General features: G+C 69.9%; 69 protein-coding genes and 1 pseudogene (2 of these 70 only partly in view). 42 read left to right on the forward strand and 28 right to left on the reverse strand.

The window, feature by feature from the left end:
- On the forward strand, positions 1-17 hold the end of the coding sequence (locus BN977_RS21240; protein WP_036401295.1) for a lysophospholipid acyltransferase family protein. It extends 1,048 nt beyond the left edge of the window; only the last 17 of its 1,065 coding nucleotides appear in the window; the start codon falls outside the window, past its left edge; it ends in the stop codon at positions 15-17.
- Positions 18-39: 22 nt separating this feature from the next.
- On the opposite strand, the gene BN977_RS21245 is transcribed toward BN977_RS21240, so the two are convergent.
- Both BN977_RS21245 and BN977_RS21250 read right to left on the reverse strand, forming a co-directional pair.
- Positions 40-537: an FAS1-like dehydratase domain-containing protein gene (locus BN977_RS21245; protein ID WP_024453216.1), complete on the reverse strand. Its 498-nt coding sequence runs from the start codon at positions 535-537 to the stop codon at positions 40-42.
- Between the two features lie 14 nt (positions 538-551).
- On the reverse strand, positions 552-1,418 hold the full coding sequence (locus BN977_RS21250; RefSeq protein ID WP_036404097.1) for an HAD family hydrolase: 867 nt from the start codon (positions 1,416-1,418) through the stop codon (positions 552-554).
- A 23-nt stretch (positions 1,419-1,441) separates the two neighbouring features.
- Between BN977_RS21250 and BN977_RS21255 the strand changes: the two genes are divergently transcribed.
- From BN977_RS21255 to BN977_RS21290, 8 genes are all read left to right on the forward strand, one after another.
- Entirely contained in the window at positions 1,442-1,699 is a 258-nt protein-coding gene (locus BN977_RS21255) for a glutaredoxin family protein (RefSeq protein ID WP_024453214.1), read from the forward strand.
- A gap of 152 nt (positions 1,700-1,851) precedes the next feature.
- On the forward strand, positions 1,852-3,204 hold the full coding sequence (locus tag BN977_RS21260) for a glutamyl-tRNA reductase (RefSeq protein ID WP_036401297.1): 1,353 nt from the start codon (positions 1,852-1,854) through the stop codon (positions 3,202-3,204).
- A complete protein-coding gene (gene hemC, locus BN977_RS21265) occupies positions 3,201-4,136 on the forward strand; it encodes a hydroxymethylbilane synthase (RefSeq protein ID WP_036401299.1) in 936 nt (311 codons plus the stop codon). The genes BN977_RS21260 and hemC overlap by 4 nt, the downstream gene beginning before the upstream one ends.
- Positions 4,133-5,800, forward strand: a complete 1,668-nt coding sequence (locus BN977_RS21270) for a bifunctional uroporphyrinogen-III C-methyltransferase/uroporphyrinogen-III synthase (protein ID WP_024455941.1) — start codon at positions 4,133-4,135, stop codon at positions 5,798-5,800. Before hemC ends, BN977_RS21270 begins: the two co-directional genes overlap by 4 nt.
- Positions 5,801-6,781 (forward strand): porphobilinogen synthase, encoded by a 981-nt coding sequence (gene hemB, locus BN977_RS21275; RefSeq protein ID WP_036401303.1) that lies wholly within the window; start codon positions 5,801-5,803, stop codon positions 6,779-6,781.
- Positions 6,778-7,197 (forward strand): hypothetical protein, encoded by a 420-nt coding sequence (locus BN977_RS21280; RefSeq protein ID WP_024455939.1) that lies wholly within the window; start codon positions 6,778-6,780, stop codon positions 7,195-7,197. The genes hemB and BN977_RS21280 overlap by 4 nt, the downstream gene beginning before the upstream one ends.
- Before the next feature lie 12 nt (positions 7,198-7,209).
- Positions 7,210-7,644: a hypothetical protein gene (locus tag BN977_RS21285; protein WP_024455938.1), complete on the forward strand. Its 435-nt coding sequence runs from the start codon at positions 7,210-7,212 to the stop codon at positions 7,642-7,644.
- Entirely contained in the window at positions 7,641-8,108 is a 468-nt protein-coding gene (locus BN977_RS21290; protein WP_024455937.1) for a transport-regulating membrane protein Mce1N, read from the forward strand. Before BN977_RS21285 ends, BN977_RS21290 begins: the two co-directional genes overlap by 4 nt.
- A 220-nt stretch (positions 8,109-8,328) precedes the next feature.
- Here BN977_RS21290 and BN977_RS33675 read toward each other — a convergent pair.
- Positions 8,329-8,502 (reverse strand): annotated as a pseudogene (locus BN977_RS33675) (HNH endonuclease signature motif containing protein); the annotation flags it as partial.
- An 82-nt stretch (positions 8,503-8,584) separates the two neighbouring features.
- Here BN977_RS33675 and BN977_RS21300 point away from each other — a divergent pair.
- From BN977_RS21300 to BN977_RS21320, 5 genes are read left to right on the forward strand one after another with little or no spacing between them, the layout of a single operon-like run.
- Positions 8,585-9,451, forward strand: a complete 867-nt coding sequence (locus BN977_RS21300) for an oxygenase MpaB family protein (protein WP_036401306.1) — start codon at positions 8,585-8,587, stop codon at positions 9,449-9,451.
- Entirely contained in the window at positions 9,426-10,040 is a 615-nt protein-coding gene (locus BN977_RS21305) for a TetR/AcrR family transcriptional regulator (RefSeq protein ID WP_407661202.1), read from the forward strand. The genes BN977_RS21300 and BN977_RS21305 overlap by 26 nt, the downstream gene beginning before the upstream one ends.
- Positions 10,041-10,096: 56 nt before the next feature.
- Positions 10,097-11,521 (forward strand): ethanolamine ammonia-lyase subunit EutB, encoded by a 1,425-nt coding sequence (locus tag BN977_RS21310; protein WP_024455493.1) that lies wholly within the window; start codon positions 10,097-10,099, stop codon positions 11,519-11,521.
- Positions 11,518-12,282, forward strand: a complete 765-nt coding sequence (gene eutC, locus BN977_RS21315) for an ethanolamine ammonia-lyase subunit EutC (protein WP_036401311.1) — start codon at positions 11,518-11,520, stop codon at positions 12,280-12,282. Before BN977_RS21310 ends, eutC begins: the two co-directional genes overlap by 4 nt.
- 10 nt (positions 12,283-12,292) lie before the next feature.
- Entirely contained in the window at positions 12,293-12,772 is a 480-nt protein-coding gene (locus tag BN977_RS21320) for a pyridoxamine 5'-phosphate oxidase family protein (RefSeq protein WP_036401313.1), read from the forward strand.
- Here the strand turns inward: BN977_RS21320 and BN977_RS21325 are convergent.
- From BN977_RS21325 to BN977_RS21340, 4 genes are read right to left on the reverse strand one after another with little or no spacing between them, the layout of a single operon-like run.
- Positions 12,756-13,985, reverse strand: a complete 1,230-nt coding sequence (locus tag BN977_RS21325; RefSeq protein WP_036401316.1) for an MFS transporter — start codon at positions 13,983-13,985, stop codon at positions 12,756-12,758. The genes BN977_RS21320 and BN977_RS21325 overlap by 17 nt on opposite strands.
- Positions 13,982-15,340: an MBL fold metallo-hydrolase gene (locus tag BN977_RS21330; RefSeq protein WP_036401319.1), complete on the reverse strand. Its 1,359-nt coding sequence runs from the start codon at positions 15,338-15,340 to the stop codon at positions 13,982-13,984. Before BN977_RS21330 ends, BN977_RS21325 begins: the two co-directional genes overlap by 4 nt.
- Before the next feature lies 1 nt (position 15,341).
- Positions 15,342-16,112, reverse strand: coding sequence for a methanethiol S-methyltransferase (gene mddA, locus BN977_RS21335; RefSeq protein WP_036401322.1), 771 nt, complete (start codon positions 16,110-16,112; stop codon positions 15,342-15,344).
- The gene (locus BN977_RS21340) at positions 16,109-16,813 is read right to left on the reverse strand and encodes an ArsR/SmtB family transcription factor (protein ID WP_036401326.1); all 705 of its coding nucleotides are present in this window, start codon (positions 16,811-16,813) and stop codon (positions 16,109-16,111) included. The genes mddA and BN977_RS21340 overlap by 4 nt, the downstream gene beginning before the upstream one ends.
- 121 nt (positions 16,814-16,934) lie before the next feature.
- Here BN977_RS21340 and BN977_RS21345 point away from each other — a divergent pair, with 121 nt between their 5' ends.
- Positions 16,935-18,281, forward strand: coding sequence for an aldehyde dehydrogenase family protein (locus BN977_RS21345; RefSeq protein WP_036404103.1), 1,347 nt, complete (start codon positions 16,935-16,937; stop codon positions 18,279-18,281).
- A gap of 19 nt (positions 18,282-18,300) precedes the next feature.
- A complete protein-coding gene (locus BN977_RS21350) occupies positions 18,301-18,492 on the forward strand; it encodes a hypothetical protein (protein ID WP_024450816.1) in 192 nt (63 codons plus the stop codon).
- Here the strand turns inward: BN977_RS21350 and BN977_RS21355 are convergent.
- The 3 genes from BN977_RS21355 to BN977_RS21365 are packed head-to-tail and all read right to left on the reverse strand — an operon-like array spanning position 18,489 to position 20,411.
- A complete protein-coding gene (locus BN977_RS21355; protein WP_036401329.1) occupies positions 18,489-18,872 on the reverse strand; it encodes a nitroreductase family deazaflavin-dependent oxidoreductase in 384 nt (127 codons plus the stop codon). The genes BN977_RS21350 and BN977_RS21355 overlap by 4 nt on opposite strands.
- Before the next feature lie 32 nt (positions 18,873-18,904).
- Positions 18,905-19,480, reverse strand: coding sequence for a TetR-like C-terminal domain-containing protein (locus BN977_RS21360; protein WP_036401331.1), 576 nt, complete (start codon positions 19,478-19,480; stop codon positions 18,905-18,907).
- 37 nt (positions 19,481-19,517) lie between these two features.
- The gene (locus BN977_RS21365) at positions 19,518-20,411 is read right to left on the reverse strand and encodes a LysR family transcriptional regulator (RefSeq protein ID WP_051561784.1); all 894 of its coding nucleotides are present in this window, start codon (positions 20,409-20,411) and stop codon (positions 19,518-19,520) included.
- 96 nt (positions 20,412-20,507) lie between these two features.
- Here BN977_RS21365 and BN977_RS21370 point away from each other — a divergent pair, with 96 nt between their 5' ends.
- The 10 genes from BN977_RS21370 to BN977_RS21415 all read left to right on the forward strand — a co-directional run bounded on the left by BN977_RS21370 (position 20,508) and on the right by BN977_RS21415 (position 30,131).
- A complete protein-coding gene (locus BN977_RS21370; RefSeq protein ID WP_036401333.1) occupies positions 20,508-21,377 on the forward strand; it encodes an NmrA family NAD(P)-binding protein in 870 nt (289 codons plus the stop codon).
- 40 nt (positions 21,378-21,417) lie between these two features.
- Positions 21,418-22,248 (forward strand): VOC family protein, encoded by an 831-nt coding sequence (locus BN977_RS21375; protein ID WP_051561785.1) that lies wholly within the window; start codon positions 21,418-21,420, stop codon positions 22,246-22,248.
- 8 nt (positions 22,249-22,256) lie between these two features.
- On the forward strand, positions 22,257-23,111 hold the full coding sequence (locus BN977_RS21380) for an NAD(P)-dependent oxidoreductase (protein WP_036401335.1): 855 nt from the start codon (positions 22,257-22,259) through the stop codon (positions 23,109-23,111).
- Between the two features lie 78 nt (positions 23,112-23,189).
- Complete coding sequence (gene hemL, locus BN977_RS21385; RefSeq protein WP_036401338.1) at positions 23,190-24,488, forward strand: glutamate-1-semialdehyde 2,1-aminomutase; 1,299 nt, start codon at positions 23,190-23,192, stop codon at positions 24,486-24,488.
- A 32-nt stretch (positions 24,489-24,520) separates the two neighbouring features.
- Positions 24,521-25,108 carry a histidine phosphatase family protein gene (locus tag BN977_RS21390; RefSeq protein ID WP_036404110.1) on the forward strand — a complete coding sequence of 196 codons (588 nt, stop codon included), beginning with the start codon at positions 24,521-24,523 and terminating at the stop codon, positions 25,106-25,108.
- Entirely contained in the window at positions 25,108-25,689 is a 582-nt protein-coding gene (locus BN977_RS21395) for a TlpA disulfide reductase family protein (protein WP_084172638.1), read from the forward strand. Before BN977_RS21390 ends, BN977_RS21395 begins: the two co-directional genes overlap by 1 nt.
- Positions 25,690-25,707: 18 nt before the next feature.
- Entirely contained in the window at positions 25,708-26,475 is a 768-nt protein-coding gene (locus BN977_RS21400; protein WP_036401341.1) for a cytochrome c biogenesis CcdA family protein, read from the forward strand.
- Positions 26,472-28,034 (forward strand): cytochrome c biogenesis protein ResB, encoded by a 1,563-nt coding sequence (gene resB, locus BN977_RS21405; protein WP_109790260.1) that lies wholly within the window; start codon positions 26,472-26,474, stop codon positions 28,032-28,034. The genes BN977_RS21400 and resB overlap by 4 nt, the downstream gene beginning before the upstream one ends.
- A gap of 7 nt (positions 28,035-28,041) precedes the next feature.
- Positions 28,042-29,022, forward strand: a complete 981-nt coding sequence (gene ccsB, locus BN977_RS21410; protein ID WP_024450804.1) for a c-type cytochrome biogenesis protein CcsB — start codon at positions 28,042-28,044, stop codon at positions 29,020-29,022.
- 2 nt (positions 29,023-29,024) lie between these two features.
- Positions 29,025-30,131: a MinD/ParA family ATP-binding protein gene (locus BN977_RS21415; protein WP_165576361.1), complete on the forward strand. Its 1,107-nt coding sequence runs from the start codon at positions 29,025-29,027 to the stop codon at positions 30,129-30,131.
- A 3-nt stretch (positions 30,132-30,134) separates the two neighbouring features.
- Here BN977_RS21415 and BN977_RS32930 read toward each other — a convergent pair whose 3' ends face one another.
- A complete protein-coding gene (locus BN977_RS32930; RefSeq protein WP_165576362.1) occupies positions 30,135-30,299 on the reverse strand; it encodes a hypothetical protein in 165 nt (54 codons plus the stop codon).
- 50 nt (positions 30,300-30,349) lie between these two features.
- Between BN977_RS32930 and BN977_RS21420 the strand changes: the two genes are divergently transcribed.
- Positions 30,350-30,661, forward strand: coding sequence for a DUF4229 domain-containing protein (locus tag BN977_RS21420; protein ID WP_024450802.1), 312 nt, complete (start codon positions 30,350-30,352; stop codon positions 30,659-30,661).
- On the opposite strand, the gene BN977_RS21425 is transcribed toward BN977_RS21420, so the two are convergent.
- Positions 30,658-31,563 carry a LysR family transcriptional regulator gene (locus BN977_RS21425; RefSeq protein ID WP_036401345.1) on the reverse strand — a complete coding sequence of 302 codons (906 nt, stop codon included), beginning with the start codon at positions 31,561-31,563 and terminating at the stop codon, positions 30,658-30,660. The genes BN977_RS21420 and BN977_RS21425 overlap by 4 nt on opposite strands.
- A gap of 58 nt (positions 31,564-31,621) precedes the next feature.
- On the opposite strand from BN977_RS21425, the gene BN977_RS21430 reads away from it, so the two are divergent.
- The 3 genes from BN977_RS21430 to BN977_RS21440 are packed head-to-tail and all read left to right on the forward strand — an operon-like array spanning position 31,622 to position 34,343.
- Positions 31,622-32,530 (forward strand): SDR family oxidoreductase, encoded by a 909-nt coding sequence (locus BN977_RS21430; RefSeq protein ID WP_036404118.1) that lies wholly within the window; start codon positions 31,622-31,624, stop codon positions 32,528-32,530.
- Positions 32,530-33,582 carry a DUF4331 family protein gene (locus tag BN977_RS21435; protein WP_036401348.1) on the forward strand — a complete coding sequence of 351 codons (1,053 nt, stop codon included), beginning with the start codon at positions 32,530-32,532 and terminating at the stop codon, positions 33,580-33,582. Before BN977_RS21430 ends, BN977_RS21435 begins: the two co-directional genes overlap by 1 nt.
- The gene (locus BN977_RS21440) at positions 33,579-34,343 is read left to right on the forward strand and encodes an SDR family oxidoreductase (RefSeq protein ID WP_036401350.1); all 765 of its coding nucleotides are present in this window, start codon (positions 33,579-33,581) and stop codon (positions 34,341-34,343) included. Before BN977_RS21435 ends, BN977_RS21440 begins: the two co-directional genes overlap by 4 nt.
- On the opposite strand, the gene BN977_RS21445 is transcribed toward BN977_RS21440, so the two are convergent.
- Positions 34,340-35,209 carry a 1,4-dihydroxy-2-naphthoate polyprenyltransferase gene (locus BN977_RS21445; RefSeq protein WP_024450797.1) on the reverse strand — a complete coding sequence of 290 codons (870 nt, stop codon included), beginning with the start codon at positions 35,207-35,209 and terminating at the stop codon, positions 34,340-34,342. The two genes, BN977_RS21440 and BN977_RS21445, sit on opposite strands and share 4 nt — an antisense overlap.
- A 112-nt stretch (positions 35,210-35,321) precedes the next feature.
- On the opposite strand from BN977_RS21445, the gene BN977_RS21450 reads away from it, so the two are divergent.
- The 4 genes from BN977_RS21450 (at position 35,322) to BN977_RS21465 (ending at position 39,063) form a co-directional block, all read left to right on the forward strand.
- The gene (locus BN977_RS21450) at positions 35,322-35,555 is read left to right on the forward strand and encodes a hypothetical protein (protein ID WP_024450796.1); all 234 of its coding nucleotides are present in this window, start codon (positions 35,322-35,324) and stop codon (positions 35,553-35,555) included.
- Between the two features lie 17 nt (positions 35,556-35,572).
- Positions 35,573-36,349 carry an S-methyl-5'-thioadenosine phosphorylase gene (locus tag BN977_RS21455; protein ID WP_036401353.1) on the forward strand — a complete coding sequence of 259 codons (777 nt, stop codon included), beginning with the start codon at positions 35,573-35,575 and terminating at the stop codon, positions 36,347-36,349.
- Between the two features lie 36 nt (positions 36,350-36,385).
- On the forward strand, positions 36,386-37,522 hold the full coding sequence (locus BN977_RS21460) for an NAD(P)H-dependent flavin oxidoreductase (protein ID WP_036401356.1): 1,137 nt from the start codon (positions 36,386-36,388) through the stop codon (positions 37,520-37,522).
- An 86-nt stretch (positions 37,523-37,608) separates the two neighbouring features.
- Positions 37,609-39,063, forward strand: a complete 1,455-nt coding sequence (locus BN977_RS21465; RefSeq protein WP_109790328.1) for an alpha/beta hydrolase — start codon at positions 37,609-37,611, stop codon at positions 39,061-39,063.
- On the opposite strand, the gene BN977_RS21470 is transcribed toward BN977_RS21465, so the two are convergent.
- The 5 genes from BN977_RS21470 to BN977_RS21485 are packed head-to-tail and all read right to left on the reverse strand — an operon-like array spanning position 39,050 to position 41,094.
- Entirely contained in the window at positions 39,050-39,463 is a 414-nt protein-coding gene (locus tag BN977_RS21470) for a nitroreductase/quinone reductase family protein (RefSeq protein WP_024450792.1), read from the reverse strand. The genes BN977_RS21465 and BN977_RS21470 overlap by 14 nt on opposite strands.
- A 44-nt stretch (positions 39,464-39,507) precedes the next feature.
- Positions 39,508-39,642: a hypothetical protein gene (locus tag BN977_RS33525; RefSeq protein WP_268817603.1), complete on the reverse strand. Its 135-nt coding sequence runs from the start codon at positions 39,640-39,642 to the stop codon at positions 39,508-39,510.
- 25 nt (positions 39,643-39,667) lie between these two features.
- Entirely contained in the window at positions 39,668-39,886 is a 219-nt protein-coding gene (locus BN977_RS21475) for a hypothetical protein (RefSeq protein WP_036401359.1), read from the reverse strand.
- Positions 39,887-39,913: 27 nt separating this feature from the next.
- Complete coding sequence (gene phoU, locus BN977_RS21480; RefSeq protein WP_036401361.1) at positions 39,914-40,573, reverse strand: phosphate signaling complex protein PhoU; 660 nt, start codon at positions 40,571-40,573, stop codon at positions 39,914-39,916.
- A gap of 38 nt (positions 40,574-40,611) precedes the next feature.
- Entirely contained in the window at positions 40,612-41,094 is a 483-nt protein-coding gene (locus BN977_RS21485) for a DUF4383 domain-containing protein (RefSeq protein ID WP_046872874.1), read from the reverse strand.
- A gap of 103 nt (positions 41,095-41,197) precedes the next feature.
- Between BN977_RS21485 and BN977_RS21490 the strand changes: the two genes are divergently transcribed.
- Entirely contained in the window at positions 41,198-41,737 is a 540-nt protein-coding gene (locus BN977_RS21490) for a Dps family protein (protein WP_024450789.1), read from the forward strand.
- Positions 41,738-41,765: 28 nt separating this feature from the next.
- On the opposite strand, the gene BN977_RS21495 is transcribed toward BN977_RS21490, so the two are convergent.
- Positions 41,766-42,446, reverse strand: coding sequence for a UdgX family uracil-DNA binding protein (locus BN977_RS21495; RefSeq protein ID WP_036401363.1), 681 nt, complete (start codon positions 42,444-42,446; stop codon positions 41,766-41,768).
- Positions 42,447-42,496: 50 nt separating this feature from the next.
- Between BN977_RS21495 and BN977_RS21500 the strand changes: the two genes are divergently transcribed.
- Genes BN977_RS21500 through BN977_RS21510 form a run of 3 tightly spaced genes read left to right on the forward strand, consistent with a single transcriptional unit; the run spans position 42,497 to position 44,298 of the window.
- Positions 42,497-43,183: an AzlC family ABC transporter permease gene (locus BN977_RS21500; protein WP_036401365.1), complete on the forward strand. Its 687-nt coding sequence runs from the start codon at positions 42,497-42,499 to the stop codon at positions 43,181-43,183.
- Positions 43,176-43,499 carry a branched-chain amino acid transport AzlD family protein gene (locus BN977_RS21505; RefSeq protein ID WP_024450786.1) on the forward strand — a complete coding sequence of 108 codons (324 nt, stop codon included), beginning with the start codon at positions 43,176-43,178 and terminating at the stop codon, positions 43,497-43,499. The genes BN977_RS21500 and BN977_RS21505 overlap by 8 nt, the downstream gene beginning before the upstream one ends.
- A 4-nt stretch (positions 43,500-43,503) precedes the next feature.
- A complete protein-coding gene (locus tag BN977_RS21510; protein WP_036401367.1) occupies positions 43,504-44,298 on the forward strand; it encodes a GNAT family N-acetyltransferase in 795 nt (264 codons plus the stop codon).
- Here the strand turns inward: BN977_RS21510 and BN977_RS21515 are convergent, their stop codons facing one another.
- From BN977_RS21515 to BN977_RS21525, 3 genes are read right to left on the reverse strand one after another with little or no spacing between them, the layout of a single operon-like run.
- Positions 44,299-44,913, reverse strand: a complete 615-nt coding sequence (locus tag BN977_RS21515; RefSeq protein ID WP_051562121.1) for a pyridoxamine 5'-phosphate oxidase family protein — start codon at positions 44,911-44,913, stop codon at positions 44,299-44,301.
- Between the two features lie 8 nt (positions 44,914-44,921).
- Positions 44,922-46,085 (reverse strand): o-succinylbenzoate--CoA ligase, encoded by a 1,164-nt coding sequence (gene menE, locus BN977_RS21520; protein WP_084172640.1) that lies wholly within the window; start codon positions 46,083-46,085, stop codon positions 44,922-44,924.
- A complete protein-coding gene (locus tag BN977_RS21525; protein WP_024450782.1) occupies positions 46,082-46,399 on the reverse strand; it encodes a DUF3349 domain-containing protein in 318 nt (105 codons plus the stop codon). Before BN977_RS21525 ends, menE begins: the two co-directional genes overlap by 4 nt.
- Positions 46,400-46,622: 223 nt before the next feature.
- Between BN977_RS21525 and BN977_RS21530 the strand changes: the two genes are divergently transcribed.
- Genes BN977_RS21530 through BN977_RS21540 form a run of 3 tightly spaced genes read left to right on the forward strand, consistent with a single transcriptional unit; the run spans position 46,623 to position 48,486 of the window.
- Complete coding sequence (locus BN977_RS21530) at positions 46,623-47,861, forward strand: inorganic phosphate transporter (protein ID WP_024450781.1); 1,239 nt, start codon at positions 46,623-46,625, stop codon at positions 47,859-47,861.
- 30 nt (positions 47,862-47,891) lie between these two features.
- Positions 47,892-48,176, forward strand: coding sequence for a hypothetical protein (locus tag BN977_RS21535; RefSeq protein WP_024450780.1), 285 nt, complete (start codon positions 47,892-47,894; stop codon positions 48,174-48,176).
- A 7-nt stretch (positions 48,177-48,183) separates the two neighbouring features.
- Positions 48,184-48,486 (forward strand): DUF3349 domain-containing protein, encoded by a 303-nt coding sequence (locus tag BN977_RS21540; RefSeq protein ID WP_024450779.1) that lies wholly within the window; start codon positions 48,184-48,186, stop codon positions 48,484-48,486.
- 62 nt (positions 48,487-48,548) lie between these two features.
- On the opposite strand, the gene BN977_RS21545 is transcribed toward BN977_RS21540, so the two are convergent.
- From BN977_RS21545 to BN977_RS21570, 6 genes are read right to left on the reverse strand one after another with little or no spacing between them, the layout of a single operon-like run.
- Positions 48,549-48,869, reverse strand: coding sequence for an EthD family reductase (locus BN977_RS21545; RefSeq protein WP_036401374.1), 321 nt, complete (start codon positions 48,867-48,869; stop codon positions 48,549-48,551).
- Positions 48,870-48,880: 11 nt separating this feature from the next.
- On the reverse strand, positions 48,881-49,315 hold the full coding sequence (locus BN977_RS21550) for a VOC family protein (RefSeq protein ID WP_036401377.1): 435 nt from the start codon (positions 49,313-49,315) through the stop codon (positions 48,881-48,883).
- A gap of 22 nt (positions 49,316-49,337) precedes the next feature.
- The gene (locus tag BN977_RS32935; protein WP_051561789.1) at positions 49,338-50,096 is read right to left on the reverse strand and encodes an ABC transporter permease; all 759 of its coding nucleotides are present in this window, start codon (positions 50,094-50,096) and stop codon (positions 49,338-49,340) included.
- Positions 50,093-50,830: an ABC transporter permease gene (locus tag BN977_RS32940; RefSeq protein WP_036401379.1), complete on the reverse strand. Its 738-nt coding sequence runs from the start codon at positions 50,828-50,830 to the stop codon at positions 50,093-50,095. Before BN977_RS32940 ends, BN977_RS32935 begins: the two co-directional genes overlap by 4 nt.
- Positions 50,827-51,786: a daunorubicin resistance protein DrrA family ABC transporter ATP-binding protein gene (locus tag BN977_RS21565; RefSeq protein WP_036401382.1), complete on the reverse strand. Its 960-nt coding sequence runs from the start codon at positions 51,784-51,786 to the stop codon at positions 50,827-50,829. The genes BN977_RS32940 and BN977_RS21565 overlap by 4 nt, the downstream gene beginning before the upstream one ends.
- Positions 51,787-51,821: 35 nt before the next feature.
- Positions 51,822-53,174, reverse strand: a complete 1,353-nt coding sequence (locus BN977_RS21570) for a PucR family transcriptional regulator (RefSeq protein ID WP_036401385.1) — start codon at positions 53,172-53,174, stop codon at positions 51,822-51,824.
- A 164-nt stretch (positions 53,175-53,338) separates the two neighbouring features.
- Here BN977_RS21570 and BN977_RS21575 point away from each other — a divergent pair, with 164 nt between their 5' ends.
- A protein-coding gene (locus tag BN977_RS21575) for an APC family permease (protein ID WP_036401389.1) crosses the window boundary here: on the forward strand, positions 53,339-53,490 show its 5' end (the start). It continues 1,306 nt past the right edge of the window; the window shows 152 of its 1,458 coding nt (coding positions 1-152); it begins with the start codon at positions 53,339-53,341; its stop codon lies off the right edge, out of view.

Raw genomic sequence — 53,490 nt, forward strand, 5'->3', positions numbered from 1 at the left:
ACACCTTCCTGGGCTAGAACTTCTGGCTGGACGTTGTGGCTAGGACTTCTGGCTCGCGACCATCTTCGCGATCGCGGCGTCGCGGGCGGCGGCGATCTGCGCGCTGACCTCGTTGGCCTCGTCGATCTGGGCCTCACCCAACATGGTCACGATGCTGGTGGCCACCGGCGCGCCGGCATCGTCGGTCACCTCGGCGCGGACCTCGCAGATCACCGTGCCGTGGGACTCGATCACCGAATCCAGGTAGGAGTCGAACCACAGCTTGTCGCCGACCTTGATCGGCCGGTGGAAGATCAGCTTCTGGTCGCGGTGCAGCACCCGCTCCAGGTTGATCGGCACGTCGAAGTTCTCGAAGAGATCGAGTTGCACCCGGCGCCCGGCCACCGCCAGGAAGGTCAGCGATGCGACGGTCCCGTCCTGGTGCGCGGGGTGCTCGTCCTTGACGGCGCTCGCGAACTCCCGGATCTTCTCCCGGCCCACCTCGAAGTAATCGGGGTAGCGGTAGTGGGTTCCGATGATGTCGTCCGCAAGGCCCATGGCGGGAGAGCCTATCAGCGGCGACGGGACGCAACCGCGGCCAGCGCCCCGCCCACCGCACCCAGGGCCAGCGCGGATGGCACCCCGATCCGGGCCGCCTTGCGCGCGGTGCGGAAGTCGCGGATCTCCCAGCCCCGCTCCCTGGCAACGTCGCGCAGCGCGGCATCGGGGTTGATCGCCACCGCGGTGCCCACCAGCGACAGCATCGGCACGTCGTTGAAACTGTCCGAGTACGCCGTGCAGCGACGCAGGTTCAGGCCCTCCCGGATGGCCAGCGCGCGGACGGCGTGCGCCTTGCCGCTGCCGTGCAGGATGTCGCCCACCAGCCGGCCGGTGAACACCCCGTCGACCGATTCGGCGACGGTGCCCAGCGCGCCGGTCAGCCCCAGCCGCTCGGCGATGGTCGCCGCCAGCTCGTACGGGGTGGCGGTGACCAGCCACACCTGCTGGCCGGCGTCCAGGTGCATCTGGGCCAGCGCCCTGGTGCCCGGCCAGATCTTGTCGGCGATGATCTCGTCGTAGATCTGTTCGCCCAGCTCCGCCAGTTCGGCGGTGGAGCGGCCCTCGATGAAGGCCAGCGCCTTGCGCCGGCCGGCCGCGACGTCGTCGCTGTTCTCCTTGCCGGTGAACTGGAACTTGGCCTGCGCGTAGATGATTCCGAGGATGTCCCGGTAGGTGAAGTACTTGCGGGCGGCCAGCCCGCGCGCGAAATGCACCAGCGACGAGCCGTGCACCAGGGTGTTGTCGACGTCGAAGAACGCGGCCGCGGTCAGATCCGGCGGCGGCGGTGGGGGCGGCGTGGTGGCCGCTTCCGCACTGGCCTCGCCAGCGATCAGATCGCTTTCGACCCCGTCGATATCGGCGGCACCGGACTCGGACACCACACAACCCTAATACTGGACGCATGGACCATCGGGTTGTGCTGCTCACCCGCGCGGGTTGCAGCATCTGCGAGCGCGCCGCGCGGACGCTGGCGGAGTTGGCCGACGAGCTGAACTTCACCTGGGCGGCAACCGATGTCGACGTGGCCGCCGCGGCCGGAGAACCGCAGCTGCGGGCCGAGTTCGGCGACCGGGTGCCGGTGGTGCTGCTCGACGGCGTCGAGCACAGCTACTGGGAGGTCGACGAGCAGCGCCTGCGCGCCGATATCGCGGGGGCCTGAACGAGCCGGGAACCGGCCCTGAACCGGTTCAGCAAATTTGGTAGCACGGCTGGTAAACGGCTACTTTGGAGCCCGACCGGGCGAGCGAGGCGACGGCGTGAAAACCGTCCTGGGCGAGCGAAGCGACGGGGAGAAGACCAGGTGATGATGCCGTGAGCGTCCTGCTATTCGGGGTGTCGCACCGCAGTGCGCCGGTCTCCGTGCTCGAACAGCTGAGCACCGACGAGTCCGATCAGGCCAAGATCATCGACCAGGTGCTGCAGTCCTCGCTGGTCACCGAGGCCATGGTGCTGTCGACCTGCAACCGGGTCGAGGTCTACGCGGTGGTCGAGGCGTTCCACGGCGGCCTGTCGGTGATCGGCCAGGTGCTCTCCGAGCATTCCGGGATGGGCCTGCAGGACCTCACCAAGTACGCCTACGTGCGCTATGCCGAGGCCGCCGTCGAGCACCTGTTCGCCGTGACCAGCGGCCTGGACTCGCTGGTGCTCGGGGAACAGCAGGTGCTGGGCCAGGTGCGCCGGGCCTACGCCGCCGCCGAGGCCAACCACACCGTCGGCCGCACCTTGCACGAACTGTCCCAGCGCGCGCTGTCGGTCGGTAAGCGGGTGCACTCGGAAACCGGGATCGACAGCGCGGGCGCCTCGGTGGTCTCGGTGTCGCTGGACATGGCCGAGAAGCGGGTGGGCTCGCTGGCCGGCCGGACGGCCGTCGTGATCGGCGCCGGCTCGATGGGCGCCCTGGCCGCCAAGCACCTGGTGCGCGCCGGGGTGGAGCGCGTCGAGGTGGTCAACCGGTCGCTGCCCAGGGCCCGCCGGCTGGCCGCGAACATCGCCGAACTCGGGGTGCCTGCGCACGCGCATGCACTCGACGACATCTCCTCGGTGCTGGCCGACGCCGACATCGTGATGAGCAGCACGGGCGCGGTGCGCCCGGTGGTGTCGCTGGCCGATGTGCACCACGCACTGGCGCGGCGTGACAACGGGGGTGCCGGCCGACCGCTGGTGATCTGTGACCTCGGCATGCCCCGCGATGTCGACCTGGCCGTCGCCGGCCTGCCCGGCGTGCACGTCATCGACATGGACCGCATCCAGCGCGAGCCGGCGGCCAAGGGCGCCGCGTCCGACGCCGAAGCGGCCCGCGCCATCGTCGCCCACGAGGTTGCCCAGTACCTGGCCGGCCAGCGGATGGCCGAGGTCACCCCGACCGTGACGGCGCTGCGGCAGCGCGCCGCCGACGTCGTCGAGGCCGAATTGCTGCGGCTGGACAACCGGCTGCCCGGCCTGGACGCGGCGCACCGCGACGAGGTCGCGCGCACCGTCCGCCGCGTCGTCGACAAGCTGCTGCACGCCCCGACGGTGCGGGTCAAACAACTCGCCGGCGCACCCGGCGGGGACAGCTACGCAGAGGCCCTCCGCGAACTGTTCGAGCTCGACCCGCAGGCCGTCGACGCGGTGTCGGGTGGCGAATTGCCGCTGATCGCAACCGAAAACGACAAGCCCGAGTGATCCGAATCGGCACCCGTGGCAGCCTGCTGGCGACCACTCAAGCGGGCGGTGTCCGCGACGCCCTGATCGCCTCGGGGCACCCCGCAGAACTGGTCATCATCAGCACCGAGGGTGACCGCAATCAGGGACCCATCGCCGAGATCGGGGTGGGCGTGTTCACCGCGGCGCTGCGCGAAGCCGTCGACGACGGGCGGGTCGACATGGCGGTGCACTCGTACAAGGATTTGCCGACGGCCCCCGACGAGCGCTTCGTGATCGCCGCGATCCCGCGGCGCGAAGACCCGCGCGACGCTCTGGTGGCCCGCGACGGGATGGTGCTGGGGGAGTTGCCACCGGGCTCGGTCATCGGCACCTCGAGCCCGCGACGGGCCGCACAGCTTAGAGCACTGGGTCTCGGTTTGGAAATCCGCCCCCTACGAGGCAACCTAGACACCAGGTTGAACAGGGTAAGTAGCGGTGATCTCGACGGCATCGTCGTCGCCCGGGCGGGTCTCGCCCGCATCGGACGACTCGGTGATGTCTCCGAGTCCCTGGAACCGGTGCAGATGTTGCCGGCACCGGCTCAGGGCGCGCTCGCGGTGGAGTGCCGCGCACGCGACACGGACCTTGCCGCGGTGCTGGCGGAGTTGGACGACCCCGACACCCGCGCAGCGGTCACCGCCGAACGAGCCCTGCTCGCCGAACTGGAGGCGGGGTGTTCCGCGCCGGTGGGTGCGATCGCGGAAGTGGTCGAGTCCATCGACGAGGAGGGCCGGGTCTTCGAGGAGCTGTCGCTGCGCGGTTGCGTGGCGGCGCTGGACGGATCCGACGTGATCCGTGCGTCCGGTATCGGTTCGCCCGATCGGGCCCGGGAGCTGGGGCTCTCGGTGGCCGCGGAGCTGTTCGAGCTGGGTGCACGAGACGTGTTGGCAATTGAGCGGAGTGACAGATGACTGGGCACGCAGGGACCCGAGGCCGCAAGACCAAGCCGGGCCGCATCACGTTTGTGGGGTCCGGTCCAGGGGACCCCGGGCTGCTGACCAGCCGGGCGCGCGCGGTGCTGGCCAACGCCGCGCTGGTGTTCACCGATCCGGACGTGCCCGACGCGGTGCTGGCGCTGGTCGGCTCCGAGCTGCCGCCGCCGTCCGGACCGCAGCCCGAGGAGGCTACCCCGGCCGACGGTGCCGCCGACGCGGCGGCCCCGGTCATCCCGGGTGGCCCCGATGTGCGGCCGGCGCTGGGCGACGCCGCCGAGGTCGCCAAGACCCTGGCCAACGAGGCTCGGCACGGTGTCGACGTGGTCCGGCTGGTGGCCGGCGACCCGCTGTCGGTCGACTCGGTGATCACCGAGGTGAACACGCTGGCCCGCACCCACCTGAATTTCGAGATCGTGCCCGGCCTGCCGGACACCACCGCGGTGCCGACCTACGCGGGGCTGCCGCTCGGGTCGTCGCACACCGTCGCCGACGTGCGCGGTGACGTGGACTGGGCGGCGCTGGCCGCCGCGCCGGGTCCGCTGATCCTGCACGCCACGGCCTCGCACCTGCCCGACGCCGCGCGCACGCTCATCGAGTACGGGCTGGCCGACAGCACGCCTGCGGTGGTCACCTCGCACGGCACCACCTGCCAGCAGCATTCGGTCGAGACCACGCTTGCGGGCTTGGGGGACAAGACAATTCAGCAGGCCGCCGAGATCCCGGTGGGTACCCCCGGCTCGCTGGCCGGGCCGCTGGTGGTCACCATCGGCAAGACCGTCGCCAACCGCGCCAAGCTGAACTGGTGGGAGAGCCGGGCGCTGTACGGCTGGACCGTGCTGGTGCCGCGCACCAAGGACCAGGCCGGTGAGATGAGCGAGAAGCTGGTCGGCCACGGTGCGTTGCCGGTCGAGGTGCCCACCATCGCCGTCGAGCCGCCCCGCAGCCCGGCCCAGATGGAAAGGGCCGTCAAGGGTTTGGTGGACGGCCGGTTCCAGTGGGTGGTCTTCACCTCCACCAACGCCGTGCGGGCGGTGTGGGACAAGTTCAACGAGTTCGGTCTGGACGCGCGGGCATTCTCGGGTGTCAAGATCGCCTGCGTCGGCCAGGCCACCGCGGACCGGGTGCGCGCGTTCGGCATCAACCCCGAGCTGGTGCCCGTCGGTGAGCAGTCCTCGCTGGGCCTGCTCGACGAATTCCCGGAGTACGACGACATCTTCGACCCGGTGAACCGGGTGCTGCTGCCGCGCGCCGACATCGCCACCGAGACGCTGGCCGAGGGTCTGCGCGAGCGCGGCTGGGAGATCGAGGACGTGACCGCCTACCGGACGGTGCGTGCCGCTCCGCCGCCGGCGCACACCCGGGAGATGATCAAGACCGGCGGGTTCGACGCGGTCTGCTTCACCTCCAGCTCCACGGTGCGCAACCTGGTGGGTATCGCCGGTAAGCCGCACGCCCGGACCATCGTGGCCTGCATCGGCCCCAAGACCGCCGAGACCGCGGCGGAATTCGGCCTGCGGGTGGACGTGCAGCCCGAGACCGCGGCCGTCGGTCCGCTGGTCGAGGCGCTGGCCGAGCACGCGGCCCGGTTGCGCGCCGAGGGGGCGCTGCCGCCGCCGCGCAAGAAGAGCCGCCGGCGCTAGATGGCTTTCCCGCGCCACCGACCCCGCCGCCTGCGGTCCACCCCGGCCATGCGCCGGCTGGTGGCGCAGACGTCGTTGGAGCCACGGCATCTGGTGCTGCCGATGTTCGTCGCCGACGGCATCGACGACCCGCGTGAGATCTCCTCGATGCCCGGTGTGTACCAGCACACCCGTGACTCGCTGCGCCGCGCCGCCGCCGATGCGGTGGCCGCCGGGGTGGGTGGGTTGATGCTGTTCGGCGTGCCGCGCGACGAGGACAAGGATGCGACCGGCTCGGCCGGCGTCGACCCCGAGGGCATCCTGAACGTGGCGCTGCGTGACCTGACCGCCGACCTCGGTGATGCCACCGTGCTGATGGCCGATACCTGCCTGGACGAGTTCACCGCGCACGGGCACTGCGGCATCGTCGACGCCCGCGGCCGGGTGGACAATGACGCCACCAACGATCGCTACGTGGAACTGGCTGTGGCCCAAGCACATTCGGGCGCCCAGGTGGTGGGGCCGAGCGGCATGATGGACGGCCAGGTGGCGGCCATCCGCGACGGGCTGGATGCGGCCGGGCACACCGACGTCGCCATCATGGCCTATGCGGCGAAGTTCGCCTCCGCGTTCTACGGACCGTTCCGGGAGGCGGTGTCCTCCAGCCTGGTCGGTGACCGCCGCACCTATCAGCAGGACCCCGGCAACGCCCGCGAGGCCGTGCACGAGATCGAGCTCGACATCGACGAGGGCGCGGACATGATCATGGTCAAGCCCGCGATGAGCTATCTGGACGTGGTGCGCGCCGCCGCGGACATCTCGCCGGTGCCGGTGGCCGCGTACCAGATCTCCGGCGAGTACGCGATGATCTGCGCCGCCGCCGCCAACGGCTGGATCGACCTGCGGGCCTCGGCCCTGGAGTCGCTGATCGGGATCCGGCGCGCCGGCGCGGACATCGTGCTCACCTACTGGGCGGCCGACGTCGCCGGCTGGTTGGCGTGACCGAACCCGAACAGCCCGCCGGTCGCCCGGTCGACGTCGACACCGGATTCTGGCTCTGGATGACGGCGCTGCCGTTGATGGTGATCGGCCACGTCATCGACGCCGTGACGGCGCCGACGCCGAAATCGGTGCCGGCGGTCGCGTACGCGTTCACGGGGCTGTTCCTGGTGATCGCCGCCGCGCTGGTGGTCACCTTCGCGGTGCTGATGCGGGCCGGTTACCGGTGGGCGCGCACCCTGCTCACCGCGGGCGGCCTGACCGCCGTGGTGTATTCGCTGACCAGCCTGTTCACCGTGGAGCGCGGGCCCGTGGCCGCCCTGGCCTACGCGGCCTGCTCGATCGTCGGATCGGTGCTGATCGTGGGCGGGGTGTACTTGCTGCACCGCCGGGACAGCCACGAGTACCTCACCCGCTAGGCTGGCCCGACCATGTCCACAGCACCGCGTCCCCGGATCATCACTGTTGCGTTCTGGCTGACGATGGTGGGTGCCGTGCTGCTGCTCGCCGGCGGCCTGGTCGGGGTGAGCACCTCGCTGACCACGCCGGCGAGCGCGTTCCCGGATTCGCTGGGGGAGGGGCAGGCGCACCGCATCCTGCTGATGCACGGCGGTGTCGGCGCGGTGCTGGCCGTCGCGGGTCTGGGCCTCAGTTTCCTGGCCGGGCGCACCCGCAACGGCGACAAGCGGTTCCGTCGCGCCCTGGCCGCACTGGCCGGTGGTGTGGTGTTCGTCGTGTTCCTGCTGGCGTTGTTCGCGCCCTACAACCTCGAACTGCTCGCGCTGATCGGGGTGGTACCCGTTGCGGTCGGCGCGACGCTGTTCACCCGGCCGGCGGCTGCGGCGTGGTTCGAGGACGCCACGTGAGCGAACCCGACGAGGTGTTGTTCCACGAACCGGGCGCGAGTTGGTGGTGGCTGCTGGTCGGGCCGGCGGCGGCGGTGGCGATGGCGCTGATCCAGCTGACCGGTGGCGCCGGTGTGCAGCTGGCCGTGCCCGCGGTGTTCCTGGTGCTGGTGACCGGGTTTCTGGCGATCCAGATCAAGGCCGCACGCATTCACACCTCCGTCGAGCTGACCCCACACACGCTGCGGCAAGGCACCGAGACCATCGACATCGCCGATATCGTGCGGATCTTTCCCGAGGCCAAGGGCGCCGAGGCCGAGAAGTGGCAGTCCTATCGCGCCCTCGGGGAACTCACCGGCGTGCCCAGGGGCCGCACCGGGATCGGCCTGAAACTGACCGATGACCGATCGGGACAGGCCTGGGCACGGCGCCACCGCACGCTGCGCGCCGCGCTGGAGGGTCTGGTCGGGGAGGCCTTGCCGTGAACCGTCGCGCCGTCATCGAACTCGTCTTGGCCGCCGTCGCGGTGCTGGGCTGCGTACTGAGCTGGCAGGCGGCGAGCGAGACCGCCCAGGTGGCGCCGATCCTGAAGGGCGAGCCGGCGACCACGTCGGTGGTCTACTACCCGCCGCTGATCGTGCTGGCGCTGGTGCTCGCCACCACCGCCGGGATCCTGGTGGTGTTGGGCGTGGCCCGGTTGCGCCGTCAGAACGGCGGCTCGTCGGGATCGCACACCCGCGGCGGCGGCAGCCAATCATCCGGCAGCTCTTCGGGTTCCATCGGCTCGTTGACGTAGGTGCACCACGGGCTGGTGCTCGGGGCGTCACCCTTGAACAGTCGCTTCAGCCGGCGCATGTGGTTGCGGTCGGCGACGGTTCTCGACAAGCCCCGTCCGGAAAACCGTCGGTGACCTGAACCACACCCGATTGGAACAAAGTTCAAAATCTGTAACACTGTACCCATGACCGAACTGGCCGAGCAGCCGCAGCAGACCGACGCCCTCCCGCTGGGCCCCGACTCGCTAGTGTGGAAGTACTTCGGCGACAACCGGATGTACCTGATCGGCCCGCGGCCGGCCGTGCTGCAGAACATGCTGGCCGAACTCGGCCAGGGCGTGCTGGACCACTCGACCTTCTTCTCCGACACCGCCGAGCGGCTCAAGCGCACCATCCCGCCGATCTTCCGCACGGTGTACGGCACCGAGCAGGACAACGCGGGCACTCAGGTGCGCGACTTCCACCACCACGTCAAGGGCGACATGCCTGACGGGGGTCGCTATCACGCCCTCGATCCGGAGACCTACTTCTGGGCACACGCCACCTTCGTCGAGCAGATCTATTACTTCGCCGACACCTTCGTCAAGCGGCTCAGCCCACAGGAGAAGGAACAGATCTGGCTGGAATCCAAGACCTGGTACCGCCGCTACGGCGTCAGCGACCGGCCGATGCCGGCCACCTACGCCGAGTTCGAGCAGTACTGGGACCGGATGATGAACGAGGTGGCCGTCGCGCACAAGAGCGCCAAATACGGTGTCGGCTATGTGACCAAGGGCTTCCCGTGCCCCAAGGCCGTGCACCCGGCCGTCTGGAAGGTGGTGGCCACCGTGTTCGATCCGCTCGCCGCGTTCCTCACCACCGGCGGTCTGCCGCCGCGCGCACGTGACCTGCTCGACCTGCCATGGACCGAGCGTCAGGAGCGCAATTACCAGCGCTTCGCGGCGTTCTGGCGGTCCAAGCCGGTAAACTGGATATGGGACCGACTGCCGATGTCGGTGCGCTACAACAAGTTCGCGCAGCGGGGTTATGCCGCCCTTCGACCCCAGGCCTGATATGGCGCCCGACGCCACCCAAGCGATCCTCGACGCCGCGCTCGTCGAGTTCGAGCGGCACGGTTTCCGTCGTGTGGCCCTCGACGACGTCGCCAAGCGGGCCGGGGTCAGCCGCACCACCATCTACCGCCGGTTCGCCAACCGCGACGAACTGGTCGGCGCGGTCATCGAGCGGGAGAACGTGGCGTTGTTCGCCGATATCGCGCAGGAACTGAAAAGCGCCGGGCCGCAGGCCAATTACTACGTGGAGGCGTTCACCCTGTCGATCCTGCGGTTCCGCAGGCACCGGGTGCTCAACCAGATGATGGTCGACGAACCGGCGCTGGTGCTGGAGCTGATGCACCGGCATTACGGCGCCGCGGTCGAGCGGATGGCGGACGCGCTGCGGGTCATCTTCCCGCCCGGCTTCGCCGAACGGATCGGCGCGCCGGCCGTCAACGACTTCGCCGACACCATCCTGCGTTATGCGGCAATGGTTCTGCTGCTGCCCAGCGTGGAGCCGGTGCAGACGGCCGACGAGATCCGGGCGTTCGCCACCAAGCATTTCCTGCCCAGCCTGCCCGCGGCGGTGCGAACCGTCAGCGCGTAACACGGGCGTCATCGTCCCCACCCGGGCGCGTTACACGCGATGTCTAGCTTCGGTAGGTGCCCGGACCCCGCCTCAAACAGCGCACCGCCACCCTGGCCGGTGTCAGCTACACCTTCAACGGTCTCGTCGACGTACTGGCCAAGGCCACCCCGCTGCGCTCCGGTGACCAGCTGGCGGGCTGCGCGGCCTCCTCGGACGCCGAGCGGGCCGCCGCCCAGTGGACGCTGGCCGATATCGGCCTGGACGTGTTCCTCGAAGAACTCGTCGTGCCCTACGAGGACGACGAGGTGACCCGCCTGATCATCGACAGCCACGACCGGACGGCGTTCCAGAAGATCTCCCACCTCACCGTGGGCGGGTTGCGGGACTGGATCCTCGACGTCGCGGCCGGGCCCGACGCGGCGGCCACCCTCGCCTCGGTCGCGGCCGCCATCACGCCCGAGATGGCCGCCGCCGTCAGCAAGATCATGCGCAACCAGGACCTCATCGCCGCCGCCAGGGCCATGCCGGTGAGCGCGGCGTTCCGCACCACCGTGGGGCTACCCGGCACGCTGGCCACCCGGTTGCAACCCAACCATCCCACCGACGATCCACGCGGAATCGCCGCGGCCGTGCTGGACGGGCTGCTGATGGGCTGCGGCGACGCGGTCATCGGGATCAACCCGGCCACCGACTCGCCGGAGGCGACGGCCGACCTGCTGCTGCTCCTCGACGAGATCCGGACGCGCTACGGCATTCCGGTGCAGTCCTGTGTGCTGTCCCACGTCACCACCACCATCGACCTGATCGGGCGGGGGGTGCCGGTGGACCTGGTGTTCCAGTCGGTGGCAGGCACCGAAGGCGCCAACACCGCATTCGGTGTCGATATCGCTTTGCTGCGTGAGGGTTTGGCGGCCGGCCGGTCCCTGCACCGCGGCACCGTCGGCGACAACGTGATGTATCTGGAGACCGGGCAGGGCTCGGCACTCAGTTCCGGGGCGCACCTGGGCATGGGCGGGCTGCCGGTCGACCAGCAGACGCTCGAGGCCCGGGCCTACGCCGTCGCCCGCGACCTGGAACCGCTGCTGGTCAACACCGTGGTCGGCTTCATCGGCCCGGAATACCTGTACGACGGGAAGCAGATCATCCGGGCCGGCCTGGAAGATCACTTCTGCGGCAAGCTGCTCGGCCTGCCGATGGGGGTGGACGTCTGCTACACCAACCACGCCGAAGCCGACCAGGACGATATGGACACCCTGGTGACGCTGCTGGGCGCGGCCGGTGTCGCCTTCGTGATCGCCGTCCCGGGCGCCGACGACGTGATGCTCGGCTACCAGAGCCTGTCGTTCCACGACGCCCTGTACGCCCGGCAGGTGCTCGGCCTGCGCCCGGCTCCCGAGTTCGAGGCCTGGCTGCGCGGACTGGGCATGAGCGATGCGCACGGCCGGGTGCTGCCCGTCGACGTCGACCAGTCCCCGCTGCGCGCATTGGCGGGCGCATGACAAGCCCTGCCGCGCAACAGTTCTGGAACGAGTTGCGGCTGACCACCCAGTCCCGCATCGGGCTGGGCCGGGCCGGCAACGCGCTGCCGACCACCCGGGTGCTGGAATTCGCCGCGGCGCACGCCGCCGCTCGCGATGCGGTGCACATCCCGCTGGATGTCGAGGCCACCGTGGCCGCCGTCACCGCGGTGGGCATCGGCACGCCGGCCGTCGTCGCCAGCCAGGCCGACGGGCGCAGCGAGTACCTGCGCCGGCCGGACAAGGGCCGGCTGCCGGCCGATCTGGACGCGGTGCCGCGCGGCAATTCCGATATCGGGGTGGTGCTCGCCGACGGGTTGTCCCCGCGGGCGCTGACCGAACACGGCCCGGGCCTGCTCACCGCATTGGTCGACGTGCTCGGTGAGCGGTATTCCCTTGCGCCACCGGTGATCGCGACCCAGGCGCGGGTGGCGCTCGGGGACCACATCGGGGCGCGGATGGGGGTGCGCACCCTGCTCGTGCTCATCGGTGAGCGGCCCGGCCTGTCGGTGGCCAGCAGCCTGGGCATCTATCTCACCCATCTGCCGATGCCCGGGCGCACCGACGCCGACCGCAACTGCATCTCCAACGTGCACCCGCCGGAAGGGCTCGGTTACGCGGCCGCGGCTCGGGTGGTGGCCGGCCTGGTGGACGGGGCGCGCCGGCTGGGCCGCTCCGGCGTCGACCTGAAGGACACCTCCCGCGCCGACGAACTCGGACCGGGGCCGCGGGCGATTTCGTAGCCTGGACGGTGTGACGACACTGGACCTGATCGCGCCCGCGTTCATCGAGATGGCCCATTCGATCGTGTGGGCCTCGGTGGCCACCGTCGACGCCGACGGCCGGCCCCGCAGCCGGATCCTGCACCCGATCTGGGAGTGGGACGGCACCGACCTGTTCGGCTGGATCGCCACCGCGCCCACCCCGATCAAGAAGGCGCATCTGGCGGTGCATCCGTATGTGTCGGTGAACTATTGGTCACCGAGCCACGACACCTGCAGCGCCGAAGCCCTGGTCGAGTGGTACACCGACGACGAGACCCGCACCCAGGTCTGGGACAAGTTCGCCAAAGGCCCGGCCCCCGTCGGTTATGACCCGAGCATCATCCCGGGGTGGGACGGGCCCACCTCACCGTCCTTCGCGGCGCTGCGGCTGACGCCGTACCGGCTGCGGGTGATGCCCGGCTCGGCGATGCTGACCGGCACCGGCGGCGTGCTCACCTGGCAGCGGTAGGTGTGTGCGTCTCGTACATCCGGACGCCGACCGCCACCGCGGACAGCACGGTGACGCCCGCAGCCACCCATACCGCAGCGCGCAGGCCCCAGGCGTCGGCGGTGATGCCACCGAGGACCGCGCCGATGGCATATCCACCGTCGCGCCACAGCCGGTAGGTGCCCACCGCACGGGCGCGCCAACCGGGTGCGGCCACGTCGCCGATGGCGGCGAGCAGGGTCGGATAGACCATCGCCGTCCCGGCGCCCAGAAGCAGCCCGGCGGTCAGCCACACCGGAAAGGTCTGGCCGGTCGCGACCAGGGCCAGCGCCCCGGCCTGTGTGAGCATGCCCGCGGTGATGAGATGTTTGCGCCCCCAACGGTCCGAAAGCGCGCCGGTGACCAGTTGCCCGACGCCCCACACCCCTGGATAGACCGCGACCAGATAGCCGATCTGGGTGACGCCGATGCCGTTGCGGGCGAACAGTATCGGGAACAGTCCCCAGGACAGCCCGAAATTGAGATTGTTGACCAGGCCGGCCAGGCAGGCGGCCGACAATGCGGGCTCGGTGAAGCTGGTGCGTACGAACACCGCTCGGTTGGACACCGCAACCCGATCGGCGACCGTCGACTGGGTGAATCGTCGCGTCTCTCGCACCAACGTCACCGAAAGTGCGAGGCCGATCACCGCGTAGCAGAGGCCAAGGAGGAACGGCGCCGGCCGCAGCCCGTAGCGGGAGGCCAGGTAGCCCGCGGCGACGGCGGTGAGCGCGACCGCGCCGTACCCCGCCGCCTCGTTGAGGCCCATCGCCAAACCCCGCCGCCGCGTGCCCACCAGATCGATCTTCATGACGACCGTCGTCGACCAGGTGAGTCCCTGGTTGATGCCGAGCAGCATGTTGGCCCCGATCACCCAGGTCCATGACGGTGCCCAGATCAGCAGCACCGGAACGGGCAGCGCGACGAGCCAACCGAGGATCAGCACGGGCCTGCGGCCGAATCGGTCCGACCATGCCCCCGCGAGATAGTTGGCCGCCGCCTTGGTGATGCCGAAGGCGACCACATAGGTGAGTAGAAAGGAATAGCCGGTCAGGTGAAACTCGTCGTGTGCCAATAACGGGAGGATCGCCTGTTCCTGGCCGACCATGCCACCCACCAGCGCGTTCACCACGACGAGCAGCAGGAATTGACCGAGGTTGGCCCGAAGGCCCAGGCGGGGCGGGGCTTCGGTCATGCGCCGGTTGCCAGCCGGCCGCCCGTCGTGTCTGCCCAGTCCTGCGGACCTCCGGTGAGTACCCCGATCCCGCGGTGTCCGGCCCGCTCCAGCAGGCTGGCGGCGCCCATGGCCCGCTCGCCGTGGCCGCACATGACCACCGTGGGCTCCGCGGGAAGTCCGGTTGCGGCGGTGGCCAATTCACCCAGCTCGATATGTATCGCGCCGGGCACGTGCCCGGACAAGAACTCGGCGCGTTGCCGGACATCGAGCACCCGACGGCCCGCCATTCCGTCGCCGGACACCAGGTCGGTGCCGACGACTGCATGGCCGGCCGCCGCCCATGCCGCCATCCCGCCGGCCAGCCGGCCGGCCACGTTGTCATAACCGATTTTTGCGGCCTGCCAGGCGATTTCGGTCATGGCGGCATCGTCGTCGCCGAGCATGATCAACGGCACATCCGGTGGGGTGAGCCAGCCCAGCCAGCTGGCGAAGGCCGGCCGCAGTGGTATCGAGATCGACCCTGGTACATGGCCTGCGGCGTACGCGTCGATCCCACGGACGTCGATGACCAGGGCGCCGTCGGCCAGCAGGCGCCGCACGGTGTCGACGTCGAGCGGGGCGAGGGCGGGGTCCCGGTGCAGCACCGCGGGGCCGATGCGGTTGAGTTCGCCGAGACGGCTGAAATACGGCGGGTAGCTGCCCAAGGATCCCAGCAGAGCGGTGGCGAACGCCGCTTCGTCGGCGGCCGCGAGCAGCGGGTTGGTGTCCCGTTCCCGTCCGATGGTGCTGGTGCGGTCGGTGCCCGGTGGAGCCGAGCAGAACGATCCGGCCCCGTGTGTCGGCCATACGCACGTCGAACCGGGCAGGGCGGCAAGCCGCTGCAGCGACGCGTACTGGGCGCGGGTCAACTCGTCGGTGTGCTCGGCGCCCAGCAGATCGGTGCGGGCCGCCGACCCGACCAGCAGTGAACCGCCGGTGAAGACGCCGACCTGCCGGTCACCGTCGAGCAGCAGGAACGCGACGTGTTCGTGGGTGTGGCCCGGTGTGCACAGGGCCCGCAGCCGCAACCCGCCCAGATCCACCTCGTCACCGTCGTGCAGACCGGTATGCGCGAACTCCCGGTGCCCGGCCGCCGACGCCAGGATGCGGGTGCCCTCGGTAGCCCTGAGTTGTGTTGCCCCCGAGAGGAAATCGGCGTGCAGATGGGTGTCGGCGGCGTATGCCACGGTGAGTCGGTGCCGGGCCGCGGCCTCGTGCACCGCCCGCAGGTCACGGCTGACATCGACGGCCAGTGCCCGCCCATCGCCCAGGTCGACCAGATACGCGGTGTTGCCCAGGCCCTCGTCGAGGAGCGGGATGAGTTCGACGGTCATCTCAGGCGGCGTGGCGGCGGAGGGGCGGAGTGCTGCCGCCGGCGTGCCGATGGGGCCAGGGCACGAGCATGGCGACCCGGCGCCGGTAGCTCAGATATCGATCTCCCATGGAGGCCACCAGATCCCGCTCCTCCAATTGAACGGCGACCAGGATGTAGACCGTGGTGACAATGGCGAACAACAGATGCCCGACGGTCATCATCGGGGTCGCCCAGAACGCGATGATGAAGCCCAGCATGATCGGATGCCGCACCACTCGGTACAACAACACCGTGCGGAAACCCAGTTCCCGGTAGGGCTGTTGACGCCAGGCGAGGTAGACCTGGCGCAGTCCGAACAGGTCGAAATGACTGATCATGAAGGTGGCGGCCAACACCGTCGCCCATCCCAGCCAGAACAGCACCCACAGCGCCCAGCGGCCCGACGGCGTCTCCACGTGCCAGACCACTGCGGGCATGGTGCGCCACTGCCAGTACAGCAGGAACAGTGCCAGGCTGGACAGCAGCACGTAGGTGCTGCGTTCTGTGGCCACCGGCACCCATCTGGTCCACCGGCGTTTGAATGCCGGCCGGGCCATCACGCTGTGTTGCGCCGCGAACACCGACAACAGCACCAGATTGACGACCACCGCCTCACCGGTCGACGAGGTGATGCCGGAGTCGACGGTGTGCGGCACCACGAATCCGCCGACGAAGCCGATGGCGTACAGAAATGCGGCCAGGAACACCAGGTAACTCGCGACCCCGAATCCGAGGATCAGCAACCGCTTCATGTCGACCTCCTGTTGTACTGCGCTCCGTCCGGTTGGACGGGACGTCCGGCGAGCCGCCATTCCGGGTATCCGGCGGAAAGGCGTTGGGCGGTGAAGCCGTTCGACTGCAACAGGGCGACGGCTTCATCGGCGTAGACGCAGTACGGGCCCCGGCAGTAGGCGACGTAGTGGCGGTCGCGCGACAGTTCGGGTAACCGGTCGGACATGTCGTTCACCGGCATCGACAGCGCGCCGGCGATATGGCCGGCGGCGTATTCCTGCTCGGGTCGCACGTCCAGCACGACGACCTCGCCCTCGCGCATGCGTCGGGCCAAGTCGGCGGGTGTCACCGGTTCGAAACCATCGCGGTCACCGAAGAAGTCGCGCACCACCCGGTCCACTTCCGCCAGATGGGCTTCACCGGCCTGGCGCAGCGTCACGATCAGCGCCACCACCTCGGGTCCGGCCAATCGGTAATGCACGTACAGTCCGTCGCGCCGGGTCGAGACGAGTTGCGCCTGTCGGAGTTGCTGGAGGTGCCGGGACGCGTTGGCCATCGACTGGCCGGTCTCGTCGGCCACTGATTCGACCGTGCGTTCTCCTTGGGCGAGCAGGTCGAGAATTTCCAGCCGTTGCGGGCTGGCCAGGGCCTTGCCGATTCGGGCGAATTCGGAGAACAGCCGGTTCTTGAAGGCACGCTTCTGCTCGACGCTATTAGTCACCTATTCACGGTAATACTTGAATAACCTGGTGAACAAGGGTTTGGTTGAAAAGCGCCGGGTGGTGATTGGATTCTTTCCGACCGGGTACGAGGGAGCCGTGACTGCGATCATCGGCGATGTCCTGACCGTCCTCGATCCCCGCACGGGTGACGTGGTGAGCCGGGTTCCGGTTGCGGAGCCCTCCTCCTGCGACGGCGCGGTCCGCGCCGCCGCGCTGGCCTTCCCCGGTTGGGCCGGCACCGCCCCCGCCGAGCGGGCCGCCGCGGTGAGCGCGGCGGCCGACGACGTGGAGGCCGCGGCCGACGAGCTCGCCGACCTGGTCGAGCGCGAGACCGGGAAGCCGGGGGATGACGCGCTCGGCGGGGTGCGCGCCGGTATCGGGACGCTGCGCCAGTACGCCGAACTGGGCCCGCTGCACCGCGGCGCCGCGCTGCAGGGAAACTGGTCGGCCACCGATCTGATGATCCCGCAGCCGCGCGGAGTGGTGGCCGTCCTCACCCCGTGGAACGACCCGGTCGCGGTGGCCGCCGGACTGCTCGGTGCGGCGTTGGTGACCGGAAACACCGTGGTGCACAAGCCCAGTGAGCGCTGCCCACGCGCGGGCCGGCGGTTCGCCGAGTTGCTGGCGGCACACCTGCCCGACGGTGTGCTGCAGATCGTCGACGGGGACGGCACCGTCGGAGCCCGGTTGGCCGGCGCCCCGGCGGTCGAGGTGGTGGCCCATGTCGGGAGCAGTCACACCGGCCGCGCCATCGCCCGGGTTTGCGCCGAGCGTGGTGCCAAGGCACTGCTGGAGAACGGTGGCAACGACGCGCTCATCGTGGACGCCGGGGTGGATCCGGTGTGGGCGGCCGAGCAGGCGGCCCTCGGTGCCTTCGCCAACGCCGGACAGATCTGTGTCTCGGTGGAGCGGGTGTTCGTCGTGGAGTCGATCGCCGACGAGTTCGTCGCCGCCCTGGTCGACCAGGCCCGGCGCTGGACCGACACGATCGGTCCGCTGGTCGACGAACGGCATCGCGACCTAGTGCACGCGCACGTCACCGATGCCGCCCGGCGCGGGGCCCGCGTGCTGACCGGTGGTGAAAAGCCCAGTGGCCCAGGCACTTACTATCCGCCCACGGTGCTGGCCGATTGCGCGCCGCCGATGCTGGTGATGTGTGAGGAAACCTTCGGCCCCATCGCGCCGGTACGGGTGGTCCCGGATTTCGACACGGCGCTGACGGAGGCCGCCGACGACCGGTACGGCCTGGCCGCCACCATCCTGACCGCGGACATGGCCCACGCGCAGGAGGGCTGGCGGCGGCTGCCGGTCGGCACGGTGAAGATCAACGACGTGTTCGGGGGAGCGCCCGGCGGTGCGGCTCAGCCGCGGCGCGCCAGTGGGTCCGGATTCGGTTTCGGCCCCGAACTGCTCGACGAGATGACCACCACCAAGGTGGTGCACTGGTCGGCGATTCAACCGCGCTGACACGGGGAACACCGGTCGCATGGCTACGTATCGTGTGCTCAATCCGAAGGGTGAGGTCGTCGACACCAAGGACATCGAAAGCGCTGACGACGCGCACGCCTGGTTCGTCGACCAGAAGGCCGAACCCGAGCTGGGCTGGCGGATGGAAGTGCTGTCCGTCGACGGTGATTGGGCGTTCTTCGACAGCAGCGAAGGGGACCGGAAGTACTAGTCCGCGCGGCGCAACAGCACGGCCTGCCCGAACGGCAGCCGGGCGAACAGGAACCGCACCGGTCCGGTGACCGCTTGTGCCGCTTCGGCCTTGGAGACCACCCGCGGATCGGCATAGTCGGCCGTGCGGCCACCGCGTTTGATCTGGCCGCCGCCACTGGCGGTGATGTTCTTGAGCCAGTCGCGGTCGGGCCCGTAGGTGAGCATGATCGCCACCCCATCGTGTGTGCCGAATACCGATAGCGGTGTGCGATACGGCTTTCCCGACTTGCGGCCGACGTGGTGCAGGATGCCCATGGTCGGCAGCCAGCCCGCCCACAGCCGCTGGATCGGGTTGGTGACGTGCCGGTTGAACCGCGCCAACCATTGCGGGAGCTGCATACCGTCGATCCAACTCGCGTTCGCGGCCGATCTCAAGACCCGGTGAACCGCTCGACGAGCAGGCGCAGTCGCTCGTCGTGGTGCTCGGGGCGAAGCCGACCGGTGCGGTTGAGGGTGAGCAGTCCGTGCAGGGCGGCCCAGAACACTTCGGTGAGCGTGTCGGCGTCCGGCTCGCCGACCACCCCGGCCACGGCCCGGCGCAGTTCGGCGAAGGTGGCCGCAAGCGGGGCCGGGGTGTCGTCGGCGGCGAAGCGCAACGTGGTGGCCCGGGTGAACATGGCGTCGTAGACGGCGGGGTGCTCGCGTGCGAAGGCGAGGTAGGCCTGCGCGATCCGGGTCAGGGCGGCACCGGCGGAGTCCGCGTCGGCGCGGGTGGCCCGAAGCGCCTGGGCCAGTTCGTCGAACCCGTCGAGCGCGACCGCCTCGGCGATCTGCTCCATGCCGGCGAAGTGTTTGTACAGCACCGGCTGGCTGTATTCGATCTCGGTGGACAGCCGCCGCGTGGTGACGGCATCCCACCCTTCGGCCTCGGCCACCGTGCGCGCCGTCGCGACGATCAGCCGTCGGCGCGCCTCCCGCTCCCGCTCACGGCGGTCCTCGATCGCCATGTCGCGCACATTATCACGGCTAGAATAAATAGCGTCGCTACCGGGGCGCGGGGTTTTCGAACAGCTCCAGCACCGCCCCGATCATCGGGGCGCGGTCGGAGCGCCGGGTGTAGGCGCCCACGGTCAGCGCGGGACGGTCCTCGATCTCCAGCAGCACCGCGTCGACGAGGTCGAGGCCGGCGGTGAAGGCCCGCGGAACGACGGCGGTGCCCAAACCCTGTGCGGCGCAACGCGCCACATCGGAGATCTGACCGAGCTCGAAGATGATCTCCCGATGCAGCCCGGCGTCGCGGAACAGGGCGTCCACCATGGCGCGTAGTTGCGATCCGGCATGGAACTCGATGAACGGACCCGAGCCCGCCAGCTCGGCCAGGGTCACCGAGCCGGCCGCCGTGGTGGGCGTGGTGGCCGGTGCGATGGCCACCAGCGGTTCCGGCGGCAACAGCGGCTGAAAGTCCAGTCGCGGGTCCGGTGGTGGTGACACCGCGCCGGTCAATGCGATGTCGAGGGAGCCGTCCGACACGGCGCCGACCAGCTCACTGCTCGGGCCCGCCGTCATGGTGATGCGTACCCCCGTGTGCCGGCGACGCAGTTCGCCCAGGATGGCCGGCAGGTCCAGCACGCACGTTGCCGTCTGGGTACTGCCGACGCGCAACGTGCGCAGCGCGCCGGCCGTGTGCGCGTTCATCTGGGCACGAAGTTCGTCGGCCAGTTCCACGATGCGGCACGCGGTGGGCAGGAACAGCTGACCGGCCTCGGTCAACACCACCCGCCGGGTGGTCCGCTCGAACAGGCGGACGCCGAGTTCGCCCTCCAGCTGCGCGATCTGTGTGCTCAGCGCCGATTGCGAGAGGTGGCAGCGCCGGGCCGCCGCGGTGAAGGAGCCGGCGTCGGCCACCGCCATCGCGTAGGTGAGCTGACGCAGTTCCATTTGATGTGCAGATTAATGCTCACCGATCTATCCATCAATCAGATGCGCAATCTGTGCCAGACTCGTGCGGCCATGTCTGGACAAACCAGGAGAGTGATGGACGTGAAACGTGACACCGGACCGATCGCGGTACTCGGTGCCACCGGCGCCCAGGGCGGCGCCGTGGCCGCCGCCCTGGGCCACCGCGGCATGCCGGTGCGTGCGGTGGTGCGCAATCCGGCCGCGCAACGGGCCAGGGCATTGGCGGATGCCGGCGCCGAGGTGGTGGTCGCCGACCTCGCCGACGAGCGGGCGCTCGCGGCGGCCTTCACCGGTGCCGCCGGCGTCTTTGCGGTGACGACGCCGTTCGAGGAGGGACCCGAGGCCGAGGTCGAGCAGGGCCTGCACATCCTGGCCGCCGCCGAACGGGCCGCCGTGCCACACCTGGTGTTCTCCTCGGTGGCCAGTGCCGACCAGCGCTCCGGCGTCCCGCATTTCGACAGCAAGGCCGCCATCGAAACCGCGCTCGCCCGCTCGGCCGTGCCGCACACCATCGTGGGCCCCACCTACTTCTTCGACAATCTGCTCGGCGGCGGCGAAGCGCTCAACGCCGGCGTGCTGGAACTGGCGCTGCCGGCCGATCTGCCGCTGCAGCAGCTGGATCGCCGCGATCTCGGCGCCTTCGTCGCGCACGTCTGTTCCGAACCCGCGCGGTTCACCGGGCGTCGCATCGACCTGGCCTCCGACACCATCACGCCGCGCCAGATGGCGCGGTCGCTGCAGCGTGCGCTCGGCAGGCCGATCCGCTTGGTCAGCCCCGACCCGGCCGATATCCCGTCGGCGGACATGCGGGCCATGTACACCTTCCTCATCGAGCGTGGCTATGCGGCCGACACCGGGTGGTTGCACCGCACCTACCCGGGCATCGGCTGGCATCGCTTCGACGACTGGCTGGACGACACCCTGTCCGAGAATCGCGAGGGCTGAACACGTGCGCGCCCTCGCCATACTGGTTACCGCTCTCGTGATGGTGTGCGGTGCACCGTCAGCGGCCGCCGATGCCACCGATGCCGTTGGCCCGCAGTACGATTCCGTACACGTCTATGTCGACCCCGGACAGCTCGACGCGTTCGTGCGTAGCTGGGTCGCCACGTTCGGCGGCACCACGAGCACCGCGGTCACCACGCACGTCACCCCGGCGGCGAGTACCACCCGGTCCCAGCTCATCCTGTCGCCGGTGGGCACCCTGTCGGTGTTCGGATTCCTGACCCCGGTCCCGTACCCGTTCGGTACCGAACGCGGCGGCTGGCTGACCACCGACCTGGACGCCGCGCTGGCCCACGCGCAGGCCGCGGGTGCCACCACGCTGGTGCAGGTGTTCGACGACCCCATCGGTCGCGATGCCGTCATCCAGTTCCCCGGCGGCGTGAACACCCAGCTCTACTGGCACACCACCGCACCCGCGTATCCGCCCCTGCGGACCGTACCCGACAACCGGGTCTACCTGTCGCCGGACGCCGTCGACGCCTTCCTCCGGTCCTACCGCGAATTCACGGCTGCGACAGTCGATTCCGATCAGCTCGCCGCGGACGGCGCACTGCTGGGCAAACCGGGAACATCGTTCCGCCAGATCCACCTGTCCGGCCCGTTCGGCAACACCATGGTGTCGGTCACCGACGGGCACCTGCCGTATCCCTTCGGTCGCGAACTCGCCGGCTACGCGGTGGCCGACGTCGCCGCCACGCTGGCCAAGGCGCAATCGGCGGGCGCGCAAGTGCTCTCGCCACCGGTCGGGGACGCCGGCAGCGCGGTCCTGCAATTCCCCGGCGGCTACATCGCCGAGATCCACCGGACATGAGGAGTGCCATGGTCGCCGTCGGACTGGTCGGAGTCGGGGACATGGGAGCGCCGATGCTGGCCCGTCTGCTGGCCGCCGGTTATCGGGTGACCGCCCATGACATCGATCCGGCGCGGTCGCATTCTGCCGCCGAAGCGGGCGCACGCCTGGCCGATTCGGCAGCGGACGTGGCGGCCGTCTCCGACGTCGTCCTGAGCTTGGTCATGTCGCAGGACATCCCCGCCGCGCATTTCGGGGAACAGGGCGTCCTGGCCGGGCTGGACCCGGACACCGTGCTGGTCGTCGGTTCCACCACCACGCCGGAGATGGCCCGGCAGATCCGCGAGCAGGCGGGCGAGAACGCGCTGCTGGTCGACGCCCCGATCGTCGGGGGTGTCCGATACGCCCGCGAAGGCACGGTGACCTTCCTCGCCGGGGGCAGCACCGATGCCGTCGACCGGGCCGACCCCGTGCTGTCGACGCTCGGCACGGTCGAGCGCGTCGGGCCGTACGGGTCGGGGGTGGCCTACAAGCTGATCACCAACGCCTTCGTGATGGCCGCCGAAGTGGGATTGCGGGAGGCGCTCGACCTCACCGACATGCTCGGCGGTGACTACGCCACGGCGCTGCGCCTGTTCGGCCTCGGCCCGATGGCTGCCGTGACGGCCCGGGCGCTGGACTCGTCCAACCCCCGCCCGTTGCGCGCCTCCGCGCAGGATTTCGACACCTTGCTGTCCGTCGTGGACGACCCCGCGTCGTTGCCGATATCGGCGGCCGGCCGGGACCGGCTGTGGGCCGCGGTGGACGCTGCACCCGGGTTCGAGCCCCAGTTCGTCGACCTGACCCGCCGCACCACCGCCCGCAACCCGTACCGGGCGGACTGAGCAGCGCCGAGCCCCGTCCGGCCGCTTCCACTACACCCTGTAGTTGGGGTGCCGGGCGGAACTGGGACACTGGACACCATGACAAGCACGGCCGCCTCCGCTGCATTGTTCGCCGACGCCTGCTCCGTCATCCCCGGTGGGGTGAACTCGCCGGTCCGGGCGTTCAGCGCGGTCGGCGGCACCCCGCGGTTCATCACCAAGGCCGACGGCTACTGGCTGACCGATGCGGACGACAATCGCTACGTCGACCTGGTCTGCTCCTGGGGCCCGATGATCCTCGGCCACGCCCACCCGGCCGTGGTGGCGGCCGTGCAGCGGGTGGCGGCCGACGGGCTGTCCTTCGGCGCGCCGACCCCGGCCGAGACCGAGCTGGCCCGCGCCATCATCGACCGGGTCGCCCCGGTGCAGCGCATCCGGTTCGTCAACTCGGGCACCGAGGCCACCATGAGCGCGATCCGGCTGGCCCGTGGCTACACCGGCCGGCCCAAGATCATCAAGTTCTCCGGCTGCTATCACGGCCACAGCGACGCGCTGCTGGCCGACGCCGGCTCCGGTGTCGCGACGCTGGGGCTGCCGTCCTCGCCCGGAGTCACCGGCGCCGCCGCGGCCGACACCATCGTGCTGCCGTACAACGACGTCGCCGCCGTCGAAGAGGTGTTCGCCGCGCACGGCGAGCACATCGCCTGCGTCATCAGCGAGGCCAGCCCCGGCAACATGGGCACGGTCGCGCCGCAGCCCGGCTACAACGCCGCGCTGCGCCGCATCACCGCCGAGCACGGCGCCCTGCTGATCCTCGACGAGGTGATGACCGGGTTCCGGGTCAGCCGCGCCGGCTGGTACGGCCTGGACCCGGTGGACGCGGACCTGTTCACCTTCGGCAAGGTGATGAGCGGTGGGCTGCCCGCCGCGGCGTTCGGCGGCCGCGCCGAGGTGATGGAACGGCTGGCCCCGCTGGGGCCGGTGTACCAGGCCGGCACCCTGTCCGGGAACCCGGTGGCGATGGCCGCCGGGCTGGCCACCCTGCAGGCCGCCGACGACGCCGCGTACGCCGCCCTGGACGCCAACGCCGACCGGCTGGCCGGGCTGCTCACCGAGGCGCTCACCGAAGCCTCGGTGGCCCACCATGTTTCGCGGGCCGGCAACTTCCTGACGGTGTTCTTCGGCGACGCCGCGCCCACGAACTTCGCCACCGCCAAGGCCACCGAGACGTGGCGTTACCCGGCCTTCTTCCACGCCCTGCTGGACGCCGGTGTCTATCCGCCGTGCAGCGCGTTCGAAACCTGGTTCGTCTCGACGGCGCTCGACGACGCCGCGTTCGACAAGATCGCCGAGGCGCTGCCGCACGCCGCCCGCGCCGCCGCCGAGGCCACCCGGTGACAACCGTGCCGGTCCGGACGACGGTGCACGTCATGCGCCACGGCGAGGTGTTCAACCCGGAGAAGGTGCTCTACGGCCGGCTGCCCGGCTATCACCTCTCCGACCGCGGGCGGGCCCAGGCGCAGGCCGCGGCCGACTGGCTGGCCTCGCACGACGTCACCCACATCGTCGCCTCGCCGCTGGAGCGGGCGCAGGAGACCGCCGCGCCGATCGCGGACAGGCACGGGCTCGTCGTCGACACCGACGAGGACCTGATCGAATCGTGGAACCAGTTCGAGGGAAAACGGGTGGCCCCCGGCGACGGCGCGCTGCGCGATCCGCGCAACTGGCCGCGGCTGCGCAACCCGATGACACCGTCCTGGGGCGAACCCTACGACGAGGTCGCCACCCGCATGACGGCCGCGCTGCATCGAGCCCGGCTCAAAAGCGAAGGGCACGAGGCGGTGTGCGTCAGCCACCAGCTGCCGGTGGAAACCCTGCGCCGCGCCATGACCGGACGCCGGCTGGCGCACCTGCCGTTGCCGCACAGCCGGCTGTGCAACCTGTCCTCGATCACCTCGTTCGTGTTCGACGACGACCGCCTGGTCCGGTGGGTGTACACGGAGCCCTGGGGTCTGTAGTGCGCATCGTTGCCGCGCTGGCGTTGCTGCTGGCTGTCCTCACCGGTTGTTCGACCGGTGACGACGCCGTCGCGCAGGGCGGCACCTTCGAGTTCGTCGCCCCCGGCGGCAAGACCGACATCTTCTACGACCCACCCGAGAAGCGGGGTACCCCGGGCAAGATCAGCGGGCCCGATCTGATGGACCCCAACCGGAAGCTGTCCCTGGACGATTACGCGGGCAAGGTCGTCGTGATCAACGTGTGGGGGCAGTGGTGCGGGCCCTGCCGCTCGGAGATCCCGCAACTGGAGCAGGTGTTCGAGCAGACCCGGGCCGACGGCGTGCAGTTCCTCGGCATCGACGTGCGCGACTACAACCGGGATGCGGCAAAGGATTTCGTGGTCGACCGCAAGGTCAGCTACCCGTCGATCTATGACCCCGCGATGCGCACCATGATCGCCTTCGGCGGCAAATACCCGACCACCGTCATCCCGTCCACCGTGGTGCTGGACCGGCAGCACCGGGTGGCCGCCGTGTTCCTGCGCGAACTGCTGGCCGCCGACCTGCTGCCGGTCGTCCAGCGGCTGGCTTCGGAAAAATGACAGCGAAGTGATGGCGCAGTGAATCCCTCCGATCTGGTGGCCAACGGCCCGGTGCTGCTGGCCCTGGGCATCAGCGTGCTGGCCGGACTGGTGTCCTTCGCGTCGCCCTGCGTGGTGCCCCTGGTGCCCGGCTACCTGTCGTACCTGGCCGGCGTCGTCGGCGTCGCCGAGGCCCCGGACGCCGGGGGAGCGCGGTCGGCCCGCTGGCGGGTGGTCGGCGCGGCCGCACTGTTCGTGGCCGGATTCACCGTGGTGTTCCTGCTCGGCAGCGTCGCGGTGCTCGGGATGACCACCGCCGTCATCACCAATGAGGCAGTGCTGCAACGCATCGGCGGCGTGGTGACCATCCTGATGGGGCTGATCTTCGTCGGTTTCATCCCGCTGCTGCAGCGCGAGGCCCGGTTCGCGCCGCGCCGGCTCTCGACGCTGGGCGGGGCACCGCTGCTGGGCGCGGTGTTCGCGCTGGGCTGGACGCCATGCCTGGGGCCGACGCTGACGGCCGTGATCGCGGTGGCCTCGGCCACCGAAGGCTCGGCCGTCGCCCGCGGCATCGCGCTGGTGATCGCGTACTGCCTGGGCCTCGGCGTGCCGTTCCTGCTGCTGGCGTTCGGCTCGTCGCGGGCGGTGCGCGGGCTGGGCTGGCTGCGAGCGCACACCCGCGGCATCCAGATCTTCGGTGGGGTGCTGATGATCGCGGTGGGTATCGCCCTGGTGACCGGGCTGTGGGGGGATTTCGTGGGGTGGGTGCGCGACGCGTTCATCAGCGACGTGAGGCTGCCGATATGAACCCGCTGATGAAGGCGTGGGCGCTGATCCGCAACACCTGGCGCACGCTGACCTCGATGGGCACCGCGCTGGTGCTGCTGTTCCTGCTGGCGCTGGGCGCCATCCCCGGCGCGCTGCTGCCGCAACGCAGCCTCAACGCCGGCAAGGTCGACGAGTACCTGGCCCAGCACCCGACCATCGGGCCGTGGCTGGACAAGGTCCAGGCGTTCGACGTGTTCTCCAGCTTCTGGTTCACCTCCATCTACGTGCTGTTGTTCGTTTCGCTGGTCGGCTGCCTGACCCCGCGGCTGGCCGAACACATGCGCAGCCTGCGCGCCGTTCCGGTGGCCGCGCCGCGCAACCTGGCGCGGCTGCCCAAGCACCACGAAGCCGAGATCACCGGCGAGGCCGCCGCATTGGCCGCCACCATGACAGACCGCCTGAAAGGCTGGCGGCGCACCACCCGCACCGAGACGAACGACGATGCCGAAATCACCGAGATATCAGCGGAAAAGGGTTATCTGCGCGAGTTCGGCAACATCGTCTTCCACTTCTCGCTGCTCGGCCTGCTGGTCGCCGTCGCGGCGGGCAAGCTGTTCGGCTACGAGGGCAACGTCATCGTCATCGCCGACGGCGGGCCCGGCTTCTGTTCGGCGTCGCCGGCCGCGTTCGACTCGTTCCGGGCCGGTAACACCGTCGACGGCACCTCGCTGTACCCGATCTGCCTGAAGGTCAACGACTTCGACGCGCAGTATCTGCCCAGCGGGCAGGCCGTCAGCTTCGCCGCGAACATCGAGTACCAGGACGGCGCCGACCTCAACACCGACACCTGGCGGCCGTACCGTCTCGAGGTCAACCACCCGCTGCGGATCGGCGGGGACCGGGTGTACCTGCAGGGCCACGGCTACGCGCCGACGTTCACCGTGACCTTCCCGGACGGGCAGCAGCGCACCACCACGGTGCAGTGGCGCCCCGACGACCCGCTGACCCTGCTGTCCTCCGGCGTGATCCGGGTGGACCCGCCCGGAGGCACCTATCCCGACCCCGACGAGCGGCGCAAGCACCAGATCGCGGTGCAGGGCCTGCTCGCCCCCACCGAACAACTCGACGGCACCCTGCTGTCGTCGAGTTTCCCGGCGCTCAACGACCCCGCGGTGGCCATCGACATCTACCGCGGTGACGCCGGCCTGGACACCGGCCGCCCGCAGTCGCTGTTCACCCTTGACCCGCGGCTGATCGGGCAGGGCCGGCTGACCAAACAGGCCCGGGTCAACCTCAAGGCCGGCGAACAGACCCGCCTGAACGACGGCACCACCGTCCGGTTCGACGGTGCGGTCCCGTTCATCAACCTTCAGGTCTCGCACGACCCGGCGCAGGTGTGGGTGCTGGTGTTCGCCATGTCGATGATGGCCGGGCTGCTGGTGTCGCTGGTGGTCCGGCGGCGCCGTGTCTGGGTTCGGCTTACCCCGGGCCCGGCGGGTACCGTAAGCGTCGAGCTGGGGGGTCTGGCCCGGACCGACAATTCCGGGTGGGGTGACGAGTTCGAGCGGCTCACCGTGAAGCTGCTGGGAGAAGAGTGACGCGCGCATGAATACAACGCACATCGATATCGGGCTGTCCCGCTACTCGGACTGGGCCTACACGTCGTCGGTGGTGGTGCTCGTCGTCGCGTTGATCCTGCTGGCCGTCGAGTTGGCCTACGCGCGGGGGCGCAAGGTCGAGGCGCGCGAGCTGGTGGGTGCCGGCGGTCCGGCCGCAGTGGGTGCGGACAGCGCCACCCCCGGCGTGGTCGCCGACACCCCGTCCCGCCCCGCCGACGAGCGCATCGGCCGGGCCGGCCTGGCGCTGGTGTACGTCGGCATCGCCCTGCTGGCCGCCTGCATCGTGCTGCGCGGGCTGGCCACGGCCAGGGTGCCGTGGGGCAACATGTACGAGTTCATCAACCTGACCTGCTTCTGCGGTCTGGTCGCCGGCGCGATCGTGCTGCGCAAACCGCAGTTCCGCGCGCTGTGGGTGTTCGTCCTGGTGCCGGTGCTGATCCTGCTGACGGTCTCCGGGCGCTGGCTGTACACCAACGCCGCCCCGGTGATGCCTGCGCTGCAGTCCTACTGGTTGCCCATCCACGTCTCGGTGGTGAGCCTCGGTTCCGGGGTGTTCCTGGTCGCCGGTGTGGCCAGCATCCTGTTCCTGCTCAAGATGTCGCCGCTGGCCGATCGCGACAACGGCTTCGGCCGGATGATCCGCCGGCTGCCCGACGGGCAGACGCTGGACCGGATCGCCTACCGCACCACCATCTTCGCGTTCCCGATCTTCGGGTTCGGCGTCATCTTCGGCGCCATCTGGGCCGAGGAGGCGTGGGGCCGCTACTGGGGCTGGGACCCCAAGGAGACGGTGTCGTTCATCGCCTGGGTGGTGTACGCGGCGTATCTGCACGCGCGGTCCACGGCCGGTTGGCGGGACCGCAAGGCGGCCTGGATCAACGTCGTGGGTTTCGTGGCGATGGTGTTCAACCTGTTCTTCATCAACCTGGTCACCGTGGGCCTGCACTCGTACGCGGGGGTGGGCTGACAGTGCCGCTCGGACCGGATCAGCCCATCAATTTCCGTGGGCAACAGCGGTTTAGCGATCCGGCGCAGGAGGTGCCTCCGGAATGGACCGCGCCCACCCCGCCGCACGGCATTCCCGCCGTGGTCGTGCCGCCGCCGGCCGGCGCCCCCGCACCGGCCGACCAGACCAGCCCCTTCCCGCTGCCGGCGCCGTACCTGGACCTGTCCACGGTGGCGCTGCTCGGCCAGCCGAAGCGGGCACCGTCGCGGGGCTGGCGGCGCTGGGTGTACCTGGCCACCTTCAAGACCCTGAACCTGGGCGAGAGCCCGAAGGTCACCGACTACAACAAGCTGCTCGGCGAGGTGGGTCGGCCGCTGCGGGGCTGCTACCGGATCGCGCTGCTGTCGCTGAAGGGCGGGGTCGGCAAGACCACCATCACCGCCACCCTCGGGGCCACGTTCGCCTCCACCCGCGGTGACCGCGTCATCGCGGTGGACGCCAACCCCGACCGCGGGACCCTGAGCCAGAAGGTGCCGCTGGAAACCCCCGCCACGGTGCGGCACCTGCTGCGCGACGCGGAGGGCATCAACAGCTACAGCGACGTCCGCCGCTACACCAACCAGGGCCCGAGCCGGCTGGAGGTGCTGGCCTCGGAGAGCGACCCGGCGGTGTCGGAGGCGTTCAGCTCAGAGGACTACACCAGGACCCTGGAGGTGCTGGAGCGCTACTACAGCCTGGTGCTCACCGACTGCGGCACCGGGATGCTGCATTCGGCGATGGCGGCCGTGTTGTCGCATGCCGATGTGCTGATCGTGGTCAGTTCGGGTTCGGTGGACGGGGCGCGGTCGGCGTCGGCCACCCTGGACTGGCTCGACGCGCACGGGCATCAGGACATGGTGCGCAACGCGATTGCGGTGGTGAACGCGGTGCGTCCGCGCTCGGGCAAGGTGGACCTGCAGAAGGTGACCGACCATTTCGCGCGGCGCTGCCGGGCGGTGTTGCAGGTGCCGTTCGACCCTCATCTGGAGGAGGGCGCCGAGATCAGCCTGGAGCGGCTGAAGCCACAGACGCGTGAGGCGTTGATCAAACTGGCCGCGGTGGTCGCGGCGGGATTTCCCGGCTCGGCTTAACGCTCAACCGCGGGGGTTGTTGTCCCCGTGGCCGAGGCGGCGCAGGAAATCGGGGTCGTCGTCGGGGCCGATCACCCGGGTGCGTGGGCGTGCGGCCGATGCCCGGACCACCCGCCACACCGCGTAGGAAAGCCCAGCCACGATCAGGACCAGGAGCAAGTACTGCAACGGAAAACCTCCTTGATCCGAATATACGCGCCGTGGGTAGGCTCGGGCTCGTGTCTGATGGTCGGCCGGGAACCCGGATGTTGCGTGACGTCGGAGCCTATCTGCTGGCTCGGCTGGCGCTCGCCGCGGTGCTCACCGCGGTGATCGTCGGAGCCGGCCACCTCGTCGGGATCCGCGAGTTCCCGTTGATCGTGGCGGTGTTGTTCGCCATCGTGTTGGCGCTCCCGCTGGGTATCTGGCTGTTCGCGCCGCTGCGTCGCCGTGCCACCGCCAGCATCGCGGCGTTCGACGAACGTCGCCGCAAGGATCGGGAGTCGTTGCAGGCCCGGCTCCGTGGTGACGACGAACCGGAGCGCAGCTAACCGGCGGCCGCCCGGACGATGCCGCGCAGCCAGGCGTGCCGGTGATCGGTGTCGAAGACGCGGTTCCAGATCATCTGATACGGCAGGGTGGCCACCTCCATGGGCGCCGGTAGTGCCCGCAGGGTGTCGTCACGGTCCCAGCCCGCACGCAGCCGGGCGGGAAGCGTTGCGATCAAATCGGTTCCGGGTAGCAGCGCCAGTGCCGACGAGTGATACGGCACCGTGACGGCGGCGTCGCGCGGGCGGCCCAGCGCCGCCAGGGGGCGGTCGACGGCGGTCTGGCGGCCGTCGGCGGTGTCGATGACGATATGCGGATGGCGCAGGTAGTCGTCCAGCGTGATGCCGGCCGCACCGGCCAGCGGGTGATCATGGGCCAGCACGCAGACGAAGTCCTCGACGAAGAGCGTCTCGGCCTGTAAGTCCGGCGGCAGATCGCCGCCGTACAGTCCGATATCGACTGCGCCACTGCGGATCTGGTCGATGATCCCGTCCAGGCGCAGGTTGTGGAAGCGGACCGCGGTGGCGGGGGACTGGGTGCGCACCTGCCGGCAGATCGCGGGGCCGAAGGTCTGCACGGCGTAATCGCTGCCGGCGAGGTTGATCGGTGCGCTGGACTGGCTCGGATCGAAATCGTTGGGGGACAACAGATGCTGCAACAGGGGGACGACGGTGGTGAGCTGGTCGTAGATGTCCTGGGCGCGGGCGGTGAGCCGGAAACCGTCCGGGTCGCGCACCAGCAGCGGGTCGTCGAGCACGCGGCGCAGCCGTTGCAGCGCGCGGCTCATCGCCGGCTGGCTCAGGCCCACGCGTGCGGCGGCGCGGGAAACCTGGCGTTCCTCGAGCAGGGCGACCAGCGGTGTGAGCAGGTTCAGGTCCACCCGATCGATATGCGTGGTGAGCATATGAGACATCATAGATATGCATGTGACAGATGGTTACTGGTCAGGCACGCTCGATCACATGGACCACAACGTCGTCTTGATCACCGGAGCCTCCAGTGGTTTCGGCCAGCTCATCGCCGAAGCGCTCGCCAGGGCGGGGCACACCGTCTACGCCTCCATGCGCGACATCGCCGGCCGTAACGCGCCGCGGGCCAGGGGCTACGCCGAGCTGGCCCGCACCGAAGGCGTCGACCTGCGCACCGTCGAGATGGACGTGCAATCGCAGGAGTCCGTCGACGCCGCGGTCGCCGAGGTGCTGGCGGCCGCCGGGCGGATCGACGTCGTCGTCCACAACGCCGGACACATGGTCTACGGCCCCGCCGAGGCCTTCACGCCCGAACAGCTCGCCCAGCTGTACGACGTCAACGTGCTCGGCACCCAGCGCGTGAACCGGGCGGTGCTGCCGCATCTGCGCGGGCGGCGCCGCGGCCTGCTGGTGTGGGTGTCCAGCAGCAGTTGCGCCGGCGGCACACCGCCGTATCTCGCGCCGTACTTCGCCGCCAAGAACGCCATGGACGCGCTCGCCGTCTCCTATGCCAGGGAACTGAGCCTGTGGGGTGTCGAGACGACGATCATCGTGCCGGGCGCCTTCACCTCGGGCACCAACCATTTCGCGCACGCGGGTGCCCCAGCCGACCGGGCCGTGGCCGCCGCCTACGAGGACGGGCCCTACGCCGGTTTCGAGGCCCGGGTGCAGGAGGCGTTCAACTCCATCGTGCCGCCCGATGCCGACCCGGGGGCCGTCGCGACGGCGGTGGCCCGGGTGGTCGCCGCGCCGTTCGGCACCCGGCCGTTCCGGGTGCACATCGACCCCAGCCAGGACGGTGCCGATGTGGGCTTCGCCGTGCTGGACCGGCTGAAGGCCGAGATGCTGCACCGCGTCGGCCTGGCCGAGCTGCTCACCCCGGCGGCACCGGGGGCCGACTGATGTCACATCATCTCGATTCACCCCTGGCACGCCAGGACATCCGGCTCGACATCACCGACCTGTACGTGTTCGCCGGCCAGACCGGCACCGCCCTGGTGATCAACGTCTGCCATTCGTTCGGTGGTGAGATCCCCGTCCCCGGATTCCACCCGGAGGGCCGGTACGAGTTCAAGATCGACCTGGACGGCGATGCGGTCGAGGACCTCACCTACCGAGTGACCTTCGATACCGCCGACGGTCAAGGCCAACAACGGTTCTGGGTGCAACGGCTGTCCGGTGCGGCGGCCACCGAGCCGGCGGCGACGGGAATCGAGCTGCTGCACGGGCGCACCGGGACCACCGTCACCACGGCGGGCGGGGTGCGGGCGTGGGCCGGCCGGGCCGGCGATCCGTTCTGGATCGACGCCGACATCCTGCACGCAGTCGGGCATGCGTTGCAGGACGGCACCACCGTCGACGTCGGGCCGTGGGCGCCCGAGCGCGCCGCCAACCTGTTCGCCGGTGCGACGGTGCATTCGCTGGTGCTCGAGCTGCCCGATGCCGAGCTCACCCCGCGCCGCGCCGACAACCGGATCGGGGTGTGGGCGGTGGCCACGCTGGCCACCGACGGCGGGGGCTGGCGCTCGATCAACCGGGTCGGGCTGCCGATGATCCACCCGTTGTTCACCCAATACGACGAGCACCTCGGGGACGCGCTCAACGCGGGCGTCCCGCGTGACGACTACGCCACTCACGGTGAGTCGGCGGCCGCCCGGATCGCCGCCTGCGTCGGCGCCTACGGCACCGCGCAGGACCCCGACCGGTACGGCGAAACCGTTGCGCGGCTGATCTTCCCGAACGTGCTGCCGTACACGGTGGGCACCGCCGCGGCGTTCGGCTTCGCCGGATTCAACGGTCGCTCGCTGGTCGACAACGCCCCCGAGGTGATGTTCAGCCTCGCCTTCAACAAGCCCGTCACCATCGGTGTCGGCGCCCAGTCGGTGACGGCCACGCCATCACCGCTGTTCCCGTATGTCCCAAATGTCCCAACCCTTTCCAGGAGCCAACCATGAAGATCTCCGGCAACACCATTTTCATCCCCGGCGCCACCAGTGGTATCGGCCTGACCCTCGCACTTGCGTTGCGGGACAAGGGGAACAAGGTCATCGTCGGTGGACGTCGGCAAGAGCTGCTGGACCAGATCGTGGCCGAGCACCCCGACGTGGACGCCGTCCGGATCGACACCGCCGACCCGGACAGCATCACCGCCGTCGCCGCGCAGGTGCTGGCCGCCCATCCCGACCTGAACGTGTTGATCACCATGGCCGGGGTGATGAGCATCGAGGACTGGCACCACCCCGACACCTTCCTGGCCTCGGCCGAATCCACCATCACCACCAACGTGCTCGGCCCGATCCGGCTGATCGCCGCGTTCATCGAGCACCTGCAGCAGCAGCCGGCGGCCACGGTGATGACCGTCTCCTCGGGGCTGGGATTCACGCCGCTGCGGGTCACCCCCAGCTACAACGCCTCCAAGGCGGCCATCCACCTGCTCACCGAGACGCTGCGCCTGCAGTTCGCCGGATCGTCGGTGGAGTTCAAGGAACTCGAGCCGCCCGCGGTGCGGACCGACCTGGTGCCCGGGCAGCGCGACAGCGAATGGGCCATGCCGCTACAGGATTTCGTCGACGAGGTGGTGGACATCCTGGAAAACCAGCCCGACGCCAAGGAGATTCAGGTCGAGAACGTCAAGTTCCTGCGCTATGCGGAGGTGCGCGGGGACTACGAGCACGCCATCGCGGTGCTCAATTCGGCCGACCCGCACGCGAGCTAACCGAAGGTCAGTGCCGCCGCCACCGCGACCGACCACACCAGCATGGTCAGTCCGGTGTCGCGCAGCACCGGGATCAGTTCCCGCCCGCCGAGGCCGCGCCGCACCGGTCCGGTGGCCCGCACCGCCAGCGGTGCGGCCACCAGGCCGGCGGCGCACCACGGGGTGGCCGCCATCAGCACGAACGTCATCGCAAACGCGACGCCGACCAGCACCTGGTACAGCAGCCGGGTGCGGGCATCGCCGAGCCGCACGGCCAAAGTGATCTTGCCGGTCTCGCTGTCGGTCGGGATGTCGCGCAAGTTGTTGGCCACCAGCACCGCCGAGGACAGGGAGCCGACGGCCACCGCGGCGGCCAGCCCGACCCAGTCCACCCGCAGCGCCTGGGTGTACTGCGTGCCCAGCACCGCGACCAGCCCGAAGAAGACGAAGACGGCCACCTCGCCCAGCCCGCGATAGCCGTAGGGCGTCGACCCGCCGGTGTACAGCCAGGCACCGGCGATGCAGGCGGCACCGACGGCGATCAGCCACGGCTCGCTGACGATTGCCAGCGCCAGGCCCGCCGCCGCGCCGATGGACAGGCTGACCAACGCCGCGGTGAGCACCGCCCGCGGCGAGGCGACGCGGGAACCGACCAGTCGGAGCGGGCCGGAGCGCACGTCGTCGGTGCCGCGGATGCCGTCGGAGTAGTCGTTGGCGTAATTCACCCCGACGATCAGGGCCAGCGAGACCAGCAGCGCCAACAGCGCCTTCCACCACACCGCGCCGCCGAGTGCGGCGGCCGCCCCGGTCCCGGCCAGGACGGGGGCGACGGCGTTGGGCAGGGTGCGAGGACGTGCGCCCTCCACCCATTGCGCGAAGGTAGCCATGCGGGCCATCGTCGCATGGTGCGACGTGGGGCCTGGGTCGCACGGTCGCCTTCGCGCAATGCGTGACGAGCGGCACCTTGTCACGTGGCGCACACCACGTGACACTTGTCTCATGACCGACCGCCTGAGCAAGACCGAGATCGCCAAGGACGCCTTACAGGAGGGCGTCGAGTCGGTGGCGTCGACCGTGGGGGAAGTAGCCAGCATCATCACCACCGCGGTCAAGGACGTGGCCAACGCGATCGGTGGGCTGGCCACCGACGCCTTCGCCATCCGCGACGCCGCCAAGCAGGCCGCCGAGAAGGCCGACCTGAACGCCGAGCTGGCGGAGCCCGCCGCCGACTGACCCAGCAGAATGGGCGGATGCTCGGAGTAATCGGCGGTAGCGGCTTCTATTCGTTCTTCGGTCCCGATGCGCGCAGCATCAACCTGGACACGCCCTACGGCGCCCCGAGCGCGGCGATCACCGTCGGTTCCGTCGGCGAGCACGAGGTCGCCTTCCTGCCCAGGCACGGGGTGCGCCACGAGTTCTCGCCGCACACGGTGCCCTACCGCGCCAACATGTGGGCGATGCGGGCGCTGGGCGTGCGTCGCATCTTCGCGCCGTGCGCGGTCGGCAGCCTGAACCCGGCGCTGGGGCCCGGCGCCATGGTGGTGCCCGATCAATTGGTGGACCGCACCAGCGGGCGGGCGGACACCTATTTCGATTCCGGCGGGATCCACGTGGGGTTCGCCGATCCGTACTGCCCGGCCTTGCGGGCCGCGGCCGCCGAGCTGCCCGGCGTCGTCGACGGCGGCACCATGGTGGTGATCCAGGGGCCGCGGTTCTCCACCCGGGCCGAGAGCCGGTGGTTCGCCGATCAGGGTTTCACCCTGGTCAACATGACCGGTTACCCGGAGGCGGTGCTCGCCCGCGAACTGGAGATATGTTACGCGGCAATCGCTTTGGTGACCGATCTGGACGCCGGGGTGGAAGCGGGGGCCGGCGTGCGGGCGGTGGACGTGTTCGCCGAGTTCGAGCGCAACATGGTCGGCTTCAAGAAACTGGTGCGGGAGGCCATTGGGGGTGTGGCGGACGCATCGACCTGCACACACTGCCTGGCGCACGAGGGTGTGACGCTGCCGTTCGACCTGCCCTAGCTTCCGCCAAACTTGACAGGTGTCGATAATGAGCGGATGACACCGACGTCTCCCTCGGCGCTCTGCGCGCAATACGGCATCGACTTCCCGCTGTTCGCCTTCAGTCACTGCCGCGATGTGGTCGCCGCGGTGACCAACGCCGGCGGCTTCGGGGTGCTCGGCGGCGCCGCCTTCACCCCCGAGCAGCTGGACCGCGAGCTGACCTGGATCGACCAGCACGTGCACGGCAAGCCCTACGGCGTCGACATCATCGTGCCCGCCAAATTCGAGGGCAAGGGCGAGCGGCTCACCAAGGCCGATCTGGCTGCCCGGATCCCGCAGGACTACCGCGACTACATCGACAACCTGCTCCGCGAGCACGGCATCGAGCCCGACCCGACGCCGCGCACCGGCGCCCCCGTACTGGCCGGCGGCACCGGCTCGGACCTGCTGCAGGTGGCGCTGAGCCATCCCATCAAGCTGATGGCCAACGCGCTCGGGGTGCCGCCGGACTACATGATCGAGGCGGGCCGTGAGCACGGCATCCCGGTGGCCGCGCTGGTCGGCGCCAAGGAGCACGCCGTCAAACAGGTCGCCGCCGGGGTGGACCTGATCGTCGCGCAGGGCACCGAGGCCGGCGGCCACTGCGGTGAGGTGTCGACGCTGGTGGTGGTGCCCGAGGTGTTGGAGGCGTTGGCGGCGATCGGCAGCTCGACCCCGGTGCTGGCCGCCGGCGGCATCGTGACCGGCAGGCAGATGGCGGCGTCGGTGGCGCTCGGCGCGGCCGGGGCGTGGACCGGCTCGGTGTGGCTGACGACCGAGGAAGCCGAGACCGAGCCGCACACCGTCGCCAAGATGTTGGCCGCCGGTTCGCGTGACACCGTGCGGTCGGCGGGCCGCACCGGCAAACCGTCACGGCAGCTGGTGTCGGACTGGACCGATGCCTGGGCGCCGGCGGGTGGGCAGCAGCCGCTGCCGTTGCCGCTGCAGAACATGCTGAGCGAGCCGGTGCTGCGCCGCGTCGACGCGCTGGCCGCCCAGGGGCATGAGGGTGCCCAGGCGCTGGCCACCTACTTCGTCGGTCAGGGTGTCGGGCTGATGAACAAGGTGCGGCCGGCGCGCGACGTGGTGCTGGAGTTCATCGAGGATTACGTGGCCGCCGCCGAGCGCCTCGGCGGCTCACTGCCCGGCTGAACTGGCCAGATATGTGCCGCCTGTGTGCGAAAGCCGTTGTCTCACAGCGGGCATAAAGATTACGGCGGCATGATGTCGGTGTGACGATGCTGCTCGCCGATGCCGCCGCAGCGGACCCATACCATCACGGCCTGTCGTTGCTGCGGGGCTGGCTGCCCATCGTGATCCAGCTCGTCGCCGCGGCGATCCTGATCGCCGCCGTCGGGTGGCGTACCCGGCGCTGGCGCCTGCTGTGGTTGCCGCTGGCGTTGCTGCTCGGCGTCGCCGCCGCGGCCTGGGCCAACTGGTTCATCGACTCCCAGGGCATGGCCGACGATCCGGCCCCCGACGAACTGTGGGTGTGGATCGGGCTGAGCGGGCTGGCGATCGGCGTCGCGGTGTTCGGCTGGGCGTCGGCGCCGTGGTGGCGTCGCGGGGTCTCGGCACTCGCGGTTGCCGGTTGTCTGCTCAGTTCGGCACTGGCGGTGAACCTGTGGGTGGGTTACTTCCCGACGGTGCAGACCGCGTGGAACCAGCTGACCGCCGGGCCGCTGCCCGACGAAACGGACCTGGCGACCGTGCAGGCGCAGAAGGCCGCCCACGCCGTGCCCGCGCACGGCGCCGTCGTCCCGGTGACCATTCCGGCCGATGCCTCGGGATTCAAACACCGCACCGAACTGGTCTACCTGCCGCCGGCCTGGTTCGCCGGCGCCACCCAGCTTCCGGCGGTGATGATGATCGGCGGTGAGTTCAACACGCCGGCGGACTGGCTGCGCACCGGTGACGCCGCCGCGACCATGGACGCGTTCGCCGCGGCGCACGGCGGCAACGCCCCGGTGTTCGTCTTCGTCGACAGCGGCGGGTCGTTCAACAACGACACCGAGTGTGTCAACGGACCGCGCGGCAATGTCGCCGACCACCTGACCAAAGATGTGGTGCCGTATGTGAATTCGACATTCGGGGTGAATCCCGCAGCGGCCGGCTGGGGCATCGTCGGGTGGTCGATGGGCGGCACCTGCGCGGTCGACCTGACGGTCATGCACCCCGACCTGTTCAGCGCGTTCGTCGACATCGCCGGTGATCTGGGGCCCACCGCGGGCACCCACGAGCAGACCGTCAGCCGGTTGTTCGGGGGTAGCGAGGCCGCGTGGGCCGGGTTCGACCCGACCACCGTGATGAACGCCCATGGCAGCTACCGGGGCGTCGCCGGGTGGTTCGAGATTTCCAGCACCCCGCAGACCCCGCGCAAGGTGGACCAGGCCGCCGCCGCCGATGCGGTCGGGTTGGGCGGCCGGGATGCCGGCGGCAACCCGGGCGACCAGACGGCGGCCGCGCACTCGCTGTGCGCGCTGGGCACCGCCAAGGGGATGGACTGCGCGGTGATCGCCGCCCCGGGCAAGCATGACTGGCCGTTCGCGAAGGCCACCTTCACCGCGTCGCTGCCCTGGCTGGCCGGCCGGCTGGGCACCCCGGGGGTGCCGCGGATCGGCTTCCCGGCGGCCACGACGGCTGGACCCACCGCCGTGCCGGCGAACGTGGCGGAGCCGGCTACCGGTAAGTGATGCGCACCGAGATCGGGTCGCTCTCCATGGCCCGCATGGTCAGCGCCGTCGCCGTGCCACCGAAGGTGCGGGCCCGGCTGCGCACATCGTCTTCCGGCTCGAAGGTGGCTGTGCCCGTTCGCCATTGATCGTTCACCCGGACGCGCACCTCGGGATGGACGGCGATGTTGTGGGCCCAGCCGGCGCGTCGCCCGTGCTGGGAGATGACCCATACGCCGTTCTCGTCGGCGCGTCCGGCGAGCGGGACGCGGCGCGCCAGGCCGGTCTTGGCGCCCGTGGTCTCCAGTTCGACGATGAGGCGCGAGCGCACCCCGAGCTTGTCCAGGGTGGCCACCACGGGATTCATCACCAGCCGGCCGAGCTGGCGTTCGAACTTGAACTTACGCAATCCGTCAGACATGGTTACCGACGTTAATAGAACAATCTCTCAAAAACAAGGAACCGTCAGTCCGGCGGCTCTTCCTGAGGGGTGTCGGTGTCGACATCCGGGGTGTCCTTGCTCAGGTCGCCGTCCTCGGTGGTGGTCGGCGGGGGCTGATCGGATGGATCGTCGGCATAGATGCCGTCTCCGCGGGGCATGGTTACTCCTTCTGGTGAAGGGACGTCACGACGGTGCGCCCGTGTCGGTGCGCTCGGTCGGGGTCTCGGTGAACGTCGAGCCGGGGGCCACGGTCGACGGGGTTTCGGTCATGACCGAACTGGACGGTTTGGTCTCGACCGGGGTGCTCACCGTGGGCTTGTCCTGTCCGCCGCAACCGGCCGAGATGCCGGCGGTCAGGGCGGCGGCGCCGATGGCGATGGTGATGCTCCGGAAACTGGGCATCGGCTTCTCCTCAGGTCGGAAAGGTCCTCACGTCGGCGAGGCGCTGACGTTCGGCAGCCGCCCGGACGCCTGGAAGACGACCCGGCGGGCGATGCTGACGGCATGGTCGGCGAACCGCTCGTAGAACCGGCCGAGCAGCATGACGTTGGCCGCGGCGATCGGCCCATGCTCCCAACGGTCGTCGAGCACCATGGTGAACAGCCTGCGGTGCAGTTCGTTCATCACCTCGTCACCTTCGGTGATGCGTTGTGCGGCAACGAGATCGTTGACCAGAACCGCCGCTTGCGCGCGTTCGGCCAACAGCACGGCGTGCCGGCCCATATCGGCGAAGACCTCCAGTGCCACGGGCGGCACCGGCGTCGACTCCCGCCGCCGGGTCACCTTGGTGATATTGGCGGCCAACCCGCCCATCCGGTTGGCGTCCGCCGAGATGGGGAAGGCCGACATCACCACCCGCAGATCGTGGGCCACCGGCGCCTGCAGGGCGAGGATCGCAAAGGCCCGTTCGCTGACACAGTGGTGCAGCCGGGTCAGCCGGGCCAGTTCCACCCCCACTCGATGCGCGGCGTCGTCATCGTCGTGCACCAAGGCGGTGGTTGCGTACGCCATCACGGTGGCCGCGAGTTCGCACATCTGGCCGAGCTCGGCCGTCAGGTGATCGATCTCGGCGTGGAACTCGGTACGCATGGTGCCGGATACCCACCGGCGGGACCGGGTCAAACTCCTCACTCGATCCCATCGGTGGGCGGGGCGGTGCCGTCGTCGGTGTGGACGGCGGGCCGGCCCAGCACCACGCCCAGGGCCACCATCCCCACGCCCAGCACCAGGTGTAGCCAGTTGTCGGCGGTGTTGACCGGCACGAAATTGGCGGTGCTGGTGTGATCGATCACCAAACCGTACAGCGTCAGGACGAGGTAGATCACGCCGGCGACGATGAGGAAGAGCCGGGCGGCGGTGACGGTGCGGGATGCGAGCAGCCCGGCGACCCCGAAGGCCAGGTGCACCACGTTGTGCAGGACCGACACCGCGAACACCCCGAGCAACATGCTGCCCGAGTGATGCCCGGCCCAGGTCAACATGTCGGTGTGGGTGGTCAGCCCGGGGATGAAGCCGGCGATGCCGACAACGAGGAACAGCGCGCCGACCGCGAGGGCGGCGATGCGCACGGCCGGCGTATGGCTGCGCGTGTGCGGAGTGGAAGTGGTCATGGCCACGGGTTACCCCGGACTGTGCCGTTGAACCCGGCCTGATTGGTCGCGCGCGGCCGGGGGTACTCGCAGCCGGTAGTCATCTGCGTAAAGGAGCGAATTGATGAGTGAGTTCACCATTCCCGGCCTCTCCGACAAGGACAGCCGCGAGATCGCCGATCTGCTTCAGCGCCAGCTGAGCACCTACAACGATCTGCACCTCACCCTCAAGCACGTGCATTGGAATGTCGTGGGGCCCAACTTCATCGGCGTACACGAGATGATCGACCCGCAGGTGGAGCTGGTGCGCGGCTTCGCCGACGATGTCGCCGAGCGCATCGCCGCGCTGGGTGTCTCCCCGCAGGGCACGCCGGGGGCGATCATCAAAGACCGGGTGTGGGACGACTATTCGGTGGGCCGCGACACGGTGCAGGCGCACCTGGCCGCGCTGGATCTGGTGTACAACGGCGTCATCTCCGACACCCGCAAGGCCATCGAACGGCTCGACGACCTGGACCTGGTGTCCCAGGACCTGTTGATCGAGCACGCGGGCCAGATGGAGAAGTTCCAGTGGTTCGTCCGGGCGCATCTGGAGAGCGCGGGCGGCACGCTGGCGAACGAGGGGGAGCAGACCGAGAAAGGCGCTGCCGCGGCGGCGCGGTGATCCGGCTTGAGCCGCGGCGGCGCGGTGATCAGGTCCCGGTGCGCAGGCCCGCGGCGAAGCGGAGGTCCTCGACCAGTGAGTCGAAGGCCTCGGCACGGCTGTCGTCCGGGCCGCGCAGCACCGCCGACGGGTGGATGGTGACCACCACATCGGGTGCCGGTGCGTCGGGCAGCGACGGCATCTCCGCATCCGGAAGCGCGAGTACCTCCGCATCCGGAAGCGCGAGTACCTCGCGGCGGTGTGCGGTCAGCCGGAAGTCGTTGCCCAGCAACGACTGCGCGGCGGTGGCACCCATCAGGACCAGGGTGTCCGGAGCCACCGCCGCCAATTCGGCCAGCAGCCAGGGCCGGCAGGCCACCACCTCGGTCCGGCTCGGCTTCTGATGAATGCGGCGCTTGCCGCGTTCGGTGAACTTGAAATGCTTGACGGCGTTGGTGACGTAGACCTGCGTACGGTCTACCGACGCCGCGTCGAGCGCCTTGTCCAGCAGCCGGCCCGCCGGCCCGACGAACGGTTGGCCCGCCCGGTCCTCGCGATCGCCGGGCTGCTCGCCGACCAGCATGATGCGCGCCGACCGGGGCCCCGCGCCGAACACCGCCTGATCGGCATCGCGGTACAGGTCGCAGCCCCGGCAACCGCGGACGGCGTCCGCCAGAACGGTCAGGCTGCGGGTGGGCGGTACGAAGTCCGCGGCGCCGGGGTGGTCCATGCCGACGGGGTACCCGCGGCGGACACACCGGAATCGGCAAGACTGGTCGGATGCCCGAGCATCCCGTCCGCGCGGTCCTGCGGCTGTCTGCCCCCATCGGTTTGGCATTCGTCCCACTGGGCATGGCGCTGGGATTCCTGGTGGTGCACGCCGGGCTGGCCTGGTGGTGGGCGCCGGTCTTCGCGGCGGTGATCTATGCGGGCTCGCTGGAGTTCCTGATGGTCGGTCTGGCGGCGGCCGGCGCCCCCGTCGCCACCGTGGCGCTGACCAGCTTCGTGGTGAACTCCCGGCACGTGTTCTACGCCTTGTCGTTCCCGCTGCAGCGCGTCCGCGGTACCGCCGCGAAGCTGTACAGCACCTACGTGTTGTCCGACGAGGCGTACGCGGTGGGCGTCAGTCCGGCGGCCGCCACCTGGACCAGCCGGCAGATCCTGTTGATGCAGTGCGCTTTTCACTTCACCTGGGCCGCTTCGGCCGGGCTGGGCGGACTGCTGGGCGCCGCCCTGCCGGTGCAGCGGCTGCAGGGTCTGGACTTCGCGCTGACGGCGCTGTTCGTGGTGCTGGCCATCGACGCCTACCGGCAGCGGCCGGACCGGCTCACCGCCGCGCTCGCCGCGGTGAGCGCGGTGACGGCCTGGCTGCTGGCGCCGGGACAGCTGCTGGTGTGTGCGTTCGCGGCGTTCACCGCGGCGCTGTTGGCGCGGTTCGCCATCGACCGCCGGCGTGCCGATGGCTGACCCCGGCCACATCGCCGTGCTCGTCGCGGTGAGCGCCGCCGTGACGTGGGCGCTGCGCGCGTTGCCGTTCGCCGCACTGGCGCCCATGCGGCACAGCGCCGTCGTCAAGTATCTGAGCGTGCACATGCCGCTCGGCGTGATGGTGATGCTGGCCCTGTACACCGTGCGCGACGTGCCCGAAGCCGCTGTGCGCCAGCAGGTGTGGATGGCGGTCGCGGTGGCCGTCACCGCGGGGCTGCAGGTGTGGCGCCGGCATGCGCTGGTGTCGATCCTGGCGGGCACCGTAATTTACGTGACTTTGATGACGGCGTGGTGAGACAGTGAGCGCCGTGAATTTCTTCCCGGGAACCGAACTCGCGGCGCGGATCGAGGCGGCCGAGACGGCGCTGATCAGTGCGGGCGCCGCCGAGGTCCGCCCGCTGGCCGGGGGCGCGGCGTGCTTCGCCGGTCCGGATTCGCCGCTGACCAAGGTGGTGGGCCTCGGCTTCGGCGGGGTGCCCACCGACGCCGAGCTCGACGAGATCGAACGGGACTACGCGCGCCGCGGAGCGCCCGTTCAGGTGGAGCTGTCGAATTTGGCCGACCCGCGGATCGGTGCGCTGCTGACCGGTCGCGGTTATCGGCTGGTGTCGTTCGAGAATGTGCTCGGCACCCGGCCCGTCGCCGAGCCCGGCGTACCGGGCGTCCGGGTCGACAAGGCCCGTGCCGCCGAGCTGCAAGCCTGGATCGACGTGGTGGTCGACGGCTTCGCGCACCCGGACGCCGAAGGTGTGCCCAGCCATGAGGAGTTCCCGCGCGACGTCCTCGCCGCGGCGGTGCGGGATATGGTCGCCGCCGGTGCGGTCACCTACCTGGCGCGCTGCCAGGACACCATCGCCGGCGGGGCCAGCATGCGGCTGACCGACGGGGTCGCGCAGTTGACCGGGGCGGCCACCGCACCGGCGTTCCGCCGGCGCGGGGTGCAGAGCGCGTTGCTGTCGGCGCGGCTGTCCGACGCGCACGCCGCCGGCGCCGATATCGCCGTGGTCACCACCTCGCCCGGGTCACGGTCACAGCAGAACGTGCAGCGCAAGGGTTTTCAGCTGCTCTACACCCGGGCGATCCTGGTGCGCTAGTCAGTACAGCAGCGTGCGCAGGTGATCCTCGGCGTAGTACGCCTGCAGCTGCTCCAGGGTCAGGTCCGGCTTGAACGAGCGGGCCAGCTGCGCGGTGCTGGGCATCGCGTCCGGGTTCCAGGTTTCCGGCTTCCACGCGTCCGAGCGCAGGAACGCCTTGGCGCAGTGGAAGAACACTTCCTCGACGGTGACCTCGAGGGCCAGGATGGGACGCTTGCCCTTGACGGCCATCGCGTCGAAATAAGGTGCGTCGGACAGGATTTCGGCGCGCCCGTTGACCCGAACGGTGTCCCCACGGCCGGGGATGACGAACAGCGTGCCCACCCGCGGGTTCTGCAACACGTTGAGATAGCCGTCCACACGTTTGTTGCCGGGGCGTTCCGGGATGGCGATGGTGTGCGCGTCCAGCACGTGCACGAAACCGGCCGGGTCGCCCTTCGGGGAGACGTCCACCCGGCCCTGGGCGTCGGTGGTGGCGATGAAGCACAGCGGGGAATGCGCGATCCAGTCCCGGTGGATATCGGACAGTCGGTCGCTCACCTTGTTGGCGACGGCGGCGGTGGGTTCCCCGACGATGGTCCGGAGTTCTTCGGCGGTCGTGACTTCGGTTCGCATACGGTCCATCATCCGGTGTCACCGAACCGTCGGGAAAGCGCTTTTCGGTCTAGCTTGCCGATACCGCGCCGCGGCAGCGCGTCGACGACGTGGATCTCGCGCGGCGCGGCGGTCACTTCCAGCGTCTCCGCGATCAGGGCGCGGATCTCGGGCAGGGCCGGTGGTGCCGCACCGGGCACCGCGACGATGGCCGCGGCCACCCGCTGTCCCAGCCGCGCGTCGGGAACCCCGAACACGGCGCATTCGGCCACCGCGGGATGGCCGGCCAGGGCGTTCTCCACCAGTTGCGGCAGCACGGTGAGCCCGCCGGTGCTGATGGCGTCGTCGACGCGGCCGAGGATCGACAGCACCCCGGAACCGTCGAGCGTGCCGAGGTCGTCGGTGCGGAACCAGCCCCGTTCGGCGAACGGGTCGGGGGTCACCGGGTTGCGGTAGCCGTCGGCCACCATGGCCCCGCCGAGCACCACGCGGCCGTCGTCGATGCGCACCCGCACACCGTCGAGCGCCCGCCCGTCGTACACGCATCCGCCTGCGGTCTCACTCATCCCGTAGGTGCGCACCACCCGGATGCCGGCGGCGGCCGCCCGTTCGCCGACACCGGCCGGCATCGGGCCCCCTCCGATCAGCACGGCGTCCAGTTCGGCCAGTGCCGCCACCGCGGCCGGTTCGTCGAGCAGCTTGACCAGTTGCGTGGCCACCAGTGAGGCGTATCGGCGGCCGGATCCCAGGGCGGCGACCGCCGAGATCACGTCGGCCGCGGTGACGCTCGCCGGGATCGCCACCGGCGTCGTGCCGGCCAGCACGCTGCGGACCAGCACCTGCAACCCGGCGATGTGATGGGCGGGCAACGCCAGCAGCCAGTGGCCGGGGCCGCCGAGGCGGTCGTGGGTGGCGTGTGCGCTCGCGGTCAGCGCGGTGACCGACAGCATGGCGCCCTTGGGGGTGCCGGTGGTGCCGGATGTCGGCACCACCACCGCGATGTGGTCGCCGACGGATTCGCCCGCCCGCAGGGCACCGGTCAGCAGGTCGGCCTGGCGGGGGTCGTCGGAGGGGACCGGCAACAGCGCCGGACGCCCGTCGCCGGGCTGCCCGGTGAGCACCGCCTCGATCGTGGGCAGCGCCGACAGGGCCGCCGCGCCGGGCTCGATGGGCAGCGGGCGCAGGACGGTTATGGGGTCTCCTCGTCGTCGGCCGTGTCGGTGTCCCGCGGATCGTCGAGCGGCCAGCCCGTGGCGGCCAGCCGATTCCGCACGCGCTCCACGTCTTCTTCGCGGGGCAACTCGTCGGTGATCTGGGTGATCAGCACGCCGATGTCGATGTGGTCGAACTCGCCGCGGTCGACCAGGTCCTGAGCGACGGCCTTGACCTCGTCATTGCTGAGGCGACGAGTGAGTAGTGCCATCAGTGGCACGCGATCCGGACCTGGAACCCCTTCGGGATAGCCGGCATTCAGCCACGCCACGATCTTTGCGAGAAATGCGTTCACCGCTCGTCCTCCTCCCTCGAGTCGCATCGATGGTAGTGCCCGCGATCACGGGCCGCCGCGAACAAATCGGCGCCCATGTCCGTCCCCAGGAGAACGCACCGGGGCGCCAAGATGAACACTGGGTGAACTCCTGTCGGGCAGTTGAGAATTGCCTGGTCAGACCATATTGATAGGCGCCCTACCCGCTGGTCAAACGGGATGGCGTTACCCCAGAATTAGCGCCATGAGCGCAGAGATGATCATCCTGGTGCTGTTGATTGGAACAGCGCTGGCCTTCGACTTCACCAACGGATTTCACGACACCGGAAATGCGATGGCGACGTCGATCGCCACCGGTGCGCTGAAGCCCAAGACGGCCGTGATCCTGGCCGGTGTCCTCAACCTGGTCGGCGCTTTCCTCTCGGTCGAAGTGGCCGTCACCGTCACCACCTCGGTGCTGAAGGTGCAGGACAGCAAGACCGGACATCTGCTCTCGGGTATCGACGCGTCGATGGGCCTGACCATCATCTTCGCCGGCCTCATCGGCGGCATCCTGTGGAACCTGCTCACCTGGTTGTTCGGTATCCCGTCCAGCTCGTCGCATGCGCTCTTCGGCGGTCTGATCGGTGCCGGCCTGGCCGCGCTCGGCCTCGCGGGTGTCAACTGGCCCGGCGTGTTCCAGAAGGTGATCATCCCCGCGCTGGCCGCCCCGTTCATCGCCGGCCTGGTCGCCGCCGTCGGCACCTGGCTGGTCTACCGGATCACCCGCAACGTCATGAAGAAGCGCCGCGAAGACGGCTTCCGCTGGGGCCAGATCGCCACCGCATCGCTGGTGGCGCTGTCCCACGGCACCAACGACGCGCAGAAGACCATGGGCGTCATCGCCCTGGCGCTCATCACCACCGGCCACCTGACCGGCGATGTGAAGAAGGACGGCCTGCCGTTCTGGATCATCGCGTCCTGCGCCCTGGCCATCGGGCTGGGCACCTACATCGGTGGCTGGCGCGTCATCCGCACCCTGGGCAAGGGCCTGGTCGAGATCGAGTCGCCGCAGGGCCTGGCCGCCGAGGCCTCGTCGGCCGCCATCATCCTGAGCTCGTCGGCCGCCGGCATGGCGCTGTCCACCACGCATGTGGCCACCGGCTCGATCCTCGGTAGCGGAGTCGGCAAGCCGGGCGCCGAGGTGCGCTGGGCCGTCGCGGGCCGGATGGCCATGGCCTGGCTGATCACCCTGCCGGCCGCCGCGCTGGTGGGCGCCCTGTCCTACTGGCTGTCCTTCGGGCTCAAGTCCGCCACCGGATCGCAGCTCGTCGGTGACGGCGTCATCTTCGTCATCCTGGTGGCGCTCTCCGGCTACATGTACTGGCGCGCCCAGCAGCAGAAGGTGGACCACAACAACGTCAACGCCGACTGGGACGAGTCGACCAACTCGGTGGTGCCCGCCGAGGTCCGTGAGGCCCGCCCCGACAAAGCCGCCGTCTGATCGCGACGCGACGAGAAGGAATGTGACGCAATGACTTACGTAGAAGCAATCCTCAAGGTGCTGGTGGTGGGACTCATCCTCGGCGCCGGCCTGCCCGCCCTGTTCGCCACCGGGCTGGTGGCCTTCTCCAGCGGATCGGGCGGCACCAACAACGACGGCACCGCGCAGGCTCCCAACCCGGCGCTGCGGGCGCTCGGCCTGCTGCTGTTCGCCGTCGTCGGGGCGGTGGTGCTGATCGGCATCCTGTGGATCACCAAGGCCACCATCATCCACCACTTCGGTTTCAACCCCGTCCCGTTCATCCCGGGTAAGTGAGCCGAAGATGACCGATACCAACGCATTCGACAGCGTCCTGCACTGGTTGCGCGAGGGCTACCCGGAGGGCGTGCCGCCCAAGGACTACTTCCCGCTGCTGGCCCTGCTCAAGCGTTCGCTCACCGAGGAAGAGGTCGTCAAGGCGGCCCAGTCCATCCTGCGGTCGAGTGAGGCCGAGACGGTCACCGAGGCCGAGATCCGCGCCGCCGTCGAGGCCATCATCGAGAAGGAACCCAACCCCGAGGAGATCCACCAGGTTGCCTCGCGGCTGGCCTCGGTCGGGTGGCCGCTGGCCGCGCCCGCCAGATAAGCCCCGCTCACGACACCACCCCCGGTCCACCGGACCGGGGGTGGTTGTGTGTGCGGAGCCGTTCAGAACTGGGGGATCTCGATCTCGGAGAACAACACCCGGACACCGCCGGTGGACAGCCGGGCCATCGCGGCGAAGAACTCGCCGGCCTCGGGTGTGGTGACGGCGGCGCTGGCCGCGTCGTAGTCGGAGTAGTAGAGGTCGATCGAACGGTAGGCCGGCGTCGGGCTGCCGTCCTCCTTGGGCCACACCTTGGACGCCTCGAACCGCACATATCCCGGGATGCGCCGGGCGGCCTCCAATTGCTCGGTGGGGTAAGCACTCTCGAACGCGGCGGGGTCGGCGGGGTTGTCGTAGATGACGGTGATCTTGGTCTCGGCCACGGGGCTTCCTCTCAGTTACGGACGTCGCGGCGCAGTGGATGGGTGGGTGGCACCTCGACGAAGATCAGCAGTATGCCGTCCGGATCGGTGACGTGCATTTCGTGCAGGCCCCAGGGCTCTTCCTGCGCGGCCCTGGTGATCGTAACCCCGCGGTCGGCCAACTCTGCCTGGGCGGCATGGACATCGCGGACCTGCAGCCACAGTGCAATATCCCGTCGCTCCGCTCGCCCCGCCGCCACATCCCGTCGCTCCGCTCGCCCCACCGGCATCCCGCCGCCCGACGGCTCGCCGTGGCCGGCCAGCTCCAGCAGCGACTGGCCGGCGTAGAACACGGTGCCCGCACCGTATTCGCGGGCGATGGCCAGCCCGATCTGATCGCGGTAGAACGCCACGGATTTCGGATAGTCCACCGGCCTGATGAGCATCCGGCTGGCCAGGATTTCCATCCACCCTGTCTATCACGGTCCATCACGGATTCTCGGCGGCCAGCCGGTACCCGCGCACGGCGATCGGGCCGAACACCGCGACCAGTCCGACGACCCAGGCCACCGATTGCAGCACCGGCCACAGCACCGGTCCGCCGCCGGCCAGCCCGCGCATCGCCTCGATGGCCGGGGACATCGGCTGCGCCCGCACGATCGGCTGCACCCAGCCGGGGAACACGTCGACCGGCACCATGCCGGAGTTGAAGAACAACAGCAGGAAGCACACCGTCGACAGCCCGGTGATGATGTTCTTACCGGCCGACTGGACGGCCACCGCCACGATGACCGTCGAGAAGCCGATCACCATCAACACCGGGATGAGCACGAATCCCATTGCGCCCGGCCAGCCCTGGGTGAAGCGCAGGCCCATCGCCACCCCGACCGCGGTGAGCATCACCGCGCCCGCCAGCGCCCGGGCGCTCTCGGCGAGCAGCCGCCCGGTCAGCGCACTGGCCCGGTGCACGGGCAGCGCCCACAACCGGCTCAGCAGTCCGGCCGCCCGCTCGTCGGGGATCGCCGCCCCGGTGCCCATCGCGCCGAACAGTGCCCCGGCCACCGCACACATCGGTACCAGGCCGTACAAGCTGCTGGACCCGGTCAGGTGCCGCACCGATGCACCGACCACCAGCGAGTACACGATGAGCAGGAAGGTCGGGAAGATCAGCGACTGGATCAGCACCACCGGGGCGCGCTGCCAGCCCAGCAGCAGCCGCCGGGCGTGTAACCGGGATTGACGGATCATGTTGCTCTTCTCTGCATCCGGACGGCGATCGCGCCGAACACCACCAACAGGCCCACGCACCAGGCCGCGCTGGTGCCGACGCGAATGTGCTCACCCACGGCCAGTCCACGCAGGGTGTCGGCGATCACCGACACCGGCTGATTGCGCACGAACGGCCCCAGCCAGGACGGAAACGATTGTGCCGGTGCGATTCCGGTGGACAGCATCACCAGCAGCAGCTGGGGGACCAGCAGGGTCTGGCCGGCCGCCTCGGTGCTGGCCGCGACCGAACCCATCGCGTCGGCGCCCAGGGACAGCGCCAGCGACAACAGCAGGGCCAGCCCGACGAAGGCCAGCAGATCCGCCACCCCGCCGGAGAACCGGAACCCGAACGCGAACCCCACCGCCAGCGCCGCGGTCAGCGCCGCGGCCGCGCGCACCAGCGATGACAGCATCCGCGCGGTCACCGGCGCCAGCGCCGTGATGGGCAACGAACGCATCCGGATCCCCATACCGCTCAAGTGATCCCGGGCGGCGCGGTCGGCCGTGGTCATCGCGGTGAAGATCATGGCCTGCACCACGATGACGGGCAGGATGTACTGCGGGTAGCCCATGCCGTCGGTCTGGATGACATTGCGCAGGGTGATGTCGAAGCACACGAAGAACGCGACCGGTCCACCGATCGCGAACACCAGGTCGCCGTCGCGCAGGGTGCCCAGCACCGAACGCCGGGTCAAGGTGCCCAGTGCCGTCACGCCGGCGACCCGGTCAGTTCGAAGAACACCTCGTCCAAGGACGGCTTGCGCAGCGCGATATCGGCGACCTCGATGCCGAGCGTCTCGATGCGGCGGAACACCTCGCTCAAGGTGGCCAGCCCGTCGGGCGCCGGCAGTGCCAGCGTGCCGGTATCCGGATCGGCCGCCAGACCGGTTTTCCCATCGGGTGATGCGCCGGCGATATCGGCCAGCGCGGCCGCGATGCGCGGACCGTCGGCCGGCCGGACCGGGGTGACCTGGCACACCGTGGTGCCGACGCGGTGCTTGAGTTCGTCGGCGGTGCCCTCGGCGATGACCCGGCCGTGGTCGATGACGACGATCGAATCCGACAGGGCGTCGGCCTCTTCCAGGTACTGGGTGGTGAGCAGCACGCTGGTGCCCGCGGCGGTCAGCGAACCGACCAGATCCCACACCTCCCGCCGGCTGCGCGGATCCAGGCCGGTGGTCGGCTCGTCCAGGAACACCACCGCGGGCGCGGCGACCAGTCCGCAGGCGATGTCGGCGCGGCGGCGCATGCCGCCGGAATAGGTGCCGACGCGGCGGTCGGCGGCATCGGTGAGGCTGAACGCGGTCAGCAGCTCGTCGGCCCGGGCGCGGGCCTTGGCCCGGCTCAGCCCGTTGAGTTCGGCGAACAGGACGAGGTTCTCCCGGCCGGTGAGCATCGCGTCGAGGGCGGCGTACTGGCCCGTCAGCCCGATGTGCTTACGGACGTCGGCGGCCTGGCGCACCACGTCGAAGCCGGCGACGGTGGCCCGGCCGGAGGTGGGCCGGATCAGGGTGGAGAGCACGTTGATGGTCGTGGTCTTACCTGCCCCGTTGGGTCCCAACACGCCGAGCACCGTGCCCGCCGGCATGCTGAACGTCACGCCCTGCAGTGCCTGCTTGTCGCCGAAGCGTTTGGTGACGTCCTCGAGGTGGATCGCGTAGTCGGACACGCCGTTGAGTATGACAGGCTAACCTAAGTTCTCGATCAGTCCGGTCGCCGCCGGGAGCGGTCGCTGGCCTGTAATCCGATGGCGAACGCGGCCAGATCGCCCAGGTTCATCGGGTCGCGCCCGGTCAGTTCCTGGATGCGTCCCAGCCGGTGCCGCACGGTGTTGGTGTGCAGGAACAACTCGCGTGCGGTGTCGATGACGGACCCGTTGGTGGCCAAGAAGGTTCGCAGGGTGCGTACGTGTTGGGTGCCGCGGTCGCGGTCCATGTCGGCCAGCGGATCGATGAGCTGATGCTTGAACGGGGCCAGCCGATTCGACGGGAGGCCCTCGAGCAGGCTGCCGAAGGTGCTCAGCTGGTCGGGTCCGACGCTGCCGCCGTGCTGGCGCGCCATGTCCAGCGCGATGCGCGCCTGGGTGATGGCCGAGCCGAGTTCGACCAACGGCGATGCCGCCGAATGACCCGACGGCAGTGAGAGTTCGGCGGCCGACCGGCGGAACTCGTCGCCGCCGGGGGTCAGCACCAGGCACACGTCCGGGGCGTCGCCCACCAACGCGGTGGGAAACGTCATGGACAGCACGGCGCCCGCGCCCGCGGGCCATGCCGAACACTCCAGCTCCGGTGCGGACAGGCCGGGCCAGTCCAGCAGTTGGCCCAGCGCATCGGGCAGCAGCATGCGGCGCTCCACCAGCGACAGCAGCTGTCCGACCCGTTCCCGCGACAGCGCCGACTCGATGTCCCGATCGCCCTGGGCCGCCTGCGCGAAACGGGCGATCACCTCCAGCACGGCCGGTTCCGGCGCCCGACCGCGGCCCACCCAGGACAGGCTGCCCACGCCCTCCACGGCGAGGGCGCCCTGGGCGGCACCGTCGGCACTGTCCACCACGAAGTAACCACCGAGCACCGCCCCGGCGCGGTCCAGCAGCTGGCGTACCGTCTCGCCCCGACGCTGCGACGAAAGCAGTTCCGGCACAAGGCTGTTGGTGGCACGGGCAACCGCGATCTCGCCGCCCATCCGGAAGTCCGCGACGAACCGGCTGAGCGCCGCGAACGGCACCGCCGGTGGTGCCACCAGCAGAGCCAGCCCCTGCCGACGGCATGCCGCGATCAGTGCGTCGGGCACGTCGTCGTGCACGTCGCCGACACCGAAGCACAGGCCGGACGCGCCCGCGCCGTGCAGGGCGCCGACGAAGTCCGCGCAGTCCCGGGGTGTCTGGAGGCTGATTCCCACCGTGCAGACCAGCTCCCCGCCGCGCAGGTAGCGCGACGGGTCCCGCAGCTCGGTGGTGTGCGCCCAGCTGATGGGCCGGTCCAGGTCGCCGATGGCGTCGTCGGGGGCGCTCAGCCCGAGCACCGAACCGAGCAGATCGCGCACAGTCGGGTCCGGCATCAGCCGAGCGTAACGCCGGCGTCACACCACTGCCCGGCCGCCTTTGTGCGATCGTCCAATGCGGTGGCGTGCCGATGGTGCGTTTGCAGCATCTTCGCCGCCAACGCTGGTGCGTACCCGGGCTGGGGTTGATAGTTCGTCCAACACGTCCTGAGGAGCAGCACATGTCAGCACCCGGCTCGGCACCCGCCAACGACGGGCCGCAGGTCCTGCGGCGCGAGTTCTCCCTGTGGTCGGCCTTCGCATTCGCGTTCGCCTTCATCTCGCCGATCGTCGCCCTCTACGGCATCTTCGGCCTGGCCCTGGCCGCCGCCGG

Origin of the sequence: Mycolicibacterium cosmeticum (genome assembly GCF_000613185.1) — a bacterium.
Taxonomy (GTDB): Bacteria; Actinomycetota; Actinomycetes; order Mycobacteriales; family Mycobacteriaceae; genus Mycobacterium; species Mycobacterium cosmeticum.

Bases quoted from the DNA above. Each gene is read 5' to 3' on its own strand.
- BN977_RS21465 (WP_109790328.1), top strand. From the start codon at position 37,609: ATGCTGCTCGCCGATGCCGCCGCAGCGGACCCATACCATCACGGCCTG.
- BN977_RS21460 (WP_036401356.1), top strand. From the start codon at position 36,386: ATGACACCGACGTCTCCCTCGGCGCTCTGCGCGCAATACGGCATCGAC.
- BN977_RS21485 (WP_046872874.1), bottom strand. From the start codon at position 41,094: ATGACCACTTCCACTCCGCACACGCGCAGCCATACGCCGGCCGTGCGC.
- BN977_RS21350 (WP_024450816.1), top strand. From the start codon at position 18,301: ATGGCTACGTATCGTGTGCTCAATCCGAAGGGTGAGGTCGTCGACACC.
- BN977_RS21435 (WP_036401348.1), top strand. From the start codon at position 32,530: ATGTCACATCATCTCGATTCACCCCTGGCACGCCAGGACATCCGGCTC.
- eutC (WP_036401311.1), top strand. From the start codon at position 11,518: ATGACAAGCCCTGCCGCGCAACAGTTCTGGAACGAGTTGCGGCTGACC.
- ccsB (WP_024450804.1), top strand. From the start codon at position 28,042: ATGAATACAACGCACATCGATATCGGGCTGTCCCGCTACTCGGACTGG.
- BN977_RS32935 (WP_051561789.1), bottom strand. From the start codon at position 50,096: ATGATCCGTCAATCCCGGTTACACGCCCGGCGGCTGCTGCTGGGCTGG.
- BN977_RS21450 (WP_024450796.1), top strand. From the start codon at position 35,322: ATGACCGACCGCCTGAGCAAGACCGAGATCGCCAAGGACGCCTTACAG.
- BN977_RS21325 (WP_036401316.1), bottom strand. From the start codon at position 13,985: ATGACCGAAGCCCCGCCCCGCCTGGGCCTTCGGGCCAACCTCGGTCAA.
- BN977_RS21475 (WP_036401359.1), bottom strand. From the start codon at position 39,886: ATGCCCAGTTTCCGGAGCATCACCATCGCCATCGGCGCCGCCGCCCTG.
- BN977_RS21380 (WP_036401335.1), top strand. From the start codon at position 22,257: ATGGTCGCCGTCGGACTGGTCGGAGTCGGGGACATGGGAGCGCCGATG.
- BN977_RS21305 (WP_407661202.1), top strand. From the start codon at position 9,426: ATGCCGCCCTTCGACCCCAGGCCTGATATGGCGCCCGACGCCACCCAA.
- BN977_RS21245 (WP_024453216.1), bottom strand. From the start codon at position 537: ATGGGCCTTGCGGACGACATCATCGGAACCCACTACCGCTACCCCGAT.
- BN977_RS21470 (WP_024450792.1), bottom strand. From the start codon at position 39,463: ATGTCTGACGGATTGCGTAAGTTCAAGTTCGAACGCCAGCTCGGCCGG.
- BN977_RS21425 (WP_036401345.1), bottom strand. From the start codon at position 31,563: ATGCTCACCACGCATATCGATCGGGTGGACCTGAACCTGCTCACACCG.
- hemL (WP_036401338.1), top strand. From the start codon at position 23,190: ATGACAAGCACGGCCGCCTCCGCTGCATTGTTCGCCGACGCCTGCTCC.
- BN977_RS33525 (WP_268817603.1), bottom strand. From the start codon at position 39,642: ATGCCCCGCGGAGACGGCATCTATGCCGACGATCCATCCGATCAGCCC.
- BN977_RS21500 (WP_036401365.1), top strand. From the start codon at position 42,497: ATGCCCGAGCATCCCGTCCGCGCGGTCCTGCGGCTGTCTGCCCCCATC.
- BN977_RS21505 (WP_024450786.1), top strand. From the start codon at position 43,176: ATGGCTGACCCCGGCCACATCGCCGTGCTCGTCGCGGTGAGCGCCGCC.
- BN977_RS21535 (WP_024450780.1), top strand. From the start codon at position 47,892: ATGACTTACGTAGAAGCAATCCTCAAGGTGCTGGTGGTGGGACTCATC.
- BN977_RS21540 (WP_024450779.1), top strand. From the start codon at position 48,184: ATGACCGATACCAACGCATTCGACAGCGTCCTGCACTGGTTGCGCGAG.
- hemB (WP_036401303.1), top strand. From the start codon at position 5,801: ATGGCTTTCCCGCGCCACCGACCCCGCCGCCTGCGGTCCACCCCGGCC.
- BN977_RS21550 (WP_036401377.1), bottom strand. From the start codon at position 49,315: ATGGAAATCCTGGCCAGCCGGATGCTCATCAGGCCGGTGGACTATCCG.
- BN977_RS21270 (WP_024455941.1), top strand. From the start codon at position 4,133: ATGACTGGGCACGCAGGGACCCGAGGCCGCAAGACCAAGCCGGGCCGC.
- resB (WP_109790260.1), top strand. From the start codon at position 26,472: ATGAACCCGCTGATGAAGGCGTGGGCGCTGATCCGCAACACCTGGCGC.
- BN977_RS21355 (WP_036401329.1), bottom strand. From the start codon at position 18,872: ATGCAGCTCCCGCAATGGTTGGCGCGGTTCAACCGGCACGTCACCAAC.
- mddA (WP_036401322.1), bottom strand. From the start codon at position 16,112: ATGAAGCGGTTGCTGATCCTCGGATTCGGGGTCGCGAGTTACCTGGTG.
- BN977_RS21455 (WP_036401353.1), top strand. From the start codon at position 35,573: ATGCTCGGAGTAATCGGCGGTAGCGGCTTCTATTCGTTCTTCGGTCCC.
- BN977_RS21445 (WP_024450797.1), bottom strand. From the start codon at position 35,209: ATGGCTACCTTCGCGCAATGGGTGGAGGGCGCACGTCCTCGCACCCTG.
- BN977_RS21285 (WP_024455938.1), top strand. From the start codon at position 7,210: ATGTCCACAGCACCGCGTCCCCGGATCATCACTGTTGCGTTCTGGCTG.
- BN977_RS21430 (WP_036404118.1), top strand. From the start codon at position 31,622: ATGGACCACAACGTCGTCTTGATCACCGGAGCCTCCAGTGGTTTCGGC.
- BN977_RS21390 (WP_036404110.1), top strand. From the start codon at position 24,521: ATGCGCCACGGCGAGGTGTTCAACCCGGAGAAGGTGCTCTACGGCCGG.
- BN977_RS21255 (WP_024453214.1), top strand. From the start codon at position 1,442: ATGGACCATCGGGTTGTGCTGCTCACCCGCGCGGGTTGCAGCATCTGC.
- BN977_RS21490 (WP_024450789.1), top strand. From the start codon at position 41,198: ATGAGTGAGTTCACCATTCCCGGCCTCTCCGACAAGGACAGCCGCGAG.
- BN977_RS21300 (WP_036401306.1), top strand. From the start codon at position 8,585: ATGACCGAACTGGCCGAGCAGCCGCAGCAGACCGACGCCCTCCCGCTG.
- phoU (WP_036401361.1), bottom strand. From the start codon at position 40,573: ATGCGTACCGAGTTCCACGCCGAGATCGATCACCTGACGGCCGAGCTC.
- BN977_RS21495 (WP_036401363.1), bottom strand. From the start codon at position 42,446: ATGGACCACCCCGGCGCCGCGGACTTCGTACCGCCCACCCGCAGCCTG.
- BN977_RS21360 (WP_036401331.1), bottom strand. From the start codon at position 19,480: ATGGCGATCGAGGACCGCCGTGAGCGGGAGCGGGAGGCGCGCCGACGG.
- BN977_RS21370 (WP_036401333.1), top strand. From the start codon at position 20,508: ATGGACGTGAAACGTGACACCGGACCGATCGCGGTACTCGGTGCCACC.
- BN977_RS21570 (WP_036401385.1), bottom strand. From the start codon at position 53,174: ATGCCGGACCCGACTGTGCGCGATCTGCTCGGTTCGGTGCTCGGGCTG.
- BN977_RS21440 (WP_036401350.1), top strand. From the start codon at position 33,579: ATGAAGATCTCCGGCAACACCATTTTCATCCCCGGCGCCACCAGTGGT.
- BN977_RS21375 (WP_051561785.1), top strand. From the start codon at position 21,418: ATGGTGTGCGGTGCACCGTCAGCGGCCGCCGATGCCACCGATGCCGTT.
- BN977_RS21330 (WP_036401319.1), bottom strand. From the start codon at position 15,340: ATGACCGTCGAACTCATCCCGCTCCTCGACGAGGGCCTGGGCAACACC.
- BN977_RS21530 (WP_024450781.1), top strand. From the start codon at position 46,623: ATGAGCGCAGAGATGATCATCCTGGTGCTGTTGATTGGAACAGCGCTG.
- BN977_RS21515 (WP_051562121.1), bottom strand. From the start codon at position 44,913: ATGCGAACCGAAGTCACGACCGCCGAAGAACTCCGGACCATCGTCGGG.
- BN977_RS21365 (WP_051561784.1), bottom strand. From the start codon at position 20,411: ATGGAACTGCGTCAGCTCACCTACGCGATGGCGGTGGCCGACGCCGGC.